This window comes from Xanthomonas sp. AM6 (assembly GCF_025665335.1).
Lineage (GTDB): Bacteria > Pseudomonadota > Gammaproteobacteria > Xanthomonadales > Xanthomonadaceae > Xanthomonas_A.
Genome location: NZ_CP106869.1, coordinates 4,157,524 through 4,211,377 on the forward strand (window position 1 = coordinate 4,157,524; position 53,854 = coordinate 4,211,377).

Below are 53,854 nucleotides of genomic sequence, written 5' to 3' on the forward strand. Positions count from 1 at the left end.
CTCAAGAATCCTTCCACCAGTTGGCTGCAGTTCTGGGTGCAACTGGATACGCCGCAGCAGGTGGCGGCCTACCAGCGCTTCCTCTACGACTATGCCGCAACCCAACACGCCAGCGGACGCTTCCAACGCCCGCCGCAGCGCGCCCGGCTGTATGTGTTGATGGACTGGCTGCGCCACCTGCGGATGGTGCCCGACGACGTGCGCCTACAGACGGTGCTGGCGCTGGGCTTCCTGTGGGTCTGCCTGGTCAACGTGATCGCCCTATTGCTGGCGAAGTTCCTGCGCCGCGGCAGCGAGATCGGGGTGCGCCGCGCGCTCGGCGCCCGGCGTAGCCATGTGCTGCTGCAGCTCGGCAGCGAAGCCGCGCTGATCGGGCTGCTGGGGGGCGTCCTGGGAATCGCGATCGCCGAACTGGGACTGTGGAGTGTGCGCCAGCGCCCGGACGACTATGCCAGGCTCGCGCAGATGGACCTGCCGATGCTGCTGGCCACCGTGGCGCTGGCGGTGATCGCCGCGGTGCTGGCGGGCCTGCTGCCGGCCTGGCGGGCCAGCCGGATCAACCCCGCCCTGCAGATCAAGGACGTCTGACATGAACCTGCCGATCCGGCCCATCCTCTCCAGCCTGCAGCACCACCGCCTCACCGCCGCGCTGCTGACGCTGCAGGTCGCGCTGACCTGCGCCTTCGTCGCCAACGCGGTGTTCCTGATCGGCGGGCGGATCGAGCGGCTGCGCACCCCGACCGGCCTGCCCGAGGACGAACTCGCGCTGATCTCGGTCCGTGGCCTGCAGGGCGGCGACAATGCGCAGGCCCAGCAGCAGGCCGATCTGATGGCGCTGCGCGGCATTCCCGGGGTCAAGGCGGCAGCCGCGGTCGACCAGACCCTGCCGCTGACCGGCGGTTCCCACGACTATGGCGACTGTGCCGACCAGCAAGCGCTGGAACGCGCGAGCGCGCAGCGGTCGATGGAGGTTTCCGGTTGTATCCAGGCCACCCATTACTCCGGCTCGCCCGGCTTCGTGCAGGCCATGGGCGCGCGCCTGATCGCCGGCCGCGACTTCCATGCCGACGAATACGCCGCCACCTCCCCGAGTGCGGTGATCGTCACCCGCGCGTTGGCGCAGCAGCTGTGGCCAGGCCAGGCGGCCGTCGGCAAAACGCTCTACGGCAACGGCCAGACCACCGTCGTCGGCGTCGTCGATGACCTGCTGCGACCGACCCTGCGCAGCGCAGCGGCGGATCGCCTGGTCGCCCTGTCGCCGGAACTTCCCTCGAGCAGCCAGACCCAGTATCTGCTGCGTAGCGCACCGCAGGACCGCGATCGCGTGCTGGCCGCAGCGTCCGCCGTGCTGGCCAAGGCCGGCCCGCTGCGGCTGATCCCGAGCGAAGGGCGGCGCAGTTTCGCGCAAGTGCGGCAGCGCTACTTCCAGCGCGACGCCACCATGATCGGGCTACTGCTCGCGGCGACCACGGGCTTGCTGTTCGTCACCGCCCTGGGCATCGGCGGACTGGCCAGCTTCTGGGTGCAGCAGCGCACGCGCCAGATCGGCATCCGCCGCGCCATCGGCGCGACCCGCCGCGACATCCTGGGCTACTTCCAGGCCGAGAACCTGTTGATCGTGGGCAGCGGCAGCGTGCTGGGCATGGCGCTGGCGCTGCTGCTCAACCAGGCGCTGATGCACCACTACGATCTGCCGCGCCTGCCGCTGGGCTACCTGCCGGCCGCGGCCGTGGCCTTGCTCGCGCTCGGCCAGCTCGCGGTGTTGTGGCCGGCGCAACGCGCCGCCGCAGTGCCGCCGGCGGTGGCCACGCGCAGCGCCTGAGCGAGGCGAGGCGGTCATGGATCGGTTCCTGGTCTCGCTGCGCAGGCACAAGCTGCTGGCGGCGCTGATCGTGCTGCAGATGGCGGTCAGCTATCCGGTGCTGCTCGCCCTGGGCGCGTTGGCCAGCCAGGCGCATGCGCGGATGCATGCCGCCAGCGGCATCGGCGATGACGCGCAGCTGCTGACGCTGCGCCTCAACGGTCGCGTCTCCGCCGCGGCGGCGCGGCGCGAGGCGGCGGCCGTGCGTGCGCTCCCCGGCGTGCTGCACGTGGCCGCGATCAATCAGCTGCCGTTCGGACCGGAGCGATGGGGCACCCTGCTGGGCCCACGCGCCGACGGCAGCGGCGGGCAGTTCCTGGTCACCACCTACCTCGGCGATCCCGGCCTGCTGCAGGCGATGGGCCTGCGCCTGCAGCGCGGCCGCGACTTCGCCAGCGACGAGTATCGCAACCTCGCATCGCCCAACGCGCTGCATCTGGCGCAGCGGGTGATCCTGACCCGGACGCTGGCGGCGCGGATGTTCCCGGGTCGCGACGCGCTGGGGCAGGCGGTGTATCTGGGCGGCGCGCCGCCGGCGCGGGTGGTCGGCATCGTCGAGCGGTTGCGCGCGCCGGGCGATGGCGACGGGGACAGCGTCATCCTGCCGTTGCGCTTGCCCGATGACGGCAACGCGCTCTACGTGCTGCGGGTCGCGCCCGGCGATCCGGCGCGGGTCCGCGCGCGGCTGGCGGCGGATGCGGAACGGATCGCGCCGGGGCGGCTGCACGAGGTGAGCAGCGCCGGCGAACTGCGCTTGCGGTACCAGCGCGTGCATCGCCATCGGCTGATGCTGCTTGCCGCGGGCGCTGCGCTGTGGCTGTTCGGCACGCTGGCGACGGTCTACGCCATCAGCGACGCCATGGTCGGCCAACGCTCCCGGCAGATCGCGCTGCGGCGTGCGCTGGGCGCGCGCGCGGCGCAGATCCGCGGCCACCTGCGCCGCGAAAACCTGTTGCTGTGCGGCCTGGGCATCGCCATGGGCGCAGGGATCGCCGCACTGCTGCGGCGCGCCTGGCTGGATGCCGCGGCGCTGTCGCTGCCGCCGCTGTCGCCGCTGGCCACCGCCTTGCTGTTGCTCGGCGCCGGCTGGCTGGCGATGCGCGGCCCGGCCCGGCGCGCGGCGCAGCTGTCGCCTGCGGCCTGTCGGTGACGCACGTGATCGCGCCGGCGACCATGCGTTCGCGCGCGCTGCCGCGGGCCGATGCCGGCAGCCGCCGGTGCACACGACAAGCCACGCCGGGGCTGCGATGATGCCGCCTCGTCCCGCATCCGCCGGCTGCGCCCCGGCCACCCGACAAGGTTCCCGATGCCCTGCATCCTGATCATCGACGACAACCCCGCCGTCGCCACCGCACTGGAAGTGCTGTTCTCCCTGCACGACATCGAGACGGTGCATGCGGACAGCCCCGATGCCGGACTGCGGCGCCTGGCCGAGGGCGACATCGACCTGGTGCTGCAGGACATGAACTTCACCGCCGACACCACGTCCGGCGAGGAAGGCGTGGCGCTGTTCGATGCGATCCGCGCGCGCCATCCGGACCTGCCGGTGATCCTGCTGACCGCCTGGACCCAGCTCAGCAGCGCGGTGGAACTGGTCAAGGCCGGCGCCGCCGACTACCTGGCCAAGCCCTGGGACGACCGCAAGCTGCTGACCACGGTCAACAACCTGCTGGAACTGTCCGAGGCGCGCCGCGAACTGGAGCGGCGCCGCGACGGCGAACGCCGCCATCGCCAGCAGCTGGCGCAGCGCTACGAGCTGCGCGGCGCGGTGTTCGCCGACCCGGCCAGCGAGCGCGCCATCGCCCTGGCCTGCCAGGTCGCGCGTTCGGAACTGCCTGTGCTGATCACCGGCCCCAACGGCAGCGGCAAGGAGAAGATCGCCGAGATCATCCAGGCCAACTCGCCGATGCGGCAGGGCCCGTTCGTGGCGCTGAACTGCGGCGCGATTCCGGCCGAGCTGATCGAAGCCGAACTGTTCGGCGCCGAGGCCGGCGCCTACACCGGCGCCAACAAGGTCCGCGAAGGCAAGTTCGAGGCCGCCGACGGCGGCACCCTGTTCCTGGACGAGATCGGCAACCTGTCGCTGGCCGGGCAGATGAAGCTGCTGCGCGTGCTGGAAACCGGGCGCTTCGAGCGGCTGGGCTCCAACCGCGAGCGCCAGGTCAAGGTGCGGGTGATCAGCGCCACCAACGCCGACCTGGTCGCGATGATCCGCGACGGCACGTTCCGCGAGGACCTGTACTACCGGCTCAACGCGGTGGAGCTGTCGCTGCCGGCGCTGGCCGACCGGCCCGGCGACATCCTGCCGCTGGCCGAGCACTTCCTGTCCGGCGCCAAGCCGCTGTCGGCCGGCGCCGCGCAGGCGCTGCAGCGGCATGCCTGGCCGGGCAACGTGCGCGAGCTGCGCAACGTGATCCAGCGCGCCGAACTGCTGGCCGGCGGCCGCCAGATCGAGGCCGCCGACCTCAACCTGCCCAAGCCCGCGCCGCAGCGCCCCGCCGCCGGCGCCGAGCCGGACCGCGAGCGCATCGTCGCGGTGCTGGGCCGCGCCAACGGCGTCATCGCCCAGGCCGCCGCCGAACTGGGCATGAGCCGGCAGGCGCTGTACCGGCGCATGGACCGCTACGGAATCCCGCGCGAATGAAATTGCGCCGCTCCTTCACCGTCGACCTGTTCCTGCGCCTGCTGCCGGTGCTGGCGCTGGCCGCGGCGATGCCGTGGCTGCTGGCGTACTGGATGGACCGCGGCTGGGAAGTGGTGACGCTGTCGGCGCTGCTGCTGCTGGCGCTGATGTGGTGGACGCTGCGCCGCGCCACCGCGCCGATGCGCTCGCTGTTCCGCGCCCTGGCCGGCACCGTCAGCAGCTACCGCGACGGTGAATACAACTTCGGCGTGCACTGGCGCGGCGACGACGAACTGGGCGAGATGGTCGCCGCGCACCAGCTGCTGGGCGAGATCCTGCGCGAGCAGCGCCAGGGCCTGGCGCAGCGCGAACTGATGCTCGACACCATGGTGCAGAACACGCCGGTGGCGATGCTGCTGACCTCCGCCGGCGGCGACGGCCTGCGCCGCGTGGTGTTCTCCAACCTGGCCGCGCGCAAGCTGCTGCACGGCGGCTGGAAGCTGGAAGGCCAGCGCCTGGACGACCTGCTGCTGAGCATGCCGCCGGCGCTGCGCGAGGCGGTGGCGCGCGGAGGCGACAGCCTGTTCACCATCGAGGGCGACGACGCCGACCCGGAAGAAGAGCAGGTCTACCACCTGTCGCGGCGCCGCTTCCATCTCAATGGCCGCCCGCACGAACTGCTGCTGATCCGCCTGCTCACCGCCGAACTGCGGCGCCAGGAAGTGCATACCTGGAAGAAGGTGATCCGGGTCATCAGCCACGAGTTGAACAACTCGCTGGCGCCGATCGCCTCGCTGGCGCATTCCGGCGCCGAGCTGGTGCGGCGGCAGAAGGTGGAGCGGCTGGAGGAAGTCTTCGGCACCATCGAGGAGCGCGCGCGGCACCTGGAAGGCTTCATCCGCGGCTATGCGCGCTTCGCCAAGCTGCCGCAGCCGCAGTTGCAGACCGTGCACTGGGCGCAGTTCCTCGGCGGCCTGCAGCAACAGATCCCGTTCGCGCTGGAGCTGGAGGCGCCGGACCTGCACAGCCGGGTCGATCCGGCGCAACTGCAGCAGGCGCTGCTCAACCTGGTCAAGAACGCGCACGAATCCAGTCCCGAACACCAGGCACCGGCCGACGGCGTGCGCATCCGCGTCTCCACCCGTCCCGACTGGCTGCGCATCGAGGTGCTGGACCGCGGCAGCGGCATGAACGAGGCGGTGCTGCAGAACGCGCTGATGCCGTTCTATTCGACCAAGCGCAACGGCACTGGCCTGGGCCTGGCGCTGACCCGCGAGATCGTCGAAGCGCACGGCGGCCGCCTGTCGCTGCAGAACCGCGAGGAAGGCGGACTGTGCGTGGCGGTGCAGCTGCCGTTGGTGTCGGGAAGTTAGCGCCTTACGCGTCTGTAGGAGCGGCTTCAGCCGCGACAGGCGTCCCCAGTAGCGCCTGTCGCGGCTGAAGCCGCTCCTACAGGATGCGCAACGTCTGTCGGCGCAGTCCACTCGCGGATCGTGCCGTCTCGACGATGCCCGGCCTGCCGAGCGCGCCGCTGGCGTCGACGAGCTAGTGCGTTCGATGCAGACGATGTCACCCGATGGCGTCACTGTGGGAGCGACTGAGTCGCTCCCACAAATTCGGCGCCGTGTCGCAGCGTCACCGCGCGACACACCTCACTCGCGGATCGTGCCGCTCTCGACGATGCGCGGCGTGGCCAGCGCGCCGCAGGCGTCGTCGGCGCCGGTGGTGGCCGTGGCGGGAATCGCGCCGTAATAGCCGGCGCCGACCGTGTTGTCGACGAAGCGCCCGCCCTGCGACGGGCATTCGCCCTGGTCCAGGTCGAACCAGTCGGAGAACGCGGCGTACTTGCCGGCGCGCACGAAACGGTTGCCGCGCACCTCGGTGGCGTCGGACGCATCGCGGGTGCGCACCACGTCGCCGTTGACGTCGGTGAACGTGTTGCCCTGCACCACGTTGCCGGTCGAATGCCGCGCCAGGTACAGCGCGTGGATGTAGCCGGAGGTTTCCTTGCTGTTCTCGATCGCGCTGAACTGGTTGTCGGCGATCAGGTTGTCGCGCGAGTTCTGCAGCCGGATCGCCGCATACGAGTAGGCCGGACTGCCCTGGCCGTGGATGCCGCCGATGCGGGTGAAGCGCATGCCGCGGATCTCGTTGCCGGCGTTGCCGTCGGCCGCCGCGTTGCTGCTGCCCAGGTCCATCGCCATCCAGTAGTCGCTGACCTCCAGGCCGACGAACTGCAGCTGGGTGCGCTGGTTGCCGCCGCCGCGCAGGGTGAACCAGGTGCCACCACCGCCGCCGTCGAAGCGCGGCATGGTCGCCGCACCGGGCGCGGCGACGATGCGCAACGGCGCATCGTCGTTGCGGAAGGTCCAGCGCACCGACTGGCCCACATAGGTGCCGGGCGCGACCACGATCTCCACCGCGGTCTGCGCCGGCGGCGGTTGCGCCTGCAGCCGCCGCTGCGCCTCGGCCAGGGTCTGCAGCGCGGTCGCCGCGCTGGTGCCGGCCGCGGCGTCGTCGCCGTCCGACGCCAGGTACAGACGATGGGTCTGCGCGTGCACGGCGCCGGCCGTGATCAGCAACAGCGCCAGCATCCACCAGCGCGCGCATCGTGCCTGCATCGAACACCTCCCTGGGGTCGTCGCGAGGCTGGCGCCGTAGTGCCAGCTGCGCCACCTTAGCGCGGCGGCGCCACTCCGGGTGCGATGTCCGTCACGCTGTGCGGCCGGCTATGCCTTCTTCGGCCGCTTCCAGTCTTCGCGCGTGGTCTGCCGTGCCCGCGCCACGGTGAGCTGGCCGGCCGGCGCATCGCGGGTGATCACCGACCCGGCGCCGATGGTCGCGCCGGTGCCGATCGTCAGCGGCGCCACCAGCGCGCTGTTGGAGCCGACGAACACGTCGTCGCCGATGTTGGTCTGCCACTTGTTCACGCCGTCGTAGTTGCAGGTGATGGTGCCGGCGCCGATGTTGACCCCGCTGCCGATCACCGCATCGCCGAGATAGCTCAGATGGTTGGCCTTGCTGCCCACGCCGAGCACCACCTTCTTGGTCTCGACGAAGTTGCCGATGTGCACGCCGTCGGCCAGCACCGTGCCCGGCCGCAGCCGCGCGAACGGGCCGATCTGCACCGCGCCCTCGGTGACCACGCCTTCCAGGTCGCAGTGCGCGCGCACTTCGGTGCCCGGGCCCAGCACCACGTCCTTGAGCCGCACGAACGGGCCGATGCGCACCCCGTCGCCCAGTTCCACCTCGCCTTCCAGCACCACGTTCACGTCGATGCACACGTCGCGGCCGACGCGCACGCGGCCGCGCTGGTCCACGCGGCCGGGGTCGAGCAGGTGCGCGCCCTGCTCGCACAGCGCGCGCGCCGCGCGCAGCTGCCAGGCGCGTTCCAGCTGCGCCAGCTGCCACGGGTCGTTGGCGCCTTCGGCCTCGATCGGGTCGGCCACCAGCACCATCTCCGCCGGGGTGAATTCGGCGGCGGCGGCGGCGAACACGTCGGTGAGGTAGTACTCGCCCTGCGCGTTGTCGCTGCGCAGCTGCGCCAGCCAGCGCTTCAGCGCGGTGGATTCGGCGGTGACGATGCCGGTGTTGATGGCGCGGATGCGGCGCTGCTCGTCGTCGGCCTCCTTGTGCTCCACGATCGCGGCGACCTTGCCCGCCGCGTCGCGCACGATGCGGCCGTAGCCGCTGGGGTCCTCGGGCTCGGCCACCAGCACCGCCAGCCGCCCCGGCGAGTGCAGCAGGCGCAGCAGGGTGTCGGCGCGGATCAGCGGCACGTCGCCGTACAGCACCAGCACGGTGGCCGCATCCGGCACCGCGGCCATCGCCTGCTGCACCGCATGCCCGGTGCCCAGCTGCTGCGCCTGCTCAGCCCACAGCAGGTCCGGCTGGTCGCCAAAGGCGGCGCGCACCGCATCGCCGCCATGGCCGTAGACGACATGGATCGCCGCCGGCTGCAGGCGGCGGGCGGTCTCGATCACGTGCGCCAGCATCGGCCGGCCGGCGATCGGTTGCAGCACCTTGGGCTTGGCGGACTTCATCCGCTTGCCCGCACCGGCGGCAAGGATCACGACGTGCAGGGGCAGGCTCATGGGGAGGTTCCATTCCGGGTAGAAGGGGATTTTAGAGGCAGCCGCGGATGCGTGCCGCAACGGCGCGATCGCGGGCGACATTTACATCTGCGTGGCAGACGCTAGCATGCGCGCTTGATATCACCCCAGGGCTTCCATGACTCTGCTGCGCCAGAGCGGTCAATTCGTGCTGATCGGATTGCTGCAGCTGCTGATCGACTGGAGCGTGTTCGTCGCGGCGACCGCCGCCGGCATGCCGACGGTCCCGGCCAACGTGCTCGGGCGCGTGTGCGGCGCCCTGATCGGCTTCTGGCTCAACGGCCGCATCACCTTCGCCAACGACGACGGCGCCCGCCTGGGCTGGCAGCGCTTCGGCCGTTTCATGGCGATGTGGATCGCGCTGACCCTGCTCAGCACCTGGCTGGTGTCGCTGTGCGTGGACGCGCTCGGCCTGCGCCTGGCCTGGCTGGCCAAACCGGTGGTCGAGGGCCTGCTGGCGGTGCTGTCGTTCTTCGTGGGGCGGCACGTGGTGTACCGCTGAGGTGCGTCGCGCAGAGGCATCCGTCTCGCGCAGCCGACTGCATGCTGGCCCCCGGGGGGCTGTAACGAATGAAACGCCTGGCTGGGCGCTCGCATGGAGCGCCATGGCCCCGTGCGCTCGAAGGCGGCCTCGCTGCCGGCGATGCCCCGTGTGGGAGCGACTTCAGTCGCGGCGGGCTCTACCGGTAACGCGTGTCGCGACTGAAGTCGCTCCTACGGAAGAAGCGTTGCGCCAGGATCTGCACCCTCGCGAAACCATGGGCTGCAGGCGCGCGCCTGCAAACGCCCCGCCGCGCTCAGCGGCAGAAATCGCCCAGGCTGCGCACCAGCGCGGTGCGGTGGACCTGGTCCAGCCGCCGGCGCAGCGCATAGGCCTCGGCGGCGCGCGCGGTTGCAACCGGACAGTCCGGCGCCTGCCGCGCCGCGGCGCTGGCCTGCAAGGCGTCCAGCATCTCGCCCTGCAACTGGTCCAGGCGCGTGCGCAGCGCCGCCAGGTCCGGGCGCGGCCGGTCCGGCGCGTAGCCGCGCAGCCGCCATTGCGCCAGCAGCTGGTACTGCACCAGCTTGTTGGACTCGATCTGCATGCCGAAGAAGCGCGCCGCGTCGTCCGCGTCCACGCCATGCGCCGCCGCCTGCGCACGCACGCCGGCCAGCACCGCGGCCTCGCGCGCGGCGTCCAGCACGGGCTTGCCGCTGTCCCACTTGCTCAACGCGACCTGGTCGCCGATCGCGTTGCGCTCGACGATGCGGTCGAGCAGCGGCTCGATCGGCGTGGCGCTGCGCGCAGGCATCGCGCAGCCCGCCAGGGCGGCGCCGGCCAACAGCGCGGTCAACGCGCGGATGAGCAGGACGGGGACGGAAGCGGGCATCGTGGCTCTCCAGAGGAGCGTCTGCGCAGGAAAGAAGCAGGCCGGGCGGCCATCTTGCCCAAGCCGAGGGACGTTTTCATTGCGTCGCGCCGCGATCGGGCCGCACGCGGCCGCCGAGTCGGCGGCGGCAAAGCCGAAACCGGCATCGCGACACGAACTGACGACACGGCGCTCGGCAGCGCGGTGCGTCGGCAGAACGCTCGCCAAGACGGCGCATGCGCCAGTGGCAACACCCGCGCGCAGCACCGCATGCGTTCGTTGCCGCGCCACGGCGGATTCGCCCCACTGCCTTGGTTCTGCGGGCCAGCGGGTGGCGACGCGCGGTACGCCGCCATCGCCCCCCAACGAAAAACGCCGGCAGCAGCCGGCGTCTTCGTCGCAATCGCGCGGCCGCCAGGCGGCACGCGACGTCGCTCAGTGCTTGAGGTTCTTGCGCAGGCGCTCCAGCGCCTGCAGCTGCGCGGTGACTTCCGCCAGCTTGGCCTGCGCCTCGGCCACGTCGATGCCTTCGCCGCGGTTGGCCAGCATGCGCTCGGCGTCTTCCTTGGCCTTGCGCACCGACGCCTCGTCGATGTCCTGCGCGCGGATCGCGGTGTCGGCCAGGATGGTCACCACCTGCGGCTGCACCTCGAGGATGCCGCCGGAAATGGCGAAATCCAGCTGCTCGCCGCTGGCGGTGGTCACCACCACCTTGCCGGGCTTGAGCCGGGTGATCAGCGGCGCGTGCTTGGGCGCGATGCCCAGCTCGCCCAGCTCGCCGGTGGCGACCACCAGGGTCGCTTCACCGTGGTAGATCTCGTGCTCGGCGCTGACGATGTCGCAACGGATGGTGCTCATGGTTACCTCGCTGGAGCGAGGCGGGATTGGGGATGGGGATTGGGGATTGGCCAAGGCGGTCGCGCCGCTTTCCTCTCCATCCGAATCCACCGCCCGCGATGCCCGCCTTGCGTATCCCTAATCCCGAATGCCGAATGCCGGCTGTTACGCCTTCTCGGCCATCTTCTTGGCCTTCTCGACCGCTTCTTCGATGCTGCCGACCATGTAGAACGCCTGCTCCGGCAGGTGGTCGTATTCGCCGTCGACGATGCCCTTGAAGCCGCGGATGGTGTCCTTCAGCGACACGTACTTGCCGGGCGAGCCGGTGAACACTTCGGCCACGTGGAACGGCTGGCTGAAGAAGCGCTCGATCTTGCGCGCGCGCGACACCGACTGCTTGTCCTCTTCGGACAGTTCATCCATGCCCAGGATCGCGATGATGTCCTTCAGTTCCTTGTACTTCTGCAGGGTCATCTGCACGCGACGCGCGGTGTCGTAGTGCTCATGGCCGATCACGTTCGGATCCATCATGCGCGAGGTCGAATCCAGCGGATCCACCGCCGGGTAGATGCCCAGCGAGGCGATGCTGCGCGACAGCGCGACGGTCGAGTCGAGGTGGGCGAAGGTGGTCGCCGGCGACGGGTCGGTGTAGTCGTCCGCGGGCACGTACACGGCCTGGATCGAGGTGATCGAGCCGGTCTTGGTCGAGGTGATGCGCTCCTGCAGCACGCCCATTTCCTCGGCCAGGGTCGGCTGGTAGCCCACCGCCGACGGCATGCGGCCCAGCAGCGCCGACACTTCGGTACCGGCCAGGGTGTAGCGGTAGATGTTGTCGACGAACAGCAGCACGTCCTTGCCCTTGCCCGAGGCGTCCTTCTCATCGCGGAAGTACTCGGCCATGGTCAGGCCGGTCAGCGCGACGCGCAGGCGGTTGCCCGGCGGCTCGTTCATCTGGCCGTACACCATCGCCACCTTGTCCAGGACGTTGGAGTCCTTCATCTCGTGGTAGAAGTCGTTGCCCTCGCGGGTACGCTCGCCCACGCCGGCGAACACGGACAGACCGCTGTGCGCCTTGGCGATGTTGTTGATCAGCTCCATCATGTTGACGGTCTTGCCGACGCCGGCGCCGCCGAACAGGCCGACCTTGCCGCCCTTGGCGAACGGGCACATCAGGTCGATGACCTTGATGCCGGTTTCCAGCAGCTCGGTGGCCGAGGACTGGTCTTCGTAGCTCGGCGCGGCGCGGTGGATTTCCCAATGGTCGGTGGCCTGCACGTCGCCGGCCTCGTCGATCGGGCGGCCCAGCACGTCCATGATCCGGCCCAGCGTGCCCGGGCCGACCGGCACCGAGATCGCGCGGCCGGTGTTGGACGCCACCAGGTTGCGCTTGAGGCCGTCGGTGGAGCCGAGCGCGATGGTGCGCACGATGCCGTCGCCCAGCTGCTGCTGCACTTCCAGCGTGATGGCCGTGCCTTCGACCTTCAGTGCGTCGTAAATCTTCGGCACATCGGCACGCGCGAATTCGACGTCGACGACCGCGCCGATGATCTGAACGATCTTGCCCTGACTCATGTTTGCTGCTCCGGTTAACTTAATTCGATCGGCCAACGAGTCGGCCCTTCAATGATCCGTGATTCGGGAGTCGGGATTGGGGATTCGTAAGCGCGCCTGCTGCTTTTGCGAATCCCGAATCCCGAATGCCCAATCCCGCGGCCGTCGTCAGACGGCCGCCGCGCCGCCGACGATCTCGGAAATTTCCTGGGTGATCGCCGCCTGCCGCGCCTTGTTGTAGATCAGCTGCAAGGTGCTGATCAGCTTGTTGGCGTTGTCGCTGGCGGCCTTCATCGCGACCATGCGCGCGGCGTGCTCGGAGGCCACGTTCTCCAGCACCGCCTGGTACACCAGCGACTCGATGTAGCGCGTCATCACGTGCTCGAGCACGGTCGCGGCATCGGGTTCGTACAGGTAGTCCCAGTCGTGGTGCGCGACCTGGCTCTCCGCCGCCGGCAGCGGCAGCAGCTGGTCGAAGCTGGCCTTCTGCGTCATCGTGTTCACGAAGCGGTTGTAGACCAGGTAGACGCGGTCGATCTTGCCCTCGGTAAACGCGTCCAGCATCACCTTGATCACGCCGATCAGCTGCTCCAGCTGCGGCACGTCGCCGAGGTGGCTGACGCTGCCGACCATGTCGACCTTCAGCCGGCGGAAGAACACCGAGGCCTTCTGGCCGATGGTGACCACGTCGATGCCCGCGCCCTTGTCCTGCCACTGGCGCACTTCGCCCAGCATCTTGCGGAACAGGTTGTTGTTGAGGCCGCCGGCCAGACCGCGATCGGAGGAGATCACGATGTAGCCGACGCGCTTGACCGCGTCGCGCTGCACCAGGAACGGATGCGTGTAGTCGGTGCTGGCCTGCGCCAGATGCCCGATCACCTGCTTCATCGCCTGCGCGTACGGGCGCGAGGTCTTCATCCGATCCTGCGCCTTGCGGATCTTGGAGGCCGAGACCATCTCGAGCGCGCGCGTCACCTTGCGGGTGTTCTGCACGCTCTTGATCTTGGTTTTGATTTCGCGTCCGCCTGCCATTACTCGCTCCGCTCGTGGGATTCGTGATTCGTGATTCGGGATTGGCCGAAGCCACCCGTATCCCGCTCCTGCGAATCCCTAATGCCTAATCCCCAATTCCCGGGCCGCTGACTTACCAGCTGCCCGTGGTCTTGAACTCGCCGATGCCCTTCTTGAACGCCGCTTCGATCTCGCCGTTCCAGTCGCCGCTGTCGTTGACCTTGGCCACCAGCTCGCCGGCGGTGTTGGCGAAGTGCGCGTGCAGGCCTTCCTCGAACGCGCCGATCTTGTTGACCGGCACGTCGTCCAGGAAGCCTTCGTTGACCGCGTAGATCGACAGCGCCTGGTTGGCGATGGACATCGGCAGGTACTGCTTCTGCTTCATCAGCTCGGTGACGCGCTGGCCGCGCTCGAGCTGCTTGCGGGTGGCTTCGTCCAGGTCCGAGGCGAACTGCGCGAACGCCGCCAGCTCGCGGTACTGCGCCAGCGAGATGCGGATGCCGCCGGACAGCTTCTTGATGATCTTGGTCTGCGCGGCGCCGCCGACGCGCGACACCGAGATGCCGGCGTTCACGGCCGGGCGGATGCCGGCGTTGAACAGGTCGGTTTCCAGGAAGATCTGGCCGTCGGTGATCGAGATCACGTTGGTCGGCACGAACGCGGACACGTCGCCGGCCTGGGTCTCGATGATCGGCAGCGCGGTCAGCGAACCGGTCTTGCCCTTGACCTCGCCCTTGGTGAACTGCTCCACGTACTCCTCGGACACGCGCGCGGCGCGCTCCAGCAGGCGGCTGTGCAGGTAGAACACGTCGCCCGGGTAGGCTTCGCGGCCCGGCGGGCGCTTGAGCAGCAGCGAGATCTGGCGGTAGGCCACGGCCTGCTTGGACAGGTCGTCGTACACGATCAGCGCGTCTTCGCCGCGGTCCATGAAGTATTCGCCCATGGTGCAGCCGGCGTAGGCGCTGATGTACTGCATCGCCGCCGACTCGGAGGCGGTCGCGGCGACCACGATGGTGTGCGCCAGCGCGCCGTTCTCTTCCAGCTTGCGCACGATGTTGGCCACGGTCGAGGCCTTCTGCCCGATCGCCACGTACACGCACTTGATGCCGGTGTTCTTCTGGTTGATCACCGCATCGATCGCCAGCGCGGTCTTGCCGGTCTGGCGGTCGCCGATGACCAGCTCGCGCTGGCCGCGGCCGATCGGGATCATCGCGTCGACCGACTTGTAGCCGGTCTGCACCGGCTGGTCGACCGACTTGCGCCAGATCACGCCCGGCGCCACGCGCTCCACCGGCGCGGTCTGCGAGGTGCCCAGCGGGCCCTTGCCGTCGATCGGCTCGCCCAGCGCGTTGACTACGCGGCCGAGCAGTTCCTTGCCCACCGGCACTTCCAGGATGCGGCCGGTGGTCTTGGCCACGTCGCCTTCGCGCAGGTTCTCGTAGTCGCCGAGCACCACGGCGCCGACCGAGTCGCGCTCCAGGTTCAGCGCCAGGGCGTAGGTCTCGTTCGGCAGTTCGATCATCTCGCCCTGCATCACGTCGGCCAGGCCGAAGATGCGCACGATGCCGTCGGACACGCTGGTGACCGTGCCTTCGTTGCGCGACTCCGCGGTCAGCTTGACCTGCTCGATGCGGTTCTTGATCAGTTCGCTGATTTCGGAGGGATTGAGCGTGGTTGCCATCTTGGTTTCCTTCGGATCGTCCACCGCGCGAAGGCGGATGGCGACGTTTGGTTAGCTTCTTTGAGAATCGGGAATGGGGAATCGGGAATCGCGGGTGGCGTCGCCGCCGGGCCGGGTTCTCTCCTCTCTATTCGCCATTCCCGCTTCTTAGTGGGCCAGTGCGGATTGCAGGCGCGACAGCTTGCCTTTCAGCGAACCGTCGATGACCACGTCGCCGGCGTCGATCACCGCGCCGCCGATCAGCGAAGCGTCCACCGCCGTGGTGATCTCGACCTCGCGGCCGAAGCGCTGTTTCAGCGCCACCTTCAGCGAGGCCACTTCCGCCTCGCTCAGTTCGGCGGCCGAGGTCACGTTGGCCTTGACCACGCGTTCGGCCTCGGCGCGCAGCTGATCGTACAGCCCGGCGATCTCGGGCAGCAGCGACAGCCGCTGCGCTTCGGACAGCAGGCCCAGGAAGCGCGCGTACTGCTCGTCGGCCACCTGCGGCGCCAGCAGCGACACCGCCTGCTCGCGCTGCAGCTGCGGGTTGTGCAGCAATGCGGCCACGCGCGGATCGGCCGCGACCTGGGCGGAGAACGCCAAGGCCTGCGACCACGGCGCGAGCTTGCCGGCATCGCTGGCCGCGGCGAACGCGGCGCGGGCATACGGACGCGCCAGTGTGAGGGCCTGGCTCATCTCAGATCTCCGCCGCCAGCTCGTCGAGCAGCGCCTTGTGGGCGTTGGCGTCGATTTCGCGCTTGAGCAGCTTTTCCGCGCCGCTCACCGCCAGCAGCGACACCTGGCGACGCAGGTCCTCGCGCGCACGGTTGGCCGCCGCGTCGATCTCGGCCTGGGCCAGATCCTTCTGCCGGTTGGCCTCGGCGATCGCCTCGTGCTTGGCCGCCTCGACGATCTGGTTGGCGCGCGCATGGGCCTGGTCGATGATCTCGTTGGCCTTGGTCCGCGCGTCCTTCAACGCTTCGTTGACCTTTTCCTGCGCCTGCGCCAGATCCTTCTGGCTGCGATCGGCGGCGGCGAGGCCTTCGGCGATCTTCTGTTGGCGCTCTTCGATGGCCTTCATCAGCGGCGGCCAGATCTTGGTCGCGACGATCCAGATCAGACCGGCAAACGCCAGCGCCTGGGCAAAGAGGGTGAGACCGATATTCATTGGGTACGCTCAGCCAAAGGTGACGGGGTGGACGCGCCGCCCTGCGGCGGACGCGTCCGAACCTTCATCCGCAGCGGCGGCCGCAGTGCTGCGGCCGTCCGCCGGTGCTACTGGATCAGCCGCCCTGCGGCAGGCGCGACACGAACTCGCCGATCATCGGGTTGGCGAACGCGAACAGCAGGCCCACGGCGACCGAGATGATGAACGCGGCGTCGATCAGGCCGGCGGTGATGAACATGCGCACCTGCAGCACCGGGATCAGTTCCGGCTGGCGCGCGGCCGACTCCAGGAACTTGCCGGCCATGATGGCCAGACCGAGGCCGGCGCCCAGCGCGGCCAGGCCGATCATGATGCCGACGGCGAGGACGGTGGAGCTCTGGACTTGGGCGAGGTTGGTCAGGACGGCGAAGTACATGGTTTTCTCCAGGAACAAAGTTGCTTGAGGATGGTGAATCGAACGAAGGGTTGCAGGAACGCGTGAAGCAGGAACGTCAGTGGCTGTCTTCCGCCAGGCTCAGGTACACGATGGACAGCATCATGAAGATGAAGGCCTGCAGCGGGATCACCAGCAGGTGGAACAGCATCCAGCCGAAGCCGAACGCGCCGCCGGCCAGGGCGCCGACGATGCCGGCACCGCCCAGCACCCAGATCAGCAGGAACACGATCTCGCCGCCGAACATGTTGCCGAACAGTCGCATCGCCAGCGAGATCGGCTTGCTCAGCCACTCGACGATGTTGAGGATCAGGTTGAACGGCAGCATCCACTTGCCGAACGGGGCGGTCAGGAATTCCTTGGTCATCCCGCCCACGCCCTTGGAGCGCAGCGAGAAGAAGATCATCAGGAAGAACACGCTGATCGACATGCCCAGGGTGGCGTTGACGTCGGCGGTGGGCACCGGCTTCCAGTAGTGCACGCCGACCAGCGCCAGCGGCATGGCGATGAAGTCCGCCGGGATCATCTTGATGAGGTTCATCATCAGGATCCAGAAGAACAGGGTGATCGCGATCGGGGTCACCAGCTTGCTGGTGCCGTGGTAGGTGTCCTTGGCCTGGCGGTCGACGAACTCCAGCAGGATCTCCACGAACGCCTGCCACTTGCCCGGCACGCCGGCGGTGGCCTTGCGCGTGGCCAGCCAGAAGCCGAACACCATCAGCAGGCCGGACAGCACCGACATCACCAGCGTGTCGACGTGCACTTGCCAGAACCCGCCTTCCTGCACCTGGAAGGTGAGGTTCTGCAGGTGGTGCTGGATGTAGGAGGTAGGGGTTGCTGCCTCGCCCGCCATGAGTCCTGAGCCTTTTTTATTCGATCAACGTCTGGCCAGCGCCAGAACCTGGAACATCAGCCCGGTGGCGATACCCGCCAACAGGGCCAGAGGAGGCAACCGCCACCAGGCAAAGCCCAGCGCCAGCACCGCGAATACCAACACCCACTTCAGCACCATGGCCACGATCAACCGCGCCATCGCCGCACCTGCCGCCTGCACGCCGCCGCTCAGCGCGGTGCGTGCCGCCAGCCATCCCCCTGCCACGGTCGCCAGCCCGGTTGCGGCGGCGCCCATCGCGTACTTCGGCCCCAGCAGCAGGAACGCCAGGGAAACCACGGCCACCGCCACCAGCGGGTAAATCGCTGCGCGCAGCATCAGCCGCCGACCCGCATCAACGGAGTTCAGCACAGAAAATCCTGCAGTTGGTGGTGGGTTGAGGACGTCTTCGCGTCCGTCGAGCCGCGGAATTATAGCAATGGGACAATTTGCGAGACAACCGCCAAAGGTTGCGGCCGTCCCCTGAATCGCGCCAAGCCATCCAAGATAGCACGCCGCGGACCCGCGCCGCGCCCTGGATTGACGCATCGCAGCAGGAATTTGCGTGGGAACTTTATGCCGCGCCGCCGGTCCCATCTGCAGGGACTGCGCCCCATCCTCGTCGATCTGCAGCGCAGGCCCATCGAGCCCCGGGTGACCGGGGCTCTTCTTTTGCAGCCGGTTCTGTGACGGATGGCGCCCTGGCGCGCTCCATACTTTCACGAATGGTGGACACGGCCTTAAGGATAGTTGCCGCACGCGGTGGCGCTAGCCATTGGCGCATTCACTACCAGACGACGGAGCCCTGCCCCCATGAAACACCTGCTTGCCCTGGCATTGCCGTGCGCGCTCGCCGCCGCATACGCCCTTCCCGCCCATGCGGAAGACACCGACGACCGCTTCACCATCCGCCTCGGCGCGATGAACATCGACAACGACAACACCCTGCGCGGCAGCACCTCGATCAACGGCGAGGAACTGTCCGGCTCGCAGGACTTCGACTTCGGCGGCAAGGAATGGGAGCCGCGCGTGGACGGCGTGTTCCGCATAAGCACCCGCCAGCGCCTGATCTTCGACTACTTCAAGTACGACAAGGACCGCCGCGAGGAACTGGGCGAGACGGTCAGCTACGGCGACTTCACCGTGCCGGCCGGCAGCTTCGTCAAGGGCGAGCTCAAGTACCAGGTCGCGAGCCTGGTGTACGACTACTCGGTGGTCGACACCCCCGAGTTCAGCGTGGGCCTGCAGATCGGCGCCGAGTGGGCCAAGGTCGAGGCCAACGCCTATGCCGACCTGGGCGACCTGTACACCGGCACCTTCGCCGACGAGAAGGAAGACGGCTACGCGCCGGTGGTCGGCTTGCGCTTCACCGCGCAGCCGAGCGAGCACTGGCTGTTCAACGTGCAGGGCCAGTACATGAACACCGACTGGGGCGACTTCGGCGACTACGATGGCGACCTGACCCGCGCCAACGCGATCGCCGAATACCGCTTCACCCGGAACTTCGGCATCTTCGCCGGCTACGACTGGTTCAAGCTGGACGTCGATCGCACCGGCGGCGACGGCACCATCGGCCTGAAGCAGGAGTTCAAGGGCCCGGTGGCTGGCGTGACCTTCGCGTTCTGATCCTGGCGGGACTCGGGACTCGGGACTCGTAAACAGTTTCATGCAGGACCCCGCAGCGATGCGGGGTTCTGTCGTTTTGTCGGCCGGATTTGCAGGTGTTCGAGCCGCGCACTGGCCGCACGTCGCGCGTGCGAACGCGAAATTCCTGCATGCGCTGGGTTTTGTTGTGGGCCGAACGCATGCGCCCCCTTCCCTCTTCGGGACGAACAGGTCGCGTTGGCGCGATCGCGGATCCCGGCGGCCATGGCACCGGCTCGCCCAGCCGGATGCGCATGGATCGTGCAGCGACGTCGTCGGCTGCGCTGGTCGATCGCCAGGCCGATACAGCCAGGCAGTGCTGCGCCATGCGGCTCAGCGCTCGTGGGCGCCACCGCGCGCACGATCGAGGCGCTGGTGCGCCGCGGCGACACTCATGGCGGCTTGGTCGCGCCCGCCACCAACAGGTGCTGGTGGATCTCGCAATAGCATTCGTCGTGCCAGCCATAGTGCGGATCCCGGCACACCGCGTGGCGCACCGCGGCGGGCAGATCGCCCGGAGCGCTGCGCAGGTCGTGCGTCAGCGATGCGAACACCGAGCCGGGATGCGGCCAGTCGGTCCGGTGCGGGCGCTCGTGCAGGCGATTGCCCTGGGCCAGTTCCCGGTCCAGGACCCTCTGCAGGTCGGGGCACAGCAGGGTCTCGCGCATGACGCACTCCTCGTCGCTTGCGCCGGCATCCGCGGAGACGACGACGCCCCGCGAACGGGGCGTCGTCGGCATCGCGAAGCAGCGGCTTACTTCTTCTTCGGGATGTACAGGTCGGTGATGGTGCCGTCGTAGACCTCGGCGGCCATGCCGACCGATTCGCTCAGGGTCGGGTGGGCGTGGATGGTGTGGCCGATGTCCTCGGCCTCGGCGCCCATCTCGATCGCCAGGCCGATCTCGGCCAGCAGGTCGCCGGCATGCACGCCGACGATGGCGCCGCCGATGACGCGGTGCGTGTCCTCGTCGAAGATCAGCTTGGTGAAGCCCTCGGTGCGGCCGATGCCGATGGCCCGGCCGCTCGCCGCCCACGGGAACTTGGCCACGCCGACCTTCAGGCCCTTGGCCTTGGCCTCGGTCTCGGTGACGCCGACCCAGGCGATTTCCGGGTTGGTGTAGGCCACCGACGGGATCACCCGCGCCACCCACTCCTTCTTCTCGCCGGCGGCCACTTCGGCGGCCAGCTTGCCCTCGTGGGTGGCCTTGTGCGCCAGCATCGGGTTGCCGACGATGTCGCCGATGGCGAAGATGTGCGGCACGTTGCTGCGCATCTGCCGGTCCACCGGAATGAAGCCGCGCTCGGTGACGTTCACCCCGGCCTTCTCCGCGCCGATCTTCTTGCCGTTCGGCGAGCGGCCCACCGCGACCAGCACGCGGTCGTAGGTGGTCGCGCCCAGCGCCGGCTGCTCGCCTTCGGCCGCCGCCTCGAAGGACACGGTGATGCCCTTCTTGTCGGCCTTGACCTCGCTGGCCTTGGTCTTGAGGTACACCTCGACGCCCTGCTTCTTCAGGCGGTCGGCCAGCGGCTTGACCAGGTCCTTGTCGGCGCCCGGCATCAGCTGGTCCAGGAACTCGACCACGGTGACCTTGCTGCCCAGCGCGCTGTACACGGTGGCCATTTCCAGGCCGATGATGCCGCCGCCGACCACCAGCAGGGTCTTGGGGATCTCCTGCAGTTCCAGCGCGTCGGTGGAATCCATCACCCGCTTGTCGTCCCACGGGAAGTTCGGCAGCTTCACCGCCTGCGAGCCGGCGGCGATGATGCACTGCTCGAAGCGCAGCAGCTGGGTCTTGCCGTCGGCGCCAACGATCTCCAGCTCGTTGGGCGACACGAACGTGGCCACGCCGGTCACGGTGCGCACCTTGCGCTGCTTGGCCATGCCGGCCAGGCCGCCGGTCAGCTTGCCGACCACGTTGTCCTTGTACGTGCGCAGCTTGTCCAGGGCGATCTTGGGCGCACCGAAGGTCACGCCGAAGTCGCCGGCATGGGCGACCTCGTCGATCACCGCGGCCGCGTGCAGCAGCGCCTTGGACGGGATGCAGCCGACGTTGAGGCACACGCCGCCGAGGCTGGCGTAGCGCTCGACCAGCACCGTGTCCAGGCCCAGGTCGGCGGCGCGGAACGCGGCGGTGTAGCCGCCGGGGCCGGCGCCGAGCACCACCATCTTGCATTCGATGTCGGCCGGCTTGCCGCTGGACAGCGCCGGCTTGGGCGCCGGCGGCTCGGCCGGGGCGCGGTGCGACGGCGCCACCGGCGGCTTGCTGGCCGGCACGTCGACCTTGGCCGCGGCGGGCGCGGCGGCCGGCGCGGCGCCAGCGTCGTCGGTTTCCAGCAGCGCGATCACCGCGCCCTCGGACAGGGTGTCGCCGAGCTTGACCTTCAGCTCCTTGATCACGCCGGCCGCCGCCGACGGCACTTCCAGCGTCGCCTTGTCCGACTCCAGGGTCAGCAGCCCCTGGTCCTTCTTGACCGTGTCGCCGACGGCGACCAGCACTTCGATGACCGGAACGTCGCTGTAGTCGCCGATATCCGGGACCTTGACCTCAATGACCGCCATGCAGCTTCTCCTGTGGCCCGGCCGGCGCGCCGGCGGGCGATTGCAGTTCTACGGCGCCGCCGCGATGGACGCGGCGCGCAGGTGGGGGACGACACGGGCCGCGCGGGCGCGGCGCCGTTGCGGCAGGACTTACAGCAGCACGCGGCGCATGTCCGCCAGCACCTGGCTCAGGTAGGTGGTGAAGCGCGCCGCTGCGGCGCCGTCGATGACCCGGTGGTCGTAGCTCAGCGACAGCGGCAACATCAGCTTCGGCGCGAATTCCTTGCCGTTCCACACCGGCTGGATCGCCGACTTGGACACGCCCAGGATCGCCACTTCCGGCGCATTGACGATCGGGGTGAACGCGGTGCCGCCGATGCCGCCGAGCGAGCTGATCGAGAAGCAGCCGCCGCTCATCTCCGCCGGGCCGAGCTTGCCGTCGCGCGCCTTCTTGGCCAGTTCGCCGCTCTCGCGCGCCAGCTCGACCACGCCCTTCTTGTCCACGTCGCGGATCACCGGCACCACCAGCCCGTTCGGGGTGTCGGCGGCGAAGCCGATGTGGAAGTACTTCTTCAGGGTCAGGTTCTCGCCGGCCGCATCCAGCGAGGCGTTGAAATCGGGGAACTGCTTGAGCGCCGCGGCGCTGGCCTTGAGCAGGAAGGCGAGCATGGTCAGCTTGATGCCGGCCTTCTCGTTCTCCTTGTTCAGCGCCACGCGCAGGGCTTCCAGCTCGGTGATGTCGGCCTGCTCGAACTGGGTGACGTGCGGGATCATCGCCCAGTTGCGCGCCAGGTTGGCGCCGGAGATCTTCTTGATCCGCGACAGCGGCTTGACCTCGACCTCGCCGAACTTGGCGAAGTCCACCTTCGGCCACGGCAGCAGGTTCAGGCCGTTGCCGCCGCCGGTCGCGGCGCCAGCGGCGGCCGGCGCGGCGGCGCCGGACAGCGCGGCCTTGACGTAGCGCTGCACGTCGTCCTTGGTGATGCGCCCGCCATGCTCGGTGCCGGTGACCTGGAACAGGTCCACGCCCAGTTCGCGCGCGAACACGCGCACCGCCGGGCTGGCGTAGGGCACCTTCTGCGGCAGCACGCTGTCGGCGTTGAATTCCACCGGCGGGCTGCTCGGGGTGCCGGCGGCCGCGGCGGCCTTGGCCGGGGCCGAGCTCTGCACCTGCGCGATCTCGCGCTGGGCCAGCTTGTCCGGCGCGGACGAGGCCGGCACCGGCTCCACCCCGCCGCCGGTCTCGGCACTGGGCTGCACCGCGCCGGCCGCCGGCGCATCGGCGTTGGCGCCGGCCACTTCGATCAGCGCCACGACCTTGCCCTCGGACAGGCTGTCGCCGACCTTGACCTTCAGTTCCTTGACCACGCCGGCCACCGACGACGGCACTTCCATCGTCGCCTTGTCCGATTCCAGGGTGACCAGGCTCTGGTCCTTGGCGACGGTGTCGCCGACCGCGACCAGCACCTCGATCACCGGCACGTCGCTGTAGTCGCCGATATCCGGCACGCGCGCCTCGACGATGCCGCCGCCGCTGCCGGCTGCGGCCGGCACCGGCTTGGTGCCCTGCTGCGCGGCCGGCGCCGGCTGGGCCGGTTCCTGCCTGGCCGGCGCGGGCGTGGCCTTGGCCGGCGTCGGGGCGGGCGCGGCGGCGCCGGCACCGGCGCCCTCCTCGGCCACTTCGATCAGCGCCACCAGCTTGCCCTCGGACAGGCTGTCGCCGACCTTGACCTTCAGTTCCTTGACCACGCCGGCGAACGGCGACGGCACTTCCATCGTCGCCTTGTCCGACTCCAGGGTGACCAGGCTCTGGTCCTTCTTCACCGTGTCGCCGACCGCCACCAGCACTTCGATTACCGGGACGTCGCTGTAGTCACCGATATCGGGGACAAGTGCTTCCTTGATTTCGGCCATGCGGGCAACTCCGGCAACTAATGAGGGGGAAACCCCTATTGTGGCGGCCCGCAGCCGCAGCGCCAACCTTTGCCGGGCAAAAAACCCGCAGCGGCCGGCCCGCGAGGCCGCAAAGCCGCCTGCGCGCGGCGTTCGCGGCGGACAGTACGCCGGCGCACTGTCCGGCCGCCATCGCCGGGCCAGGCCGCGCAGCGCCTTCACGGACGGGCGCCTAGCATGCGCCGCACCCTGATCGGAGTGCCGCCATGCGTGTGTTCGTGCTGCTGATGTCGCTGGCGATGCCGCTGGTCGCCTGGTTCGCGCAGCGCGGCGCGTTCGGCCCGACCAATGGCGCGATCTCCGACCGCTACCCGACCCTGATCGTCGCCGCCGGCTATGCCTTCGCGATCTGGGGCCCGATCTTCCTGCTCGACCTGGCCTTCGGCCTGTGGCAGCTGTCGCCGCGGCGCCGCCGCAACGGCGTGCTGGCGCGGGTGCGGCTGCCGGCGGCGCTGGGCTTCGGCCTGACTGCGCTGTGGATGCCGGTATTCTCGCAGCAGCACTTCCTGCTGGCGCTGGCGGTGATCTGGGCGGCGCTGGCGTGCCTGGCGCTGGCCGCGCTGCGCCTGTCGCGCGATCCGCACGCCGAACCGGGGCAGGCGCCGTGGGCGTGGCTGCCGCTGTCGCTGCACGCCGGCTGGCTGTCGCTGGCGGCCTTCCTCAACACCGCGCAGGTGATCGTCGCCTATCGCTGGCTGTCCACCGCGCACATGCTGCCGTGGAGCCTGGTGCTGTTCGCGCTGGCCGCGGCGCTGTTGCTGGGGCTGAACCGGGCGATGCGCGGCAACCTCGCCTACGCCGCGGCGGCGCTGTGGGCGCTGGCCGCGGTCTACGTCAAGCAGGCCGGCAGCGATCTGGACGGTGCGCGCAGCGCGGCCTGGGTGGCGCTGGCGCTGGCCGCGGCGCTGCTGGCGCAGACGCTGTGGCTGCGGTTGCGTGCGCCGTCGCTGCGTGCGCCGCACTGATCCGCGCTAGATCGGCGCCGACGGCGGCGTGAGCCAGGCCTGCAGCGGCGCCCACGCCTGCTGCAGCCGCGCCAGCGAGAACGCGGCGTTGGCCGGGCTGGTCGAGGGCAGCGCCAGCACCGCCAATGCCGGCGCGCGCGGCGCCAGTTGCGGCTGCACGAAGCGTGCGAACGCCTGCGCCGCGGCGGCGCCGTTGCAAGCGATCGCGCGCAACTGCGGCAGCTGCGCGATGCGCGCGGGCAAGGGATTGGGCACCTCGCTGCCGCGCACGATCGCCGCATCCAGGCTGCCGCTGCGCCGGCACCGGCCGATCACGTCCCACAGGCCCACGCCGCAGGCCTGCATCGCCTGCAACCGCGCCGGATAGTCCAGTTGCGGATCGAAGCCGCACAACGCGCCCAGCAGCGGCCACAGGCGGTTGCGCGGATGCGCGTAGTAGCGCGCGTGCTGCAGCGAGACCGCACCGGGCATCGAGCCGAGAATCAGCACGCGGCAATCGTCGCGAATCTGCGCGGGCAGGCCGTGCAGGACCGCTTGCGTCGTCACGTTGGACGCACGTGGATGAACATCGCCAAGTCTTAAAACCTCGTTATTTCAAGCGTCGAACGCTGGTGTCTGAACAGTGCCTGCATTCGCCCGGTCGGGGTCGGCGGCGATTCATCTTCCCATCGATACGGTGTGCGCGCCCACTCCTGTGGCCCCACAAGAAAAAGATGAGGAGATTCCCATGCGGTCCATTCAAATGCTGAGCCTGGCTGTCGTTTCCGCTCTCGCGTTCGCGCCTGCCGCGTTTGCGCAGGACGGCGCCGACACTGCATCCGGCAAGCGCTTTTCCGTCGTCGGCAGCGCGACCCTGCTCGACCCCCATTCCAAGCCGGCCAATGGCCTGGACATCGATGGCGGCCCGGCGCCGACCATCAGCGCCAGCTGGCTGATCAACGACAACTGGGCCATCGAGCTGTGGGGCGCGGCCGACAAGTTCAACCACCGCGTCAACGCCAGCGGCGTGGGCAAGGTCGGCACGGTCGAGCAGCAGCCGCTGGCGCTGAGCGGCCAGTACCACTTCGGCCAGGCGGACAACGTGTTCCGTCCGTTCGTCGGCGTCGGCTACTACGAGTCCAACTTCAGCAACGAGAAGATCGACGGCCTGTCGGCCAGCGGCCAGCACGTCGGCCTGGACACCGCCAAGGGCGCCATCGGCACCGTCGGCGTGGACATGAACATCAACTCGACCTGGTTCGCCCGTGCCGATGCGCGCTACATGCATTCGCGCCCGGAAGTGCAGGTCGCCGGCAGCGGCACCGGCCAGGACCTGAAGCTGGATCCGTGGCTGGTCAGCTTCGGCGTCGGCGCGCGCTTCTAAGCACGCCTGCTCCGCGTCACATGCAAACGGGCCCGATCGGGCCCGTTTGCTTTTGTCGCATCCGCGCGCACGCCGCTCAGCGCGGCGAACGGTCGTAGCCGCGATAGCGGTCGAAATGGCGCACCCGGCGCCGCAGCAGCCACGCATACGCGCATGCGTAGCCGAGCAGCAAGGCGGCGGCCGCGAGCAGGCTGGCATGGCTCATCCAGCCGTGCGCCGGCCACGCCGCGCCGCCGCTCATGCTGCGCCAGCCCTGCACCAGGCCGGCGCCGATGCGCGCCACAACCAGCAGCGTCATCGCCAGCACCAGCCACAGGTTCGGCGTGTAGTACAGGCCCTGCGGCAGCGGTTCGAAGCGGCTCAGCCACAGGCCCAGCGCGCCCAGGGCCAGGCCGGCGACCCAGCCGATGCCGGCGTAGCTCGCCGCGTTGGGCCACCAGTGCGCGGCGATCAGCGCGAAGCCCAGCAGCACGACGCTCGACGCCAGGGCCGACCAGAACTGCACGCCGGCCAGCCAGGCCCGCGCCTGGCGCCGCGAGGTGCCGTAGCGGAAACGTTGCAGCAGCGACAGCGGCAACAGCACCGCGGTGACCGCCAGTGCGATCACGATCGCCAGGGGGATGGCCAGCAGCAGCGGCATGCGTGCGCTCCGCTCAGAACGCCGGCAGCACCGCGCCCTGGTACTTGCGCTCGATGAAGGCCTTGACCTCCGGACTGGTCAGCGCCTTGGCCAGCTTCTGCACGCGCGGATCGTCCTTGTTGTCGGCGCGCGCGACCAGGAAGTTCACGTACGGCGAATCCTTGCTCTCGATCGCCAGCGCGTCGCGGGTGGGATTGAGCCCGGCGTCGAGCGCGTAGTTGGTGTTGATCAGCGCCAGGTCGACCTGGTCCAGCACCCGCGGCAGCATCGCCGAATCCAGCTCGCGGAACTTCAGCTGCTTCGGGTTGTCGACGATGTCGCGCTGGGTGGACAGCGCATTGCCCGGGTCCTTGAGCTTGATGACCCCGGCCTTGTCGAGCAGGATCAGCGCGCGGCTGTTGTTGCTCGGATCGTTGGGGATCACCACGTCGGCGCCCTGCGGCAGATCGGCCAGCGCCTTGATCCGGCGCGAATAGGCGCCGAACGGCTCGATGTGCACGCCGATCACGGTGACCAGGCCGCTCTTGCGGTCGCGGTTGTAAGCGTCCAGGTAGGGCTCGGTCTGGAAGTAGTTCACGTCGATCTGCTTCTGCACCACCTGGTCGTTGGGCTGCACGTAGTCGTTGAACACGCGCACCTCCAGGGTCACGCCCTGCTTGGCCAGCAGCGGCTTGACCACCTCCAGGATCTCCGCATGCGGCACCGCGGTGGCGGCGACGCTGAGCCGGCCGTTGTCGGCGCCGGGGCTGGACTTGCCACAGGCGGCCAGGGCCAGCACGGCGGTGGCGAGCAGCAGACGAAGCGGAAGTTTGTTCATGGGCGAAAAATCCGGAAACGTGGGGATGGGAATGGCGCGGGCGGCACTGCGAGCAAGCTAGCAGACCCGGCCGCGACGTGCGGCGAAGGCCCGCTCGGCTTTTTGTAGGAGCGGCTTCAGCCGCGACCGCTTCACCGATAGATCCCGGTCGCGGCTGAAGCCGCTCCTACGGAAGACACAAGCGCGATCCAGGCAACCGCGATGCGGCTCAGCGCCGGCTGTAATGCGCGACCAGCCGATCACCGAGCATCTGCAGGCCTTGCACCAGCAACAGCAGCACCACCACCGTGATCAGCGCCACGTCGGCGTGCGAGCGCTGGTAGCCGTCGCGGTAGGCCAGATCGCCCAGGCCGCCGGAGCCGATCGCGCCGCCCATCGCGGTGAAGCCGATCAAGGCGATGGTGGTCACCGTCGCGCCGGCGATCAGCCCCGGCCGCGCCTCGGGCAGCAGCACCCGGGTCACCAGCTGCCAGGTGGTCGCGCCCATCGCCAGGCTGGCCTCGACCACGCCGCGGTCCACTTCGCGCAGCGCCGTCTCCACCAGCCGCGCGTAGAACGGCGCCGCGCCCACCACCAGCGGCAGGATCGCGCCGCGCACGCCCAGCGAGGTGCCCATCGCCCATAGCGTCAGCGGGATCATCGCGATCATCAGGATGATGAAGGGCACCGAGCGCAGCACGTTGATCGCCAGCGCCAGCGCGCCGTACAGCAGCGGCCGCTGGTGGGTCTGGCGCGGCCCGGTCAGGAACAGCAGCACGCCCAGCGGCAGGCCGATCAGCAGGGTCAGCGGCAGCGCGCCGCCGAGCATCAGCAGCGTGTCCAGCGTGGCGTTGCCGATCTCGGCCCACTTGCCGGCGTCGAGATTGCGGAAGAAGCCGCCGGCGGCGGTCGCGAACGGGATCATCGGCGCAATTCCTGCACGTGCACGCCGGCGGCGACGAACGCGGCCTGCGCCGCATCCAGGTCGCCGCCGACCAGGGCCACGGTCAGCTGGCCGTAGGGGGTGTCCTTGATCCGGTCGATGCGCCCGGACAGGATGTTGTAGTCCACCGCGGTCTCGCGCGCGATGCGCCCGAGCAGCGGCGCGTAGGTGTCGCCGCCGACGAAGGTCAGGCGCAGGATGCGCCCGGCCACCGCGCCGAAATCGCGGTGCAGTTCGCCCTCGTCGACGTGCTCGGCCTCGGACACGAAGCGGCGCGTGGTCGGATGCCGCGGGTGCAGGAACACCTCGGTGACCGGGCCGCTCTCGACCAGGTGCCCGGCGTCGAGCACCGCCACGCGGTCGCAGACGCGGCGGATCACGTCCATCTCGTGGGTGATCAGCACGATGGTCAGGCCCAGCTCGCGGTTGATCTGCGCCAGCAGGCTCAGCACCGAAGCGGTGGTCTGCGGATCCAGCGCACTGGTGGCTTCGTCGCACAGCAGGATCTGCGGCCCGGTGGCCAGCGCGCGGGCGATGCCGACGCGCTGCTTCTGCCCGCCGGACAGCTGCGCCGGATACTTGCCGGCGTGCTCGGCCAGGCCGACCCGGGCCAGCAGTTCGGCCACCCGCGCGTCGATCTGCGCGCGCGGCGTGCCGGCCAGTTCCAGCGGGAAGGCGACGTTGCCGGCGACGCTGCGCGAGGACAGCAGGTTGAAGTGCTGGAAGATCATGCCGATGCGCCGGCGCAGCGTGCGCAGGCCGGCGCGGTCAAGCGCGGTGACGTCCTCGCCGTCGATCAGCAGGCGCCCGCCGCTGGGCTCCTCGAGCCGGTTGATCAGGCGGATCAGGGTCGATTTGCCGGCGCCGGAATGGCCGATGATGCCGAACACCTCGCCGGCGCGGATCTCCAGGTCGAGCGGATGCAGCGCCACGACCGCTTGGCCGGCGACGGAGTAGGACTTGTGCAGGTGCTCGAACTGGATCAACGCGCGGGGACCGGCAGCGGAAGGGGGGCGCAAAGCCTAGCAGGCCAAGGTTGCGCGCGTTATTCCATTCGATTCTAACGCCTGCGCGCAGGGCCGCCCGGCTAGGGGTGCGCCTGCGGCGGCGGACGCACGGTGGCGCGCACGCGCTCGCGGTGCAGCAGGTACAGCCCGCTGGCGACGATGATCGCCGCGCCCAGCCAGGTCCAGGCATCGGGCAGCTTGCGCCACAGCAGCCAGTCCCACGGGATCACCCAGATCAGGCCGCTGTACTCCAGCGGCGCGATCAGCGAGGCGTCGCCGCGGCGGAACGCCTGGGTCAGCGCCACCTGCCCCAGCGCGCCGGCCAGGCCGAGCGTGGCGATCCAGCCGGCATCGGCCAGCCGCAGCGGAACCCAGCCCGGCAGCGCCAGCGCGCCGGCGCCCAGCGCCATGATCAGCAGGAACCAGACCACCAGCGACTGCGGCGTGTCGGTGCGCGCCAACAGGCTGACCAGCACCGCCGCGACCGCATAGGCCGCCGCCGCCAGCAGCACCATCAGCCCCGGCAGCGAGACGAAGCCGCCCACGCCCGGGCGCAGCACCACCAGCACCCCGACCAGGCCCAGGCCGATCGCCGCCCAGCGCCGCGGGCCGACATGTTCGCCCAGCAGCGGCACCGACAGCGCTGCCACCAGCAGCGGCGCGACGAAGTAGATCGTGTACGCCGTGGACAGCGGCAGGCTGCGCAGCGCCCAGGCGAAGCAGCCGATCATCGCGATGCCGAGCGCGCCGCGCAGCAGGTGCAGGCCCCAGCGCACCGGCAGGATCGAACGCGGGCCGGCGGTGGCCAGCACCCACAGCAGCACGAACGGCAGCGAGGCGCCGCCGCGCAGCGTGGCGACCTGCAGCGCCGGGTAGTGCGCGGTCAGCATCTTCATCGCCGCATCCATCAGCGCGAAGCAGGCGACCGCCGCGACCATCCAGGCGGCGGCCGCGGTGTTGGAACGTGAAGTGGGCATCGGCGGATTATCGCTGCGATCGGCGACCGCGCCCAGCGACGCCGGCGCAGCTGCAGCGGCGTTGCGTCCGGATCGGTAGGATATGCGGTCTTTCCCGAGGAACCGCCATGCCTTCCTTCGACGTCGTCTCCGAAATCGACAAGCACGAACTGACCAACGCCATCGACCAGGCGAACCGCGAGCTGTCGACCCGCTTCGATTTCAAGGGCGTGGAGGCCCGCTTCGCCCTCGACGACCAGGTCATCGAGCAGTCCGCGCCCAGCGACTTCCAGGTCAAGCAGATGACCGACATCCTGCGCGCGCGGCTGATCGCGCGCGGCATCGACGTGCGCTGCCTGGAGTTCGGCGACGTGGAAACCAACCTGGCCGGCGCGCGGCAGAAGGTCACGGTCAAGCAGGGCATCGAGCAGAAGCTGGCCAAGAAGATCGTCGCCGCGATCAAGGACGCCAAGCTCAAGGTGGAAGCGCAGATCAATGGCGACAAGCTGCGCATCAGCGGCAAGAAGCGCGACGACCTGCAGGACGTGATGGCGCTGCTGAAGAAGAGCGATTTCGAGTTGCCGCTGCAGTTCGAGAATTTCCGCGACTGAGCCGTGCGCGGCGGCATGGCCGCCGCCTGTGTCGCCCGCCTGCCTTCCGCCCGCGCCCACTGGAACCGCCTTGAACGACCTGGACCCGAACGCCGACCCGATCGCCGCGACCCGCCTGTGGCTGGAACGCGCGGTGATCGGCCTGAACCTGTGCCCGTTCGCCAAGGCGGTGCACGTCAAGCAGCAGATCCGCTACGTGCTCAGCGACGCGACCACGCCCGAGGCGCTGCTGGAGGAACTGGGCGAGGAACTGCTGTTGCTGCGCGACACCTCGGCCGAGCAGATCGACACGACGTTGATCGTGCACCCGCAGGTGCTGGGCGATTTCCTGGACTACAACGATTTCCTCGACAACGCCGACGCCGCGGTGGAAGCGCTGGACCTGCACGGCATCCTGCAGGTGGCCAGCTTCCATCCGCACTACCAGTTCGCCGGCACCGCGCCGGAGGACATCGGCAACTACACCAACCGCGCGCCCTTCCCCACCCTGCACCTGCTGCGCGAGGACAGCGTGGAACGCGCCGTGGCCGCGTTCCCGGACGCGGACGTGATCGTGGAGCGCAATCTGCAGACGCTGGAAAAACTCGGCCTGGATGGCTGGAAACAGCTGTTCGCGTGACGCGCGGCGAATCCCAGGATTCCGGTATCCCTGTAGGAGCGGCTTCAGCCGCGACCGGCATTACCGGTAACGCCGGTCGCGGCTGAAGCCGCTCCTGCGACGCTACCGCGCACCAGCGTTTTCCGAGTCCCCGGTCCCGAACCCCGGCTCCTCACCCAAACACCCGCTCCAGATCCGCCGCGTCCAGCGCCCGCCATTGCCCGGCCGGCAATTCGCCCAGCGCGAAGCCGCCGATGCGGCTGCGGTGCAGCGCCACCACGTGGTTGCCGACCGCGGCGAACATGCGCCGCGCCTGGTGGTAGCGGCCTTCGTACAGGGTTATGCGCGCCTGGCGCGGGCCCAGCACTTCCATCTGCACCGGCAGCAGCGGCGTGGTTTCGGCCTCCAGCATCAGCGCGCCGCTGGCGAACTGCGCCGCCTCGTCGCCGCGCAGGTCTTCGGCCAGGGTCGCTTCGTAGACCTTGGCCAGCTGCGACTTCGGCGAGACGATGCGATGCAGCAGCGCGCCATCGTCGGTCATCAGCAGCAGGCCGCTGGTATCGCGGTCCAGCCGCCCGACCGTGGACAGCAGCGGCGAGCGCAGGCGAAAGCGCGGCGGCAGCAGGTCGTAGACGATGCGGCCCGGGTCCTTGGTCGAGCAGGTGTAGCCGACCGGCTTGTGCAGCGCCAGGATCAGCCCCGGCGGCGGGTCCAGGGCCTCGCCGTCGACCCGGATCGCGGCATGCTCGACGCGGTCGTCGGCATACAGCACCTCGCCGTCGGCATCGGTGATGCGGCCTTCGCGGAACATCTGCGTGACCTGCTTGCGGCTGCCGTAGCCCAGGTTGGCCAGATGCTTGACCAGCTTCACCGGCGCACCGTGGCGCGGGCGCGCACCGCCAGGATCAGCTTGAAGCCGTCGCGGGTGGCGACCACCGAGGTCTCGCCGAAGCTGGCGTCGAGCACCGCCTCGTAGGGCAGGTGCCGGTTCGCGACCAGGTACAGCCGCCCGCCCGGCTTGAGCGCCTGCGCGGCCACGGCGATGAAGCGGCGGCCGATGTCCGGGCGTTCCATGCGCCCGGGCGCGTGAAACGGCGGATTGCTGACGATGAAGTCGTACTGCGCCGGCAGCCCCGCGGTCACGTCGTGCCAGTGGTAGCCGAGCTCGACCGTGGCCGGCGCCTGCGCCAGGTTGGCCCGGGCCAGCGCCAGCGCGCGCGCGTCGGCCTCGAACAGGTCCAGCGCGGCGATCTTCGGGCAACGCGCGAGCAATTCCGCCGACAGATAGCCGTAGCCGGCACCGAGATCGGCGCCGCGCCCGGCTAGGTCGGCAGGCAGGTGTTCGGCCAGCAGCGCCGAGGCCGGGTCGATGCGGTCCCAGGCGAACACGCCCGGGCGGCTGCGGAAGCGCCCGTCCAGGATCGGCCGCGGCGCATCCAGCCTGGCCCAGCGCTGCTGCAGCGCGGCGTCGTGGCCACCGTGCAGCGGCGCGGTCCAGTACACGCGGCAGTGATGCTTGGTCAGCTTGCCGCCCAGCCCGGCCAGTTGCTGCAGGTCGTCCTCGCCGGAGCGCGCGCCTTCGTTGTTGGACTGGCAGGCGACCACGATGCCGCCCGGCGCGGCCAGCGCCACCGCGCGCGCCAGCAAGGCCCGCGCCTCGTCGCGCTGGCGCGGCGGCAGCACCAGCACCAGCGCATAGCCGCCGGCATCGTCGTGGTCGTCGGCATCCTCGGCGCGGACCTGCCAGCCGCCCTGCTGCAGCGCGGCCGCGAACGGGCGATAGCCCTGCTCGCAGACCAGTTGCGCCGGCTGCGCATGCTGGCGCAGCGCCCAGCCCTCGCGCGCGCGCAGGAACAGCACCTTGCCGGCCGGCCAGCGCAGCGCGCCCTGGGCGAACGGCAGGAACAGGGTGTCGAGGGGAGCGTCTTGCGGTGCCGGCATCGGGATCGGGTTCTGACAGGGAACGCGCATTCTACCGGCAGCCCGGCGCCGGCCCGGTTTTGCGCCGAGTGAACGCATCATTGATGCGATGGCAACATCGCCGCGCCTAGGCTGCAGGTCACCCCGAACGGATGGAGAGGCATATGCGCGCAGTGTTCATCGGTGGCGTCGTCGACAACAGCGAAGTGGACCTGGAAGGCAGCCAGCCACCGCTGCACTACCCGGAAAACACCGGCACCGGGCGCCCGCGCTACCGCCTGCACCAGCGCGGCGAACGCGAGGACGGCAGCGTGGTCTACGCGGTGTATGCCGCGCCGGAACTCGGCGACAGCGAGGTCGAGCGGGTGGTCAGCGAGCGCGGCTACGCGCGCCGTTTCGGGGTGGAGCCGGCGCCGGTGGAGCACTGAGGGGCCGGGACTGGGGATTCGGGATTGGGGATGCGTTGCGGGAGCGATCGCCTGCCGCATCGATCGCTTCGATCCAGATATCGCCGTTGCGGCGCCTGGGCCATGCGCGCCGCTTCGGCGTGCAGCCGCGATGGGCTTGTATCGATGACCGGCGTTGCCGGGTTGGCGCCCTCCAGTATTTCGTAGGAGCGACGTCAGTCGCGACGGGCGTTACCGATAACGCCTGTCGCGACTGAAGTCGCTCCTACATGGGCGTCCCTACATGGGCGCCGTATTGAAGGGGCATCGAAGCCGCGCGGCTCATCGGGAGCCGGACGCGGCCGCCATCGCCGATGGCTACTGGCCCGCCTTGGGCGTGACCCGCCAGATCACGTTGCCGACGTCGTCGGCCACCAGCAGCGCGCCGGGCTTGTCCACCGCCACGCCGACCGGGCGGCCCTGGGCCTTGCCTTCGGCGTCGAGGAAGCCGGTCAGCACGTCCTGCGCCTTGCCGCTGGGCTTGCCGCCGGCGAAGGGCACGTAGACCACCTTGTAGCCGGACGGCGGATTGCGGTTCCAGGAGCCGTGCTGGCCGATGAAGGCGCCGCCGCGGTACGCCTGCGGCAGCAGCGCGCCTTCGTAGAAGCTCAGCCCGAGCGAGGCGGTATGCGCGCCCAGCGCGTAGTCCGGCTTGATCGCGCTGGCCACCATCTCCGCGTTCTGCGACTGCACGCGTTCGTCCACGTGCTGGCCGTAGTAGCTGTACGGCCAGCCGTAGAAGCCGCCCTCGCGCACCGAGGTCAGGTAGTCGGGCACCAGGTCGCTGCCGATCTCGTCGCGCTCGTTGACCACCACCCACAGCGTGTCCGCGCCCGGCTGCCAGGCCAGTCCGACCGGATTGCGCAGGCCGCTGGCGAACACCCGGGTGGCGCCGCTTTGCGCGTCCACTTCCAGGATCGCGGCGCGGTTGAGCTCGGCGTCCATGCCGTTCTCGGCGACGTTGCTGTTGGAGCCGACGCCGACGTAGAGCTTCTTGCCGTCGCGGCTGGCCAGCAGGCTCTTGGTCCAGTGATGGTTGATGCCGCCGGGCAGATTGGCGATGAAGCTGGGCGCGTCGCTGATCTGGGTGTCGCCGTCCTTGTACGGGAAGCTGACCAGCGCGTCGGCATTGGCCACGTACAGGCGGTCGCCGACCAGGGCCATGCCGAACGGCGAATACAGGCCCTTGAGGAACTGCGTGCGCACTTCCGCCACGCCGTCGCCGTCGGCGTCGCGCAGCAGGGTGATGCGGTTGGCGCTGGGCACGGTGGAGCCGGCCTTGGCCATCATCGCGTCCTGGATCTTGTCGCGCAGGCCGCTGCTTTCCTTCTCCGGCGCCGGCGGCGCCGCGGTCTCGGCCACCAGCACGTCGCCGTTGGGCAGCACGTACAGCCAGCGCGGGTGGTCCAGGTCGCGGGCGAAGGCCTGCACCGCCAGGCCGGCGGCCGGTACCGGCGCGGCGCCGTCGGCCCAGCGCTTGACCTCGGCGACCTTCACCGTGGGGATCATGCGCTTCACCGGATCGGGTAGCACCGGATCGGGTCCCATCCCCTCTTCGATGGAGTGCTTGGCGGTGTCGCCACAGGCACTCAACACGGCAGCGGACAGGAGGCACAGGGCCCAACGGGCAGGGGACGAGGAAAGGCGCGTCATCGCGGCTCGGTTCTCCATGGGGTCGGCGGGATCACCGATGATGCACAGCGCGCGCTTGGCGAACGTGAAAAAGATGTCAAATGCAGCTGCGCCGCACGCGGCGATCAGGAGGTCGGCGACAGCGGCTGCACGCCGCGGATCCGGTCCAGCCAGATGTAGTGCTGCTGCCCGGGCTGCAGCAGGTCGTCCAGCCGCAGCACGCCGTTGACGCCTTCGCGCTCGTCGTGGTCGCGGAAGGTCTGCAGGGTCGGCCGGACCGACACCGTGCCGCTGACCTGGCTGCCGTCGTCCAGCTGCAGCAGCACCTGCGCCTGGTCGGGCAATTGCGGCAGCCACGCCTGCAGCGCGGCGATGGCGTCGGGGTCGGTATGCACCGCGTCGGCGTACTTGGTCATGCGCGTCTCCTGCGAGGAACTGTGCGCACGCTAGCGGCTGCCACGTGAAAAACCGGGAAAACGGCTATGGCTGCCGCGCGAACCGCACCGCGGACACCAGCTGCGCCACGCTGTACGGCTTGGCCAGGTGTTCCTGGAAGCCGGATTGCAGCGCGCGGTGGCGATCGTCGGCGCGCGCCAGCGCCGTCACCGCCACGGCCGGCAGTTCGGCCGCTTCCAGGCCCATGTTGTCGCGGATCGTGCGGATCAGGCCGTAGCCGTCCATGCCGGGCATGCCGATGTCGGTGACCATCACGTCGATGCGATCGTGGCCGCCGTCGTCCAGCACCGCCAGCGCTTCGCTGGCCGAACCGGCGGTGACCACCTCCGCGCCCTGCTCCTCGAGCAGGCGCCGCAGGTATTCGAGCATGTCCGGCTGGTCCTCCACCGCCAGCAGGCGCATGCCCTTCAGCGCATAGGCTTCCACCACCTGCTCGGCCATCGCGAAGGCGCGCACCTCGCGCAGCGGCCGCTTGCCCGGCTGGTTGCGGTGCAGCGGCAGGCGCACGGTGAACACCGCGCCGCAACCGCGGCCTTCGCTGGCCGCGCTGACCTGGCCGCCATGCATTTCCACCAGCTGCTGCACGATCGCCAGGCCCAGGCCCAGGCCGCCGTGCAGGCGCGTGGTGGTGCCGTCGGCCTGGCGGAAGCGGCCGAACAGATGCGGCAGGAATTCCGGCGGAATGCCGTCGCCGGAGTCGCGCACCGCGACCGTCACGTGCTCGCCGTCGGGGTCGATGTCGATCGCCAGTTCGATCTGCCCATGCGCCGGGGTGAACTTGATCGCGTTGGACAACAGGTTCCAGAACACCTGCTGCAGGCGCGTGGCGTCGCCCAGCACCAGGCATGGCTGCGGCGGCTCGCGCAGGGTCAGCGCCTGGTCCTTGCCCTCGGCCACCGGCTCCTGCGCGCGCAGCGCCTCGCGGACCTGTTCGGCCAGGTCCAGCGCCTCCACTTCCAGCTGCACCTTGCCCAGCAGCATGCTGCTCAGGTCGAGCATGTCCGAGATCAGCCGCTGCTGCGCGCGCGCGCTGCTGGCGATCACCGACAGGCCCTTGCTGCTCGGATCGCCCGGCGGCAGCCGCTGCAGCAGCAGGTCGCTCCAGCCCAGGATGGTGGTCAGCGGCGTGCGCAGCTCGTGCGACAGCGTGGCCAGGAATTCGTCCTTCAGCCGCGCCATGCTCTCGGCGGCGTTGCGCGCGCTGCGTTCGGATTCGAGCAGCTGTTCGCGGGCCAGTTCGATGTCGCGGCGCTCGGTGACGTCCGGGCTGCTGCCGGCCAGGCCGATGAACTCGCCCTCGGCCGAGTAGCGCGGCACCGCAGTCATCTCGATCCAGCGCCATTCGCCGTCATGGCGGCGCGCGCGCACCAGCGCGCGCAGGTTGCGCTGCTCGTCCAGCGCGTTGCGCAGCTCGAAGGCGAACACGCCGGCGTCCTCCGGGTGCAGCACGTCGCCCCAGCCCGGCCACGCGTCGTCGGCCTGCAGGTCGATGCCGAAGAATTCGGCGTAGGCGGTATTGGTGAAACGCAGCTGGCCGGTGTCGTCCAGCACCCACACCGGCATCGGCAGGCCTTCGGCGAGCGCGCTGAAGCGCGCCTCGCTCTCGGCCAGGTCGCGCTCCACGCGCTTGCGCTCGGTGATGTCCAGGAACTGCACGGCGACCTGCCGCTGTTCCGGCGCACCGACGCGGAACGCATCCACCGCCCACCAGCGCCCGAACCCGGCGGCGAAGTTCTCGAACTTGGCCGAGCGCCCGCTCAGGGCCACTTCGCCGTACACGCGGAACCAGTGCTCCTCGTGGGTCGGCGACAGCTCGCGCATGCGCCGGCCGATAACGTCGTGCATGCCGGTCTCGCGTTCGAACGCCGGGTTGACCTCCAGGAACACGTAGTCGACCGCGCGCTGGTCCTCGTCGAACAGCACCTGCACCACGCAGAAGCCGGAATCGATCTTGTCGAAGATCTCGCGGTAGTGCAGGTCGGAGCCCTGCGCGCGCGACGAGGAGGAAGCTTCGGTACTGGCATGCATGAGGGAGTGTGCTCTGGAGACGGCCTGCGGCGGCGGGTGCGGCGACGCGGTCGGCGCCCATGGCGTTTGACGGATGCCTGGCACCGGGCGGCGCGACGGACCCCGCATCTTGTTAAGCCGTTCCGCTGCCGTCAAGCCGGACCGGGCGCGGCGTCGCACGGATGCCGAACGTCACCAGAGAAAGGCGACCACCAGCACGATCCCCAACGACGCCAGCGCGATCCCGGCGATGACGCCCCATTGGGTGAGCCGCGCGCTGCGCAGCGCCTGTTCTTCCAGCCAGCGCTCGGCCTCGCCGCGCCACGGCAGCGGCGGCGACTGGTCCAGCAGCTGCTGGACCCGCGCCACGCCCAGTTCGCGGCATTGCTGCCGGCACTGTTCCGGGGCGGTGGCGTCTTCCGGCGCGATTGCGTAGGACATGCGCGTCTCCTGTCGTGTTCTAGCCCAGCGTGAAGCGCGGGCTGTCGCTGGCCAGTTCGTGCTCCACCGCCATCCGCGCCAGGCGCGTGTAGTTGGCGCGCGGACCGGCGCCGCGGCCGACGATCAGGCCCAGGTACTCCAGGCCGGTCCACACCCGCGCCTTCCACTCGACCCCGCTCTCGGCCAGCACCAAGGTCAGCGAATAGCGGAAGCCCTGCCCCTGCGGGCTGCGGTAGGCGTAGATCGGCGGGAACTGCACCGCCACGTCCTGCTGCTCGCCCAGCGACGCCAGGTAGCGGCGCAGTTCCTGGCGCACGTCTTCGCCCGGGGGCAGGCGCAGGTGGCGCGCCGCGGCGTCCAGGTCCGCCTGCTGGTCGACGAAACTGGCCGCGCCGCTCGCCGGACTGTGCCCATGGCGCTTGGCCCAGTCGATGAACTGCAGGCGCACGTCCGAGGCGGCGTGGGCCTGGTGGAACAGCGGCATCTTCATGCGATCCCCGAATCACGTGTTGTGGCCGCCATGGTCGCGCGGGGGCCGTGAAGCATGCGGCGACGCAGCGTGAACCGCACGTCACACCGGCGACGCGCGCATGAACCGGTGGAGAACGGATGCCGCCGGCGGCCGCGGCGCGATTGCGGCGACGCGCGGTCAGGCACACACTGGCGGGGCCGTTTCCCGTGGAGATCCGCCATGAAGATCCGATATGCCTGGACGGCGCTGGCCCTGGCCTGCCTGCTGGCGGGCGGAGCCTCCGCCGAAGTCCGCAACGTCACCGATCCGCAGGCCGTGCGCAGCACCGAGGGCGATGGCCCGGTGCAGGTGCGCTGGACCGACCCCGCCGCCTTCAGCGAACTGCGCTACAGCCGCAACCGCTGGGAAGCGCAGCGCGGCGACTGGGTGCGGCAGCTGGCCGACTACCTGCAGCAGCGCGCCGGCAAGCAGCTGGCACCGGGCCAGCGCCTGGACGTGGAGCTGACCGACATCAAGCGCGCCGGCGACTACGAAGGCTGGCACGGCCCGCAATGGAACGACGTGCGGGTGATGCGCGACATCTACCCGCCGCGGATCAGCCTGAACTTCACCCTGTACGGCGCCGACGGCCAGGTGCTGGACCAGGGCGAGCGCAAGCTGCTCGACACCAGCTACCTGCTCAACAGCTCGATCGGCCTGAGCAACGATCCGCTGCGTTATGAGAAGCGGATGCTGGACGATTGGCTGCGCCGCCAGTTCCGCGACCAGGCCGCGGTGGCCGAACGCTGAGTGGTGGGGCGGGCTTCGGCGGCGCTGTGTCGCGGCCGAAGCCGCTCTCATGCGTTGCAGGAGGGCTCCAGTCCGGCGGCTTCCGAAGCCGGAAGGTCTCCTGCTCCGTCGGTCGCGGCTAAAGCCGCTCCTACAGTTGTCGGTCGCGGCTGAAGCCGCTCCTACAGTTGCTTGCGGCCGGTCGGCTGGGCGCTGCAGGAGGTATTTCCGCCTCTGGACGGCGGCTGAAGCTGAAAGGTCTGTCGCTTCGTTCGTCGCAGCCGAAGTCGCTCCCACAGGGGCTTGCGGACGGTGGCTGGTGCGCTGGAGGAGGCTGGCTCAGCCGATTTTGTCGAAGCCGGCGGCATCGCGGCGCCGTTCGTCGCGGCTGAAGCCGCTCCTACAGAAAATGGGATGCGTGGCGGTGCGGGATGCGCCCTGCTGTGGGAGGGACTTCGGTCCCGACTGCACGGGGCTCGGCGTGGGCCATTGCTTCGCGCGCCACGCTCGATGGTCGGAGCAACGCGCTCCCGGGAGGTTGCTACGGCGTTGGCCCAGGCCACCGCGGCCGCCATTCCGAAAACCCAGCGGCCCGTGGCGCGCTCAGCCGCCCAGGTACTGGCGCGGCGCGCGCTTGAGCCCGCACAGCAGGCGGTAGGCGCTGGAACCGCAGCGGCCCGCCAGGATGTCGATGCGCGGTTGCGCGCCCCACAGCTGCACGTCGCTGCCGCGCCCGGCCTGCGGGTGGTCGGTCAGGTCCACGGTCAGCATGTCCATCGACACCCGCCCGATCAGTTCGCCGGGCGCGCCGTCGATCAGCACCGGGGTGCCGTTGGGCGCGAACTGCGGATAGCCGTCGGCGTAGCCGATCGCCACCACGCCGACCCGGGTCGGGCGCGGCGCGACGAAGCGCGCGCCGTAGCCGACCGGCTCGCCGGCGGCCAGCTCGCGCACCGCGATGACCTTGGACTGCAAGGTCATCACCGGGCGCAGCTCGCCCGGCAGTTCGGCGCCGGCGGCGAACGGGTCGGCGCCGTACAGCATCAGTCCCGGGCGCGCCCAGTCGTTGCGCAGCTGCGGCCAGCCCAGCAGCGCCGGCGAATTGCACAGGCTGGTCTCGCCGGCCAGGCCTTCGGTGGCCCGGCGGAACACCTCGACCTGCTCCAGGGTGCGCGCGCTGTCCAGCTCGTCGGCGCGCGCGAAATGGGTCATCAGCACCAGCCGCTGCACCTGCGGCAGCGCGCTCAGCCGCGCGTGCGCGGCGCGGAAGTCGTCCGGCGCCAGGCCCAGCCGGTGCATGCCGCTGTCCAGCTTCAGCCACAGGCACAGCGGCTGCGGCGCGGCGTAGGCGGCGATCGCCTCCACCTGCCACGGCGAGGCCACCGCGCACCACAGGCCATGCTCGGCGATCAGCGGCAGTTCGTCGGCATCGAAGAAGCCTTCCAGCAGCAGGATCGGCGCGGCGATGCCGGCCTGGCGCAGCTCCAGCGCCTCCTCGATGCAGGCCACCGCGAAGCCGTCGGCCTCCGCTTCCAGCGCGCGCGCGCAGGCCACCGCACCGTGCCCGTAGGCATCGGCCTTGACCACCGCCAGCGCCTTGCCGCCGCCCAGTTGCCGGGCCAGGCGGTAGTTGTGGCGCAGCGCGTGGAGATCGATCAACGCACGGGCTGGGCGCACGAGCTTGCCTCTGCGACGGGCGCCGCGACGCGGCGCGAATAACGGAAGATGTCCAGGCCCTCGCCGCTGATCTGCGGCTGGCGCGAGGCGATCAGGTCGGCCAGGTAGCGGCCGGAGCCGCAGGCCATGGTCCAGCCCAGCGTGCCGTGGCCGGTGTTGAGGAACAGGTTGCGGTAGCCGGTGGCACCGACCACCGGGGTGCCGTCGGGGGTGGCCGGGCGCAGCCCGGTCCAGAATTCGGCGCGCGCCAGTTCGCCGCCGCGCGGGTACAGGTCGTTCACCACTTTTTCCAGGGTGGCGCGGCGCCGCGCCGGCAGCGACAGGTCGAAGCCGGCCAGTTCGGCCATGCCGCCGACGCGGATGCGCTGGTCGAAGCGGGTGATCGCCACCTTGTAGGTCTCGTCGAGGATCGTGGACATCGGCGCCAGCGCCGCGTCGCGGATCGGCAAGGTCAGCGAATAGCCCTTCAGCGGATACACCGGCAGGCGGATACCCAGCGGCGCGAGCAGTTGCGGGGAATAGCTGCCCAGCGCGACCACGTAGCGGTCGGCGCGCTCGACGCGGCCGCCGATGCGCACGCCGTCGATGCGGTCGCCGTCGGCGTGCAGGCCGTCGATGGTCTCGCCGTAGCGGAACTGCACGCCGGCCGCGGCGGCCATGGCCGCCAGGCGCTGGGTGAACAGGCGGCAGTCGCCGGTCTGGTCGTTGGGCAGGCGCAGCGCGCCGACCAGCGTGGCCGGGGCGCTGGCCAGCGCCGGTTCGATGCGGGCGATGCCGGCGCGGTCGAGCAGTTCGTAGGGCACCCCGTACTCGCGCAGCACCTCGATGTCCTTGGCCGCGCCGTCCAGCTGCGCCTGGGTGCGGAACAGCTGGGTGGTGCCGAGCTGGCGGCCTTCGTAGGCGATGCCGGTGTCGGCGCGCAGCTGGTCCAGGCAGTCGCGGCTGTACTCGGACAGCCGCACCATGCGCGCCTTGTTGACCGCATAGCGCTCGGCAGTGCAGTTGCGCAGCATCTGCGCCAGCCACAGGTACTGGCGGATGTCGGCGGTGGGGGTGATGGCCAGCGGCGCATGGCGCTGGAACAGCCATTTCAGCGCCTTCAGCGGCACCCCCGGCGCCGCCCACGGCGAGGCGTAGCCCGGCGACACCTGGCCGGCATTGGCGTAGCTGGTCTCCAGCCCGGCCGCAGGCTGGCGGTCGACCACCGTCACCTCGCAGCCGGTCTGGGCCAGGTACCACGCCGTGGCCGTGCCGATCACACCGCTGCCCAGAACCAGAACCCGCATGCACTTACCTCGTCGGATCAAATCCCTGGCTGGATGGCGCCAGGGATGGGGTTAGGCGCAGTATATGAAGCGCAACCCAGGATTTTCCCCTGATTTTCGACCGGCCGCCAGGCCAATACCCTGCCCCAGCCCACCGAGAGACCCGCGCCATGGCCGCACGCGCCCGCGAACTGGACAAGATCGACCGCAAGATCCTGCGCATCCTGCAGCAGGAAGGCCGCATCTCCTTCACCGAACTCGGCGAACGGGTCGGCCTGTCGACCACCCCGTGCACCGAGCGGGTGCGCCGGCTGGAGCGCGACGGCGCCATCACCGGCTATTACGCGCGGCTGGACCCGCACTACCTCAAGGCCAGCCTGCTGGTGTTCGTGGAGATCAGCCTGGCCTACAAGTCCGGCGACATCTTCGAGGAATTCCGCCGCGCGGCGCTGAAGCTGCCCAACGTGCTGGAATGCCACCTGGTCTCGGGCGACTTCGACTACCTGCTCAAGGCGCGGATCAGCGAGATGGCCTCCTACCGCAAGCTGCTGGGCAGCACGCTGCTGACCCTGCCGCACGTGCGCGAGTCCAAGAGCTACATCGTGATGGAAGAGGTGAAGGAGACGCTGAGCCTGCCGATCGCGGACTGAGCGTGTTGGTCCCCTTTCCCTGCGGAAGAGGTAGGGGTGAGAGGGACGGCGGCGCCGGGCAGTTGAAGGCCCGGAAGCATGCGGCTGTCGTTCGACACATGCGCGACAGTGGATGGCTACGCCGGTGCCCGTACCCTCATCCGCCCTTCGGGCACCTTCCTCCGGGAGAGAAGGAGGGGACCGCAAGCCGCTCACTGCAATGGTTCAGCCGCACGGCACGGCAGCCGAAGCCATGACTCCCCTCTCCCATCGGGAGAGGGGATGGGGTGAGGGCACGGCAGCACTGGGAAGTTGAGGCCCAGGAAGCACGCCGTTGCCGTTTCCCAGCTACTCACGGCACTGGATGGCACGTCGGGGGCCACACCCTCATCCGCCCTTCGGGCACCTTCTCCCGAGGGGAGAAGAAAGTGGCCCTGCCGCACCGGCGTGTGCGATCGGCGCGCCTACGCGAGCAGCTTTTCCAGCTCGTCGCGCGAGGTGTGCGCGTGGTTCTTGGCCAGTTCCGACACCACCCGCTTCTGGACTTCCTTGTGCAGCAGCGGCCGCAGCTGGCCCAGGGTCTGCGGATCGGCGACCAGCACCAGGTGCTCGAAGTCGCTGCGCAGCGCGCTCTGGTACAGGCGCTCGGCGAGCTGGCGGACGAAGCCGGCCTCGTCCATCGTCATCGGCCGGTCGCCGTCCTCGACGCCTTCGATCGGCGTGGGGGTCATCACTTCGGTCTGCTCCAGCAACGACGTTTCGCCCGCCAGCGTGCTGCGGAACAGGCGTGCGCTGACGCGATCGGCGACGACCACCAGGGTGTTGTCGGGAAGCTTGCTCATCGGTTCTCCTAGCGAAGGTACGGCGCAGGCACCGGCGGCGCCTGCGTCGGGGCAGTCTAGGAAGCGGTTCGTGAGGACCGCGGCCACGGAACGTTGGCTGCGCGTTCACGCCATGCCGCCGCCCGCGCCTATTCGTCGATGCGCTGGCCGTCGCCGCTGGGCACGGTGCTGTAGTAGCGGCCGCTGCGCGTATCCAGCACGCGGTTGGGACCGGCCTGCACCGCGCCCGGGATCAGCCGCCCGCGCCGATCGTAGACCTTGGCCTGGGCGGGCGTCGTGGCAGGGCTGGTGGACGCCGGCGCGGCCGGACGCGACGGCCCCTGCTGCGGGATCGGCGCCGGCTGCGCACGCTGGCCCAGACCGCTGGGGATCGGCGCGGTCGGCGCGGTTTGCGCCGGTCGCGTGGACACCGGCGCGGGCGCCGGCTGCACGGTGGTGGCCTGGCGCGTGGCGGTCGGCGATTTCGGCGCGGGCTGCAGGCTTTGCGCGGCGGCCAGCGCCGGGCTCAAGGCGCACAGCGAGAGCAGCCACAGACGGGGCATCAACATGGCACACCACCTTCCACTTCGGGAGTGCAGCCTAGCGCGCGGCATCTGCGCGCGGGGTGAACGCGCCGCCTTGATCGTCGCCGCTGCGCCCTCATTGTGCATGGACTCTCTCCGACGCGAAGGCACGCCCGCCATGAGCCGATTCGACCTCACGCCCCCCACTTCCGCCGAACGCGAACGCCTGGTCGCCGGACTGAACGACGAAGAGCGGCGGGTGCTGCTGCAGCACGGCACCGAGGCGCCGTTCTGCGGCGTGTTCCTGGACAACAAGCTGGAAGGCGTCTACACCTGCCGGCTGTGCGGGCTGCCGCTGTTCCGCTCCAGCGCCAAGTTCGACTCGGGTACCGGCTGGCCGAGCTTCTTCGCGCCCTACCACCCGGCGCACGTGCGCGAGATCCGCGACACCAGCCACGGCATGATCCGCACCGAGATCGTCTGCGCGCGCTGCGACAGCCACCTCGGCCACGTGTTCCCGGACGGCCCGCCGCCCAGCGGCGAGCGGCACTGCCTGAATTCGGTGTCGCTGCAGTTCACCGAGCAGGGCCAGGCGCTGCCCAACCCGCTGCAACGCGGCGGCGGCGACACCGAACCGGCCTGACCGGCGGCGCGCCTGGCGCCGCGCCCATCGAGAGGAGACCCCGGCATGCGTCCCATCCTGGCGTTTTCGCTGCTCCTGTCCTTGTCGCTGGCCGCGTGCGGGCGCGCACCCGCACCGGCAACCGCCACGGCGCCGCCGTCAATGCCGTCCGCAGGCACCACCACGCCGCACCCGCGCGACGGCGCACCCGCCACCGACCCGGACCTGCAGGCCGATGCGCTGCGCGTGCAATGGCAATGCGGCGACAGCGCGGTGCAGGCCGACGTCGATGCGGCGCGCGAGCAGGCGACGCTGCGGGTGAACGGCCGCACCCTGCGCATGCACCGGGTCGATGCCGACCATGGCGCGCGCTACGCCGATGCCCTGGGCAACGTGTTCTGGGAACACCCGCAGGACACCGCCACGCTCGCCCTGTCCGGGCAAGGCGACACGCTCAAGTGCGTGCGCCAGGGCAGCGGCATGACCGGCTGAGGCCGCCGCCGCACGCCTGCGTACGTCGCCGCGGCGGCGCCGCGGGCGCGCCTTCACGGGCGTCTTCACGCGAGCGCGGGACGCCGCCGCCTTCAGAAAGCCGCCGCCGGGCCGAAATGGAGGTATCCCCGTTCACGGCTCGCAGGCTGCTTCCGCCATGCTCATCATTGTTGGCTTCGTCGTCGTCATTCTCAGCGTGGTCGGCGGCTATGTGCTCTCGCACGGCAAGCTCGGCGCGCTGTGGCAGCCCTACGAACTGCTGATCATCGGCGGCGCGGCGCTGGGCGCGTTCCTGGTCAGCACGCCGGGCAAGATCGTCAAGGAAACCCTCACCGGCATCGTCGGCGTGTTCAAGGGCCCCAAGTACAAGTCCGAGGACTACCGGGCCACGCTGACCCTGATCTACGAGCTGCTGAACAAGGCGCGGCGCGACGGCTTCATGGCCCTGGAAGACCACGTCGAGAAGCCGGCCGAGAGCGCCATCTTCAGCACCTACCCGAAGGTGCTGGCCGACCACCACCTGCTCGACTTCATCACCGACTGCCTGCGCCTGATGATCGGCAGCAACATCGAGCCGCACGAGCTCGAGCCGCTGCTGGAACTGGAGCTGGAGAAGCACCACCACGAGGCGCTGGCGCCGGCGCATGCGCTGAGCAAGGTCTCCGACGGCCTGCCCGGGTTCGGCATCGTCGCCGCGGTGCTGGGCATCGTCATCACCATGGGCTCGATCGGCGGCCCGATCGAGGAGATCGGCCACCATGTCGGCGCCGCGCTGGTCGGCACCTTCCTCGGCATCCTGCTGGCCTACGGCTTCGTCGCGCCGCTGTCGGCGGCGATGGAAGCGCGCGCCGAGCAGGACAGCCGCATCTTCGAATCGGTGAAGACCGCGCTGCTGGCCTGCCTGCGCGGCTACAACCCGAAGATCGCGCTGGAGTTCGCGCGCAAGACCCTGCCGAGCAACGTGCGGCCGAGCTTCTCGGACTTCGAGACGCACCTGAAGACGATCAAGTAGCGCCGCCATGCCCGAGACCAAAGCCACCGTCGTCATCCGCCGGGTCAAGAAGGTCCAGGGCGGCGGCCATCATGGCGGCGCCTGGAAGGTGGCCTTCGCCGACTTCGTGACCGCGATGATGGCGTTCTTCCTGGTGCTGTGGCTGATGGCGGCCACCACCAAGGAACAGCGCGCGGCGATCTCCGAATACTTCCGCAACCCCAGCCCGCTGGCGGGCAAGAGCCAGGCGCCGAGTCCCGGCATGGCCGGCCCCGGCGGTGCCAGCACCTCGATGATCAAGCTCGGCGGCACCGCCGACATGCAGCGCGGCGACAACAAGGATCCGTTCGGCAGCAAGAGCGAGAAAGGCGACGTGCAGAGCAAGGCCGCCGAGCGCGAGAAGGAAAAGGAGCGCCTGGAAACGCTGATGCAGGACCTGAAGGAAGCGATCGACAAGAGCCAGGCGCTGGAACCGTTCAAGGACCAGTTGCTGCTGGACCTGACCCCGGACGGCCTGCGCATCCAGATCGTGGACAAGGAGAACCGGCCGATGTTCGACATCGGCAGCGCGGCGCTCAAGCCCTACACCCGCGACATCCTGCACGAGCTGTCCGGCTTCATCAACGAAGTGCCCAACCACATCAGCATCACCGGCCACACCGACGTCACCCAGTACAGCGGCAAGAACGGCTACAGCAACTGGGAACTGAGCGCGGACCGCGCCAACGCGGCGCGGCGCGAGCTGGTGACCGGCGGCATGGGCGAGGACAAGGTCTCGCGCGTGGTCGGCCTGTCCTCGTCGGTGCTGTTCGACAAGCAGGTCCCGGACAACCCGATCAACCGCCGCATCAGCATCGTGGTGATGACCAAGGACGCCGAGGATGCGGCGCTGGCCGGCAGCGCGCACGCCGTGGCGCTGGGCAAGCCGCAGGCCGACGCCGACACCAAGGTGCCGGAGCTGGGCGCGGCCGCGCCCGCCGCGCCTTCGCCGGCAGCGGCCACGGCGCCGGCTCCGACGGCTCCGACGGCGGCAGCGACTGCCGCGGCGCTGGCGGCGGGCGCGACCAAGCCGGCGACGGCGACAGTCGCCGCGCCGCGCACCACCTCCCCGGAAGCCGCGGCCGATGCGGCCCGCGAAGCGATCCGCGCGGTCAACAGCGTCGTCGGCGGCAAGCCGCGGACTGCTGCGCCGGCTGCGGCAACCGCTGCGCCGGCAGCGGCCACTGCAACGGCGACGGCCGCTGCGGGGAGCCCTGCACAACGCTAGTGCGCTTCTCGCGGCTGCCTATCGCCATGTGAACGCCCGGGAGGGCCGCGGCCATCCGCGTGGCCGCGGCACCGCGTTCATTGCGGCAACGGTTGCGCCACGCCCTTCGCGATCGCCTCCCGGATGATGCGTTCGACGTCGCGCTGCAGCGTCGCGTTGGCGATCTGCCCGCGCTGCGCCAGCGCTTCCTGTTGCCGGGCCAACACCTGCTGCTGTTCGGCCAGCGCCGCCTGCTGTTCTCCCAGCGCGGCCATCTGCTGCGCCATGTCCGCGTGCGCGGCATCGTGGCGCGCGGCCGACCGGGGAACGGCCTGGTCGCCGCCGGCGGCGCGCCGCGCCTGCTCGCTGGCCTCCCTGGCCTGTGCCATCGCCACGCCCGCCTGGCGCTGCGCGATGGCGCCCTGCCGCTCGCCGAGCCTCCCCTGGCGCTCGCCCAACCGCCCCTGCCGCTCGCCCAGTTCGCCCTGTTGCCGGCCCAGTGCCGCGACCGGCGCATAGGCGGCCTTCAGCTGCTGGATCGTGGCCGCATCGCGCACCACGTAGCGCTTGCCGTCCCTGCGGATCCACCACAGCGTTTCGTTGCCGCGGCGGGCCTGGCGCGCCTGGCGCAGATCGTCGCTGCTTCCGTACATGTTGGTGTCGGTGCCGTCGAACAGGACCGACGCATTGCGGCGATCGTCGGACGTGATGGTGATGCTCGAACTGCTGGTGCGACGCGCACCGGTGGCGTGCATGGGCGGCGCAGGTGGCGCGGGCGCAGCGGGTGGCGCGGGCACGCTTCGGTCCGGGAATGCCACGACCGGTGGCGGTGCGGGAGGTGCGGGCGGCGCCGGCACGGCCGGTTCGGCCGGCTCGGCGGTGTGCGCCGCCGTGTCCCGGACGCCGGCCTGCACGGACGGGAGCGCACCGGCAGCGAGGCCGGCCAGGACCATCAATGCGGCGCCGCGGCGCCGGGGTGTGGTGTTCGACTGCATGAGGCGTCTCCTGGAGGCATGGCGAAGGGGCGATGTAGTGGCTGCGTCGCCGGGCATGGGCCCGTACGGCGCCGGCAAGCGCTTTTTTCCGCATCACGAGACCGCGGCACCTGCAGCGCGCCGCCGGACCGGATGACTACACCTGTCGCCAAACTAGGCTTGCCTACAAATGTAGTCAAGCATGCCGAAGGTCATGCCCGGGCGCCCGTTACAATGGCCGCCAATCCGCGAACGAGACGACCGTGTCCAAGCATTCCAAAGCCAAGCGCGACAAGCGCAAGAAGCAGCAGCCCAAGCGCGCCTTCGCCCGCCTGGGCCGCGAACTGCCCATCGCCAACCACGCCGTGCTGCAGGACGACAGCGGCCGGGTGCTGGCCGCGATCGGCCTGCAGGGCAACGAATGGCTGCTGTCCGTCGGCGGCCAGACCATGGGCAACGCCGACAACCCGGTGCCGATGCTGGCGATGCTCAAGCACCTGGCCAATGTGCAGGAGCAGGAAGGCAACACCATCACCCTGGACTACTCGACCCAGCTGCAGCAGATGATCGACGACCTCGCCGCCGACGAAGGCAAGACCGCGGCCGAGTACCTGGACGCGCTGGTCGCCGAGTTCGCCGAGGGCGAGGGCAACGGCGAGGGCGAAGGCGACGAAGCCGAGGCCGAGGGCGAAGACGGCGCGACCGCCGATGGCGATGCCGGCGACGACGCGGCCGATACGGACCCGAGCACGGCCGCCAGCGACGCGGCGGCACCTGCCGCGGCGGACGCCGACGACGCGGACGCCGACGGCAAGCGCAAGCCGGCCTGACCGGGCGCGATGGCGGTCTACATCGACGATGCGGTGCACCCCTGGCGCGGCCAGCGCTGGGGCCACCTGCTCGCCGACACGCTGGACGAACTGCACGCGATGGCGGCGCGGCTGGGCATCCCCCGCCGCGCCTTCCAGAACAAGCTCAGCGGCGCGCACTACGACGTGCCCGCTGCCTTGCGCGACGAAGCGATCCGCCTGGGGGCACTGCCGGTGTCCCGGCACACCGATCGCGAACTGATGAAGGCGCTGATCCGCCAGGCCCGCGCGCAGGCGCGTGGCGAGGCCGAGTGAGTGGATTGGAGCGTGCCGGGACGCGTGCATGGGGCGCTGGCGTTGGGCGGCGTGTGCGTGTTTTCTGGGCCCCCTGGCTTCGATCCTTCGCCGAACCTTGGCGGCTTTTGGGCTCTGCGCGTCGCGACTGAAGTCGCTCCCACAGGGACTTGCGGCGAGCAAACCAGGCACTGTGGAAAAGAGCGGCCAATCCGACGGTTGCCGAAACCGCTGTCGCGCCAGACCCAATTGCCGAGACTGCCGGCCGGAGGCCAGCTTGCAGCCATCCTATCGATGCGTTGCTAGCCTGCCGGATACCCTGGAGAGGGGCTTCAGCCCTGCAGCGGCCGGAGTGGTCATCATCACCGGCTTCGTTCGTCGCGGCTGAAGCCGCTCCTACAAGAGATTTACGGCGAGCCCGCTGGGTGCGCTGTAGGACGGGCTTCAGCCCCGACGGTGGCCGGAGCCGTCATCGTCACCCGCTTCGTTCGTCGCGGCTGAAGCCGCTCCTACAAGAGATTTACGGCAAGTCCGCTGGGTGCACTGTCGGACGGGCTTCAGTCCCGACGGTGGCCGGAGCCGTCATCGTTACCGGCTTCGTTCGTCGCGGCTGAAGCCGCTCCTACAGAAGATTTGCGCAGGCCCACTGAGTGCACTGTGGGAGGGGCTTCAGCCCCGACTGCAGCCGAGGCTGCCGCGTCTGGCTGCGCTGGTTGCGCCGGCGCCTAGAACGGGTCGCTGCCCGGGCGCAGGTCGATGCCCAGGATCGCCGCCAGGCGTTGCATGTCCTCGTCGTCGCGGCTGAGCGCCATCCAGCCGGCGCGGTCGTCGCCGCCGGTGTCCCAGCACCAGATGCTGTAGCCGTACTCGCGCAGGCGGTCGTAGGCCACGCCCAGCAGCGAGGCGGTGTCGTGGGCAGCGAGGAAGTCCTCGTCGTCGATGTCGCCGCCCCAGTCGATGCGCAGGTTCCAGCGCGCGGCCAGTTCGTCGATCGCGCCGATCAGCGCTTCGGCGTCGCGGCCGTCCACGTAGAAGCCGGAAGTCCAGTCGATGGCGTCCTTCAGCGTCCACAGCCAGCCGTCGCCGTCGTGCTCCGCCTCGCCCGCCGCCTCGCGGTAGGCGTTGAACTGGCGCAGCGCGGTCTCCTCGTCGCCCGGATTGATCAGCAGCAGCAGGTTCCAGATCAGGCCCTGCTGGGTATCCGGGTCGTCGTCGTCCGCGTCGCTGCTGAGGTCGTCGGGATCGTCGTAGTCGGCGCTGTTGTCGGGCATGGCGGCGGATCGGGGTGCGGGAGGCGCAGTGTGACGCGCCGGGCGCGGCGACGGAAGCGCGGCGAAATTCGGCAACGGCGCCGCGGGCGTTTATCCTTCGCCCCCCGGAAGACGGCGCTGTCCGCCGCCAAGCGAACCCACGACGATGAGCGATACCCCTCCCGACCACCTGGCGATCAGCCCGCAGAGCCCGTTCCACGATGCCGAGGCGCTGGCGCGCGGCGTCGGCATCCGCTTCAACGGCGTGGAGCGCGACAACGTGGAGGAATACTCGGTCAGCGAGGGCTGGATCCGCGTGCAGGTCGGCAAGGCGCGCGACCGCCGCGGCAATCCGATGACGATGAAGATCAACGGCAAGGTCGAGGCGTACTTTCTCGAGAAGGAGTGATCGCGCAGGCACCGCGGTCGCGCGACAGCCTGCGCTGGCGGCTGCCCGCGTTGGCGATCGATGCGCCCATGGTGGTCATAGTTGGCCCACCTGCCGCGCGCCGCGGTATGCCTGGATGCGGTCGGGTGGGCGTATCGCGTCGCCGGTGCAGCAGGTTGGGACACGCAGTCACCGACTCCTTCTGTCGCGGCTGAAGCCGCTCCTGCAAAGGGCTGCAGCTGGCGGCTTGCTGGCAGGCTTCAGTCCCGACCGTGACCGGCGCGGTCCTTGGGGTGCCGCTCCACCGCGCCGGGTCGCGGCGTCGGCTGCCCGCGCGCAGGCGTCGCAGCGGCAACGCGCGAACGGCGCCGGCTCAGGACTTGAGCCGGTAGCCGCTGCGGAAGATCGCCCAGACCACGCCCAGGCACAGTGCCAGGAACACCCCGGTCATGCCCGCGCTGACCGCGATGTGCACGTCGGCCTTGCCGAAGAAGGCCCAGCGGAAGCCGCTGACCAGGTACACCACTGGATTGAACCAGCTGATCTTCTGCCACAGCGGCGGCAGCATGCCGATCGAGTAGAAGCTGCCGCCGAGGAAGGTCAGCGGGGTCACCACCATCAGCGGGATCACCTGCAGCTTCTCGAAGCCGTCGGCCCAGATGCCGATGATGAAACCGAACAGGCTGAAGGTCAGCGCGGTCAGCACCAGGAAGCCGAACATCCACAGCGGATGGGCGATCTCGTACGGCACGAACGCGCGCGCGGTGAGCAAGATCAGCAGGCCGAGCATCACCGACTTGCTGGCCGCCGCGCCGACGTAGCCGATCACCACCTCCCACCACGCCACCGGCGCCGACAGCACCTCGTAGATGGTGCCGGCCCAGCGCGGCATGTAGATGCCGAACGAGGCGTTGGACACGCTCTCGTTGAGCAGCGACAGCATCACCAGCCCGGGGATGATGTAGGCGCCGTAGCTGATCCCGTCGATGGCGCCCATGCGCGAGCCGATCGCCGCGCCGAACACCACGAAGTACAGCGAGGTCGACAGCACCGGCGAGGCGATCGACTGGGTGAGCGTGCGGAAGGTGCGCGCCATCTCGAAGCGGTAGATCGCGGCGATCGCGTGCAGGTTCATGCGCGCGCCTCCGCGCCGGCGGCGGCCGGGCGCACCAGGTTGACGAAGATCTCCTCCAGCGAGCTTTCGCTGGAATGCAGGTCCTTGATCTCCACGCCGTGTTCCTCCAGTTGCCGCAGCAGGGTGCCGATGCCGGTCTGTTCGGCCTGCACGTCGTAGGTGTAGGTCAGCGTGGCGCCGTCGGCCGACAGCTCCAGCGGCTGCGCGGCCAGTGCCGCGGGCAGTTCGTGCAACGGCGCCTGCAGGGTCAGCGCCAGCTGCTTCTTGCCGAGCTTGCGCATCAGCGTGGCCTTGTCCTCCACCAGCACCAGCTCGCCGCGGTTGATCACGCCGACGCGGTCGGCCATGTCCTCGGCTTCCTCGATGTAGTGCGTGGTCAGGATGATGGTGGTGCCCTGCTCGCGCAGGCGCCGCACCATCTGCCACATGTCGTGGCGCAGTTCCACGTCCACGCCGGCGGTGGGCTCGTCCAAGAACAGGATGCTGGGCTCGTGCGCCAGCGCCTTGGCGATCAGCACGCGCCGCTTCATGCCGCCGGACAGCGTGGAGATCTTGCTGTCGCGCTTGTCCCACAGCGACAGTTCGCGCAGCACCTGCTCCAGGTAGGCGGGATTCTTCGGCTTGCCGAACAGGCCGCGGCTGAAGCGCACCGTCGCCCACACCGTCTCGAACGCGTCGGTGGCCAGTTCCTGCGGCACCAGTCCGATCTTGGCGCGCGCGGCGCGGTAGTCGCGGACGATGTCGTGGCCGTCGGCCAGCACCCGGCCGCCGCTGGGATTGACCAGGCCGCAGATCACGCTGATCAGCGTGGTCTTGCCGGCGCCGTTGGGCCCGAGCAGGGCGAAGATCTCGCCGCGCTGGATGTCCAGGTCGATGCCCTTCAGCGCCTGGAAACCGCCGGCGTAGGTCTTGGTGAGCTGTTGCACGGAAATGATCGGCGACACACGAACTCCTTGCGCGGCGAACCGGAACCACCGCGACGAACGTCCGACAGGGTAGAGGTCCGTTCCGCTTCGATAAACCCCGATGGACGGAAGCAGTCTCCCGTGTACGGGACAGTGTGGGGCCGGGATTGGGGATTGGGGACTCGAGCCTAGCAGCGGC

At 69.8% G+C, this 53,854-nt stretch carries 57 protein-coding genes (1 of these 57 cut by a window edge); 21 read left to right on the top strand and 36 right to left on the bottom strand.

Translation table 11 applies throughout. The features are described 5' to 3' along the window. The 5 genes from OCJ37_RS17735 to OCJ37_RS17755 form a co-directional block, all read left to right on the top strand. Nucleotides 1-588, top strand: the final stretch of a protein-coding gene (locus OCJ37_RS17735; RefSeq protein ID WP_263111011.1) for an ABC transporter permease. Its footprint begins 741 nt before the window's first position; only the last 588 of its 1,329 coding nucleotides appear in the window; the start codon falls outside the window, past its left edge; the stop codon is at nt 586-588. A 1-nt stretch (nt 589) separates the two neighbouring features. Beyond that, complete coding sequence (locus tag OCJ37_RS17740) at nt 590-1,822, top strand: ABC transporter permease (protein WP_263111012.1); 1,233 nt, start codon at nt 590-592, stop codon at nt 1,820-1,822. Between the two features lie 16 nt (nt 1,823-1,838). Beyond that, on the top strand, nt 1,839-3,011 hold the full coding sequence (locus tag OCJ37_RS17745) for an ABC transporter permease (protein WP_263111013.1): 1,173 nt from the start codon (nt 1,839-1,841) through the stop codon (nt 3,009-3,011). A 156-nt stretch (nt 3,012-3,167) separates the two neighbouring features. Then, nucleotides 3,168-4,505, top strand: a complete 1,338-nt coding sequence (locus tag OCJ37_RS17750) for a sigma-54-dependent transcriptional regulator (protein WP_263111014.1) — start codon at nt 3,168-3,170, stop codon at nt 4,503-4,505. Further along, nucleotides 4,502-5,857, top strand: a complete 1,356-nt coding sequence (locus OCJ37_RS17755; RefSeq protein ID WP_263111015.1) for a sensor histidine kinase — start codon at nt 4,502-4,504, stop codon at nt 5,855-5,857. Before OCJ37_RS17750 ends, OCJ37_RS17755 begins: the two co-directional genes overlap by 4 nt. Before the next feature lie 279 nt (nt 5,858-6,136). Here the strand turns inward: OCJ37_RS17755 and OCJ37_RS17760 are convergent, their stop codons facing one another. Together OCJ37_RS17760 and glmU are read right to left on the bottom strand one after the other, a co-directional pair. Beyond that, a complete protein-coding gene (locus OCJ37_RS17760) occupies nt 6,137-7,105 on the bottom strand; it encodes a right-handed parallel beta-helix repeat-containing protein (RefSeq protein ID WP_263111016.1) in 969 nt (322 codons plus the stop codon). 108 nt (nt 7,106-7,213) lie between these two features. Next, entirely contained in the window at nt 7,214-8,578 is a 1,365-nt protein-coding gene (gene glmU, locus OCJ37_RS17765) for a bifunctional UDP-N-acetylglucosamine diphosphorylase/glucosamine-1-phosphate N-acetyltransferase GlmU (RefSeq protein WP_263111017.1), read from the bottom strand. A gap of 136 nt (nt 8,579-8,714) precedes the next feature. On the opposite strand from glmU, the gene OCJ37_RS17770 reads away from it, so the two are divergent. Continuing rightward, nucleotides 8,715-9,098, top strand: a complete 384-nt coding sequence (locus OCJ37_RS17770; RefSeq protein ID WP_263111018.1) for a GtrA family protein — start codon at nt 8,715-8,717, stop codon at nt 9,096-9,098. Between the two features lie 295 nt (nt 9,099-9,393). On the opposite strand, the gene OCJ37_RS17775 is transcribed toward OCJ37_RS17770, so the two are convergent. The 10 genes from OCJ37_RS17775 to OCJ37_RS17820 form a co-directional block, all read right to left on the bottom strand. Further along, complete coding sequence (locus OCJ37_RS17775) at nt 9,394-9,966, bottom strand: chorismate mutase (protein WP_263111019.1); 573 nt, start codon at nt 9,964-9,966, stop codon at nt 9,394-9,396. 414 nt (nt 9,967-10,380) lie between these two features. Next, a complete protein-coding gene (locus OCJ37_RS17780; RefSeq protein ID WP_179568760.1) occupies nt 10,381-10,803 on the bottom strand; it encodes a F0F1 ATP synthase subunit epsilon in 423 nt (140 codons plus the stop codon). Between the two features lie 144 nt (nt 10,804-10,947). Continuing rightward, nucleotides 10,948-12,354, bottom strand: a complete 1,407-nt coding sequence (gene atpD, locus OCJ37_RS17785; protein WP_263111020.1) for a F0F1 ATP synthase subunit beta — start codon at nt 12,352-12,354, stop codon at nt 10,948-10,950. 147 nt (nt 12,355-12,501) lie between these two features. After that, nucleotides 12,502-13,365, bottom strand: a complete 864-nt coding sequence (atpG, locus tag OCJ37_RS17790; RefSeq protein WP_263111021.1) for a F0F1 ATP synthase subunit gamma — start codon at nt 13,363-13,365, stop codon at nt 12,502-12,504. A gap of 112 nt (nt 13,366-13,477) precedes the next feature. Then, nucleotides 13,478-15,025: a F0F1 ATP synthase subunit alpha gene (gene atpA, locus OCJ37_RS17795; protein WP_263111022.1), complete on the bottom strand. Its 1,548-nt coding sequence runs from the start codon at nt 15,023-15,025 to the stop codon at nt 13,478-13,480. Between the two features lie 147 nt (nt 15,026-15,172). Further along, entirely contained in the window at nt 15,173-15,700 is a 528-nt protein-coding gene (locus OCJ37_RS17800; RefSeq protein ID WP_263111023.1) for a F0F1 ATP synthase subunit delta, read from the bottom strand. 1 nt (nt 15,701) lies between these two features. Continuing rightward, nucleotides 15,702-16,172: a F0F1 ATP synthase subunit B gene (locus tag OCJ37_RS17805; RefSeq protein ID WP_263111024.1), complete on the bottom strand. Its 471-nt coding sequence runs from the start codon at nt 16,170-16,172 to the stop codon at nt 15,702-15,704. 115 nt (nt 16,173-16,287) lie between these two features. Then, entirely contained in the window at nt 16,288-16,587 is a 300-nt protein-coding gene (atpE, locus tag OCJ37_RS17810; RefSeq protein WP_046978353.1) for a F0F1 ATP synthase subunit C, read from the bottom strand. 76 nt (nt 16,588-16,663) lie between these two features. Further along, nucleotides 16,664-17,458 carry a F0F1 ATP synthase subunit A gene (atpB, locus tag OCJ37_RS17815; protein ID WP_263111025.1) on the bottom strand — a complete coding sequence of 265 codons (795 nt, stop codon included), beginning with the start codon at nt 17,456-17,458 and terminating at the stop codon, nt 16,664-16,666. 24 nt (nt 17,459-17,482) lie between these two features. Further along, nucleotides 17,483-17,848: an ATP synthase subunit I gene (locus OCJ37_RS17820; RefSeq protein WP_179568774.1), complete on the bottom strand. Its 366-nt coding sequence runs from the start codon at nt 17,846-17,848 to the stop codon at nt 17,483-17,485. Nucleotides 17,849-18,289: 441 nt separating this feature from the next. Between OCJ37_RS17820 and OCJ37_RS17825 the strand changes: the two genes are divergently transcribed. Beyond that, entirely contained in the window at nt 18,290-19,102 is an 813-nt protein-coding gene (locus OCJ37_RS17825) for a hypothetical protein (RefSeq protein WP_263111026.1), read from the top strand. A gap of 410 nt (nt 19,103-19,512) precedes the next feature. On the opposite strand, the gene OCJ37_RS17830 is transcribed toward OCJ37_RS17825, so the two are convergent. The 3 genes from OCJ37_RS17830 to aceF form a co-directional block, all read right to left on the bottom strand. Further along, nucleotides 19,513-19,788: a hypothetical protein gene (locus OCJ37_RS17830; RefSeq protein WP_263111027.1), complete on the bottom strand. Its 276-nt coding sequence runs from the start codon at nt 19,786-19,788 to the stop codon at nt 19,513-19,515. Between the two features lie 86 nt (nt 19,789-19,874). Next, a complete protein-coding gene (lpdA, locus tag OCJ37_RS17835; protein ID WP_263111028.1) occupies nt 19,875-21,680 on the bottom strand; it encodes a dihydrolipoyl dehydrogenase in 1,806 nt (601 codons plus the stop codon). A 129-nt stretch (nt 21,681-21,809) separates the two neighbouring features. Beyond that, nucleotides 21,810-23,573, bottom strand: coding sequence for a dihydrolipoyllysine-residue acetyltransferase (aceF, locus tag OCJ37_RS17840; RefSeq protein WP_263111029.1), 1,764 nt, complete (start codon nt 23,571-23,573; stop codon nt 21,810-21,812). 245 nt (nt 23,574-23,818) lie between these two features. Here aceF and OCJ37_RS17845 point away from each other — a divergent pair, with 245 nt between their 5' ends. Continuing rightward, nucleotides 23,819-24,577 (top strand): TspO-related membrane protein, encoded by a 759-nt coding sequence (locus OCJ37_RS17845; RefSeq protein WP_263111030.1) that lies wholly within the window; start codon nt 23,819-23,821, stop codon nt 24,575-24,577. A gap of 6 nt (nt 24,578-24,583) precedes the next feature. Here the strand turns inward: OCJ37_RS17845 and OCJ37_RS17850 are convergent, their stop codons facing one another. Continuing rightward, complete coding sequence (locus tag OCJ37_RS17850) at nt 24,584-25,123, bottom strand: DNA-deoxyinosine glycosylase (protein ID WP_263111031.1); 540 nt, start codon at nt 25,121-25,123, stop codon at nt 24,584-24,586. Nucleotides 25,124-25,304: 181 nt separating this feature from the next. Between OCJ37_RS17850 and OCJ37_RS17855 the strand changes: the two genes are divergently transcribed. Further along, nucleotides 25,305-25,940, top strand: coding sequence for an OmpW/AlkL family protein (locus OCJ37_RS17855; RefSeq protein ID WP_263111032.1), 636 nt, complete (start codon nt 25,305-25,307; stop codon nt 25,938-25,940). A gap of 76 nt (nt 25,941-26,016) precedes the next feature. On the opposite strand, the gene OCJ37_RS17860 is transcribed toward OCJ37_RS17855, so the two are convergent. From OCJ37_RS17860 to OCJ37_RS17880, 5 genes are all read right to left on the bottom strand, one after another. Next, a complete protein-coding gene (locus tag OCJ37_RS17860; protein WP_263111033.1) occupies nt 26,017-26,580 on the bottom strand; it encodes a DUF1453 domain-containing protein in 564 nt (187 codons plus the stop codon). 13 nt (nt 26,581-26,593) lie between these two features. Beyond that, the gene (locus OCJ37_RS17865; protein WP_263111034.1) at nt 26,594-27,397 is read right to left on the bottom strand and encodes a MetQ/NlpA family ABC transporter substrate-binding protein; all 804 of its coding nucleotides are present in this window, start codon (nt 27,395-27,397) and stop codon (nt 26,594-26,596) included. 208 nt (nt 27,398-27,605) lie between these two features. Further along, nucleotides 27,606-28,301: a methionine ABC transporter permease gene (locus OCJ37_RS17870; RefSeq protein ID WP_263111035.1), complete on the bottom strand. Its 696-nt coding sequence runs from the start codon at nt 28,299-28,301 to the stop codon at nt 27,606-27,608. Then, nucleotides 28,298-29,305 (bottom strand): methionine ABC transporter ATP-binding protein, encoded by a 1,008-nt coding sequence (locus tag OCJ37_RS17875; protein WP_263111036.1) that lies wholly within the window; start codon nt 29,303-29,305, stop codon nt 28,298-28,300. The genes OCJ37_RS17870 and OCJ37_RS17875 overlap by 4 nt, the downstream gene beginning before the upstream one ends. A 101-nt stretch (nt 29,306-29,406) precedes the next feature. Further along, complete coding sequence (locus tag OCJ37_RS17880) at nt 29,407-30,303, bottom strand: DMT family transporter (protein ID WP_263111037.1); 897 nt, start codon at nt 30,301-30,303, stop codon at nt 29,407-29,409. 107 nt (nt 30,304-30,410) lie between these two features. On the opposite strand from OCJ37_RS17880, the gene OCJ37_RS17885 reads away from it, so the two are divergent. Together OCJ37_RS17885 and OCJ37_RS17890 are read left to right on the top strand one after the other, a co-directional pair. Next, complete coding sequence (locus OCJ37_RS17885) at nt 30,411-30,893, top strand: YajQ family cyclic di-GMP-binding protein (RefSeq protein WP_263111038.1); 483 nt, start codon at nt 30,411-30,413, stop codon at nt 30,891-30,893. Nucleotides 30,894-30,963: 70 nt separating this feature from the next. Beyond that, complete coding sequence (locus OCJ37_RS17890; RefSeq protein WP_263111039.1) at nt 30,964-31,512, top strand: DUF1415 domain-containing protein; 549 nt, start codon at nt 30,964-30,966, stop codon at nt 31,510-31,512. 151 nt (nt 31,513-31,663) lie between these two features. On the opposite strand, the gene OCJ37_RS17895 is transcribed toward OCJ37_RS17890, so the two are convergent. Together OCJ37_RS17895 and OCJ37_RS17900 are read right to left on the bottom strand one after the other, a co-directional pair. Beyond that, nucleotides 31,664-32,362, bottom strand: a complete 699-nt coding sequence (locus OCJ37_RS17895; RefSeq protein ID WP_263111040.1) for a pseudouridine synthase — start codon at nt 32,360-32,362, stop codon at nt 31,664-31,666. Then, nucleotides 32,359-33,432 (bottom strand): class I SAM-dependent methyltransferase, encoded by a 1,074-nt coding sequence (locus OCJ37_RS17900; RefSeq protein ID WP_263111041.1) that lies wholly within the window; start codon nt 33,430-33,432, stop codon nt 32,359-32,361. The genes OCJ37_RS17895 and OCJ37_RS17900 overlap by 4 nt, the downstream gene beginning before the upstream one ends. 143 nt (nt 33,433-33,575) lie before the next feature. On the opposite strand from OCJ37_RS17900, the gene OCJ37_RS17905 reads away from it, so the two are divergent. Continuing rightward, nucleotides 33,576-33,839, top strand: coding sequence for a hypothetical protein (locus OCJ37_RS17905; RefSeq protein WP_263111042.1), 264 nt, complete (start codon nt 33,576-33,578; stop codon nt 33,837-33,839). A 336-nt stretch (nt 33,840-34,175) separates the two neighbouring features. Here the strand turns inward: OCJ37_RS17905 and OCJ37_RS17910 are convergent, their stop codons facing one another. The 5 genes from OCJ37_RS17910 to OCJ37_RS17930 all read right to left on the bottom strand — a co-directional run bounded on the left by OCJ37_RS17910 (nt 34,176) and on the right by OCJ37_RS17930 (nt 38,883). Beyond that, entirely contained in the window at nt 34,176-35,510 is a 1,335-nt protein-coding gene (locus tag OCJ37_RS17910; protein WP_263111043.1) for a PQQ-dependent sugar dehydrogenase, read from the bottom strand. A gap of 104 nt (nt 35,511-35,614) precedes the next feature. Further along, entirely contained in the window at nt 35,615-35,905 is a 291-nt protein-coding gene (locus tag OCJ37_RS17915; RefSeq protein WP_263111044.1) for a DUF3247 family protein, read from the bottom strand. 64 nt (nt 35,906-35,969) lie between these two features. Further along, nucleotides 35,970-37,973, bottom strand: a complete 2,004-nt coding sequence (locus OCJ37_RS17920; RefSeq protein ID WP_263111045.1) for a PAS domain-containing hybrid sensor histidine kinase/response regulator — start codon at nt 37,971-37,973, stop codon at nt 35,970-35,972. Nucleotides 37,974-38,144: 171 nt separating this feature from the next. Beyond that, complete coding sequence (locus OCJ37_RS17925; RefSeq protein ID WP_263111046.1) at nt 38,145-38,393, bottom strand: hypothetical protein; 249 nt, start codon at nt 38,391-38,393, stop codon at nt 38,145-38,147. A 19-nt stretch (nt 38,394-38,412) separates the two neighbouring features. Then, entirely contained in the window at nt 38,413-38,883 is a 471-nt protein-coding gene (locus tag OCJ37_RS17930; protein WP_263111047.1) for a hypothetical protein, read from the bottom strand. A gap of 201 nt (nt 38,884-39,084) precedes the next feature. Here OCJ37_RS17930 and OCJ37_RS17935 point away from each other — a divergent pair, with 201 nt between their 5' ends. Then, entirely contained in the window at nt 39,085-39,654 is a 570-nt protein-coding gene (locus OCJ37_RS17935; protein WP_263111048.1) for a DUF3016 domain-containing protein, read from the top strand. Nucleotides 39,655-40,236: 582 nt separating this feature from the next. Here OCJ37_RS17935 and alr read toward each other — a convergent pair. Together alr and OCJ37_RS17945 are read right to left on the bottom strand one after the other, a co-directional pair. Further along, on the bottom strand, nt 40,237-41,310 hold the full coding sequence (gene alr, locus OCJ37_RS17940) for an alanine racemase (protein ID WP_263111049.1): 1,074 nt from the start codon (nt 41,308-41,310) through the stop codon (nt 40,237-40,239). Beyond that, nucleotides 41,289-42,596, bottom strand: coding sequence for a D-amino acid dehydrogenase (locus tag OCJ37_RS17945; protein WP_263111050.1), 1,308 nt, complete (start codon nt 42,594-42,596; stop codon nt 41,289-41,291). Before OCJ37_RS17945 ends, alr begins: the two co-directional genes overlap by 22 nt. 149 nt (nt 42,597-42,745) lie before the next feature. Here OCJ37_RS17945 and OCJ37_RS17950 point away from each other — a divergent pair, with 149 nt between their 5' ends. After that, nucleotides 42,746-43,225, top strand: coding sequence for an Lrp/AsnC ligand binding domain-containing protein (locus OCJ37_RS17950; protein WP_263111051.1), 480 nt, complete (start codon nt 42,746-42,748; stop codon nt 43,223-43,225). 443 nt (nt 43,226-43,668) lie between these two features. On the opposite strand, the gene OCJ37_RS17955 is transcribed toward OCJ37_RS17950, so the two are convergent. Together OCJ37_RS17955 and OCJ37_RS17960 are read right to left on the bottom strand one after the other, a co-directional pair. Next, complete coding sequence (locus tag OCJ37_RS17955) at nt 43,669-44,046, bottom strand: baeRF12 domain-containing protein (RefSeq protein ID WP_263111052.1); 378 nt, start codon at nt 44,044-44,046, stop codon at nt 43,669-43,671. 128 nt (nt 44,047-44,174) lie between these two features. Beyond that, nucleotides 44,175-44,594: a hypothetical protein gene (locus tag OCJ37_RS17960; RefSeq protein ID WP_263111053.1), complete on the bottom strand. Its 420-nt coding sequence runs from the start codon at nt 44,592-44,594 to the stop codon at nt 44,175-44,177. Between the two features lie 133 nt (nt 44,595-44,727). Here OCJ37_RS17960 and msrB point away from each other — a divergent pair, with 133 nt between their 5' ends. The 4 genes from msrB (at nt 44,728) to motB (ending at nt 47,921) form a co-directional block, all read left to right on the top strand. Continuing rightward, nucleotides 44,728-45,192 (top strand): peptide-methionine (R)-S-oxide reductase MsrB, encoded by a 465-nt coding sequence (gene msrB, locus OCJ37_RS17965; RefSeq protein WP_263111054.1) that lies wholly within the window; start codon nt 44,728-44,730, stop codon nt 45,190-45,192. 141 nt (nt 45,193-45,333) lie between these two features. Continuing rightward, nucleotides 45,334-45,663, top strand: coding sequence for an MliC family protein (locus OCJ37_RS17970; RefSeq protein ID WP_263111055.1), 330 nt, complete (start codon nt 45,334-45,336; stop codon nt 45,661-45,663). Nucleotides 45,664-45,820: 157 nt separating this feature from the next. Next, entirely contained in the window at nt 45,821-46,675 is an 855-nt protein-coding gene (gene motA / locus OCJ37_RS17975; RefSeq protein ID WP_263111056.1) for a flagellar motor stator protein MotA, read from the top strand. 7 nt (nt 46,676-46,682) lie between these two features. Beyond that, the gene (motB, locus tag OCJ37_RS17980; protein ID WP_263111057.1) at nt 46,683-47,921 is read left to right on the top strand and encodes a flagellar motor protein MotB; all 1,239 of its coding nucleotides are present in this window, start codon (nt 46,683-46,685) and stop codon (nt 47,919-47,921) included. A gap of 77 nt (nt 47,922-47,998) precedes the next feature. On the opposite strand, the gene OCJ37_RS17985 is transcribed toward motB, so the two are convergent. Next, entirely contained in the window at nt 47,999-48,952 is a 954-nt protein-coding gene (locus OCJ37_RS17985; protein ID WP_263111058.1) for a hypothetical protein, read from the bottom strand. 185 nt (nt 48,953-49,137) lie between these two features. Between OCJ37_RS17985 and OCJ37_RS17990 the strand changes: the two genes are divergently transcribed. Both OCJ37_RS17990 and OCJ37_RS17995 read left to right on the top strand, forming a co-directional pair. Then, complete coding sequence (locus OCJ37_RS17990) at nt 49,138-49,704, top strand: hypothetical protein (protein WP_263111059.1); 567 nt, start codon at nt 49,138-49,140, stop codon at nt 49,702-49,704. A gap of 9 nt (nt 49,705-49,713) precedes the next feature. After that, on the top strand, nt 49,714-49,998 hold the full coding sequence (locus OCJ37_RS17995) for a DUF4031 domain-containing protein (protein WP_263111060.1): 285 nt from the start codon (nt 49,714-49,716) through the stop codon (nt 49,996-49,998). 704 nt (nt 49,999-50,702) lie between these two features. On the opposite strand, the gene OCJ37_RS18000 is transcribed toward OCJ37_RS17995, so the two are convergent. Further along, on the bottom strand, nt 50,703-51,248 hold the full coding sequence (locus tag OCJ37_RS18000) for a DUF6630 family protein (protein WP_263111061.1): 546 nt from the start codon (nt 51,246-51,248) through the stop codon (nt 50,703-50,705). 145 nt (nt 51,249-51,393) lie between these two features. Between OCJ37_RS18000 and OCJ37_RS18005 the strand changes: the two genes are divergently transcribed. Then, on the top strand, nt 51,394-51,636 hold the full coding sequence (locus OCJ37_RS18005) for a DUF3297 family protein (RefSeq protein ID WP_145705076.1): 243 nt from the start codon (nt 51,394-51,396) through the stop codon (nt 51,634-51,636). Nucleotides 51,637-51,988: 352 nt separating this feature from the next. Here OCJ37_RS18005 and OCJ37_RS18010 read toward each other — a convergent pair whose 3' ends face one another. Both OCJ37_RS18010 and OCJ37_RS18015 read right to left on the bottom strand, forming a co-directional pair. Further along, nucleotides 51,989-52,750: an ABC transporter permease gene (locus tag OCJ37_RS18010; RefSeq protein WP_263111062.1), complete on the bottom strand. Its 762-nt coding sequence runs from the start codon at nt 52,748-52,750 to the stop codon at nt 51,989-51,991. Then, a complete protein-coding gene (locus OCJ37_RS18015; RefSeq protein WP_263111063.1) occupies nt 52,747-53,694 on the bottom strand; it encodes an ABC transporter ATP-binding protein in 948 nt (315 codons plus the stop codon). The genes OCJ37_RS18010 and OCJ37_RS18015 overlap by 4 nt, the downstream gene beginning before the upstream one ends. Between the last annotated feature and the right edge of the window lie 160 nt (nt 53,695-53,854).

What these genes read in the sequence shown, in the direction of transcription:
- OCJ37_RS17740 (WP_263111012.1), top strand. Translation starts at nt 590, where the DNA reads ATGAACCTGCCGATCCGGCCCATCCTCTCCAGCCTGCAGCACCACCGC.
- OCJ37_RS17745 (WP_263111013.1), top strand. Translation starts at nt 1,839, where the DNA reads ATGGATCGGTTCCTGGTCTCGCTGCGCAGGCACAAGCTGCTGGCGGCG.
- OCJ37_RS17750 (WP_263111014.1), top strand. Translation starts at nt 3,168, where the DNA reads ATGCCCTGCATCCTGATCATCGACGACAACCCCGCCGTCGCCACCGCA.
- OCJ37_RS17755 (WP_263111015.1), top strand. Translation starts at nt 4,502, where the DNA reads ATGAAATTGCGCCGCTCCTTCACCGTCGACCTGTTCCTGCGCCTGCTG.
- OCJ37_RS17760 (WP_263111016.1), bottom strand. Translation starts at nt 7,105, where the DNA reads ATGCAGGCACGATGCGCGCGCTGGTGGATGCTGGCGCTGTTGCTGATC.
- glmU (WP_263111017.1), bottom strand. Translation starts at nt 8,578, where the DNA reads ATGAGCCTGCCCCTGCACGTCGTGATCCTTGCCGCCGGTGCGGGCAAG.
- OCJ37_RS17770 (WP_263111018.1), top strand. Translation starts at nt 8,715, where the DNA reads ATGACTCTGCTGCGCCAGAGCGGTCAATTCGTGCTGATCGGATTGCTG.
- OCJ37_RS17775 (WP_263111019.1), bottom strand. Translation starts at nt 9,966, where the DNA reads ATGCCCGCTTCCGTCCCCGTCCTGCTCATCCGCGCGTTGACCGCGCTG.
- OCJ37_RS17780 (WP_179568760.1), bottom strand. Translation starts at nt 10,803, where the DNA reads ATGAGCACCATCCGTTGCGACATCGTCAGCGCCGAGCACGAGATCTAC.
- atpD (WP_263111020.1), bottom strand. Translation starts at nt 12,354, where the DNA reads ATGAGTCAGGGCAAGATCGTTCAGATCATCGGCGCGGTCGTCGACGTC.
- atpG (WP_263111021.1), bottom strand. Translation starts at nt 13,365, where the DNA reads ATGGCAGGCGGACGCGAAATCAAAACCAAGATCAAGAGCGTGCAGAAC.
- atpA (WP_263111022.1), bottom strand. Translation starts at nt 15,025, where the DNA reads ATGGCAACCACGCTCAATCCCTCCGAAATCAGCGAACTGATCAAGAAC.
- OCJ37_RS17800 (WP_263111023.1), bottom strand. Translation starts at nt 15,700, where the DNA reads ATGAGCCAGGCCCTCACACTGGCGCGTCCGTATGCCCGCGCCGCGTTC.
- OCJ37_RS17805 (WP_263111024.1), bottom strand. Translation starts at nt 16,172, where the DNA reads ATGAATATCGGTCTCACCCTCTTTGCCCAGGCGCTGGCGTTTGCCGGT.
- atpE (WP_046978353.1), bottom strand. Translation starts at nt 16,587, where the DNA reads ATGTACTTCGCCGTCCTGACCAACCTCGCCCAAGTCCAGAGCTCCACC.
- atpB (WP_263111025.1), bottom strand. Translation starts at nt 17,458, where the DNA reads ATGGCGGGCGAGGCAGCAACCCCTACCTCCTACATCCAGCACCACCTG.
- OCJ37_RS17825 (WP_263111026.1), top strand. Translation starts at nt 18,290, where the DNA reads ATGAAACACCTGCTTGCCCTGGCATTGCCGTGCGCGCTCGCCGCCGCA.
- OCJ37_RS17830 (WP_263111027.1), bottom strand. Translation starts at nt 19,788, where the DNA reads ATGCGCGAGACCCTGCTGTGCCCCGACCTGCAGAGGGTCCTGGACCGG.
- lpdA (WP_263111028.1), bottom strand. Translation starts at nt 21,680, where the DNA reads ATGGCGGTCATTGAGGTCAAGGTCCCGGATATCGGCGACTACAGCGAC.
- aceF (WP_263111029.1), bottom strand. Translation starts at nt 23,573, where the DNA reads ATGGCCGAAATCAAGGAAGCACTTGTCCCCGATATCGGTGACTACAGC.
- OCJ37_RS17845 (WP_263111030.1), top strand. Translation starts at nt 23,819, where the DNA reads ATGCGTGTGTTCGTGCTGCTGATGTCGCTGGCGATGCCGCTGGTCGCC.
- OCJ37_RS17855 (WP_263111032.1), top strand. Translation starts at nt 25,305, where the DNA reads ATGCGGTCCATTCAAATGCTGAGCCTGGCTGTCGTTTCCGCTCTCGCG.
- OCJ37_RS17860 (WP_263111033.1), bottom strand. Translation starts at nt 26,580, where the DNA reads ATGCCGCTGCTGCTGGCCATCCCCCTGGCGATCGTGATCGCACTGGCG.
- OCJ37_RS17865 (WP_263111034.1), bottom strand. Translation starts at nt 27,397, where the DNA reads ATGAACAAACTTCCGCTTCGTCTGCTGCTCGCCACCGCCGTGCTGGCC.
- OCJ37_RS17870 (WP_263111035.1), bottom strand. Translation starts at nt 28,301, where the DNA reads ATGATCCCGTTCGCGACCGCCGCCGGCGGCTTCTTCCGCAATCTCGAC.
- OCJ37_RS17880 (WP_263111037.1), bottom strand. Translation starts at nt 30,303, where the DNA reads ATGCCCACTTCACGTTCCAACACCGCGGCCGCCGCCTGGATGGTCGCG.
- OCJ37_RS17885 (WP_263111038.1), top strand. Translation starts at nt 30,411, where the DNA reads ATGCCTTCCTTCGACGTCGTCTCCGAAATCGACAAGCACGAACTGACC.
- OCJ37_RS17900 (WP_263111041.1), bottom strand. Translation starts at nt 33,432, where the DNA reads ATGCCGGCACCGCAAGACGCTCCCCTCGACACCCTGTTCCTGCCGTTC.
- OCJ37_RS17905 (WP_263111042.1), top strand. Translation starts at nt 33,576, where the DNA reads ATGCGCGCAGTGTTCATCGGTGGCGTCGTCGACAACAGCGAAGTGGAC.
- OCJ37_RS17910 (WP_263111043.1), bottom strand. Translation starts at nt 35,510, where the DNA reads ATGACGCGCCTTTCCTCGTCCCCTGCCCGTTGGGCCCTGTGCCTCCTG.
- OCJ37_RS17915 (WP_263111044.1), bottom strand. Translation starts at nt 35,905, where the DNA reads ATGACCAAGTACGCCGACGCGGTGCATACCGACCCCGACGCCATCGCC.
- OCJ37_RS17920 (WP_263111045.1), bottom strand. Translation starts at nt 37,973, where the DNA reads ATGCATGCCAGTACCGAAGCTTCCTCCTCGTCGCGCGCGCAGGGCTCC.
- OCJ37_RS17925 (WP_263111046.1), bottom strand. Translation starts at nt 38,393, where the DNA reads ATGTCCTACGCAATCGCGCCGGAAGACGCCACCGCCCCGGAACAGTGC.
- OCJ37_RS17930 (WP_263111047.1), bottom strand. Translation starts at nt 38,883, where the DNA reads ATGAAGATGCCGCTGTTCCACCAGGCCCACGCCGCCTCGGACGTGCGC.
- OCJ37_RS17935 (WP_263111048.1), top strand. Translation starts at nt 39,085, where the DNA reads ATGAAGATCCGATATGCCTGGACGGCGCTGGCCCTGGCCTGCCTGCTG.
- OCJ37_RS17945 (WP_263111050.1), bottom strand. Translation starts at nt 42,596, where the DNA reads ATGCGGGTTCTGGTTCTGGGCAGCGGTGTGATCGGCACGGCCACGGCG.
- OCJ37_RS17950 (WP_263111051.1), top strand. Translation starts at nt 42,746, where the DNA reads ATGGCCGCACGCGCCCGCGAACTGGACAAGATCGACCGCAAGATCCTG.
- OCJ37_RS17955 (WP_263111052.1), bottom strand. Translation starts at nt 44,046, where the DNA reads ATGAGCAAGCTTCCCGACAACACCCTGGTGGTCGTCGCCGATCGCGTC.
- OCJ37_RS17960 (WP_263111053.1), bottom strand. Translation starts at nt 44,594, where the DNA reads ATGTTGATGCCCCGTCTGTGGCTGCTCTCGCTGTGCGCCTTGAGCCCG.
- msrB (WP_263111054.1), top strand. Translation starts at nt 44,728, where the DNA reads ATGAGCCGATTCGACCTCACGCCCCCCACTTCCGCCGAACGCGAACGC.
- OCJ37_RS17970 (WP_263111055.1), top strand. Translation starts at nt 45,334, where the DNA reads ATGCCGTCCGCAGGCACCACCACGCCGCACCCGCGCGACGGCGCACCC.
- motA (WP_263111056.1), top strand. Translation starts at nt 45,821, where the DNA reads ATGCTCATCATTGTTGGCTTCGTCGTCGTCATTCTCAGCGTGGTCGGC.
- motB (WP_263111057.1), top strand. Translation starts at nt 46,683, where the DNA reads ATGCCCGAGACCAAAGCCACCGTCGTCATCCGCCGGGTCAAGAAGGTC.
- OCJ37_RS17985 (WP_263111058.1), bottom strand. Translation starts at nt 48,952, where the DNA reads ATGCCCGGCGACGCAGCCACTACATCGCCCCTTCGCCATGCCTCCAGG.
- OCJ37_RS17995 (WP_263111060.1), top strand. Translation starts at nt 49,714, where the DNA reads ATGGCGGTCTACATCGACGATGCGGTGCACCCCTGGCGCGGCCAGCGC.
- OCJ37_RS18000 (WP_263111061.1), bottom strand. Translation starts at nt 51,248, where the DNA reads ATGCCCGACAACAGCGCCGACTACGACGATCCCGACGACCTCAGCAGC.
- OCJ37_RS18005 (WP_145705076.1), top strand. Translation starts at nt 51,394, where the DNA reads ATGAGCGATACCCCTCCCGACCACCTGGCGATCAGCCCGCAGAGCCCG.
- OCJ37_RS18010 (WP_263111062.1), bottom strand. Translation starts at nt 52,750, where the DNA reads ATGAACCTGCACGCGATCGCCGCGATCTACCGCTTCGAGATGGCGCGC.